50 protein-coding genes are annotated in these 57,671 nt (G+C 44.4%); 17 read left to right on the plus strand and 33 right to left on the minus strand.

The window, feature by feature from the left end:
* Positions 1–183: 183 nt before the first annotated feature.
* Both MHO32_RS13455 and MHO32_RS13460 read right to left on the minus strand, forming a co-directional pair.
* Positions 184–642 (minus strand): hypothetical protein, encoded by a 459-nt coding sequence (locus tag MHO32_RS13455; protein WP_009699017.1) that lies wholly within the window; start codon positions 640–642, stop codon positions 184–186.
* A gap of 110 nt (positions 643–752) precedes the next feature.
* Entirely contained in the window at positions 753–944 is a 192-nt protein-coding gene (locus MHO32_RS13460) for a hypothetical protein (RefSeq protein ID WP_005447081.1), read from the minus strand.
* A 486-nt stretch (positions 945–1,430) separates the two neighbouring features.
* On the opposite strand from MHO32_RS13460, the gene MHO32_RS13465 reads away from it, so the two are divergent.
* The gene (locus MHO32_RS13465) at positions 1,431–1,823 is read left to right on the plus strand and encodes a hypothetical protein (RefSeq protein ID WP_239212446.1); all 393 of its coding nucleotides are present in this window, start codon (positions 1,431–1,433) and stop codon (positions 1,821–1,823) included.
* Here the strand turns inward: MHO32_RS13465 and MHO32_RS13470 are convergent.
* Positions 1,820–2,824, minus strand: a complete 1,005-nt coding sequence (locus tag MHO32_RS13470; protein WP_239212455.1) for a metal-dependent hydrolase — start codon at positions 2,822–2,824, stop codon at positions 1,820–1,822. The genes MHO32_RS13465 and MHO32_RS13470 overlap by 4 nt on opposite strands.
* 249 nt (positions 2,825–3,073) lie before the next feature.
* Here MHO32_RS13470 and MHO32_RS13475 point away from each other — a divergent pair, with 249 nt between their 5' ends.
* Together MHO32_RS13475 and MHO32_RS13480 are read left to right on the plus strand one after the other, a co-directional pair.
* Positions 3,074–3,865, plus strand: coding sequence for a CLCA_X family protein (locus MHO32_RS13475; protein WP_009699013.1), 792 nt, complete (start codon positions 3,074–3,076; stop codon positions 3,863–3,865).
* A 114-nt stretch (positions 3,866–3,979) separates the two neighbouring features.
* Complete coding sequence (locus MHO32_RS13480) at positions 3,980–5,311, plus strand: MFS transporter (protein WP_005447086.1); 1,332 nt, start codon at positions 3,980–3,982, stop codon at positions 5,309–5,311.
* A gap of 91 nt (positions 5,312–5,402) precedes the next feature.
* Here MHO32_RS13480 and MHO32_RS13485 read toward each other — a convergent pair whose 3' ends face one another.
* On the minus strand, positions 5,403–6,707 hold the full coding sequence (locus MHO32_RS13485) for a ferredoxin reductase family protein (protein WP_239212456.1): 1,305 nt from the start codon (positions 6,705–6,707) through the stop codon (positions 5,403–5,405).
* A 266-nt stretch (positions 6,708–6,973) separates the two neighbouring features.
* Between MHO32_RS13485 and MHO32_RS13490 the strand changes: the two genes are divergently transcribed.
* Complete coding sequence (locus MHO32_RS13490; RefSeq protein ID WP_017818757.1) at positions 6,974–7,306, plus strand: PepSY domain-containing protein; 333 nt, start codon at positions 6,974–6,976, stop codon at positions 7,304–7,306.
* A 138-nt stretch (positions 7,307–7,444) separates the two neighbouring features.
* Here MHO32_RS13490 and MHO32_RS13495 read toward each other — a convergent pair whose 3' ends face one another.
* A complete protein-coding gene (locus MHO32_RS13495) occupies positions 7,445–7,921 on the minus strand; it encodes a YHS domain-containing (seleno)protein (RefSeq protein WP_009699010.1) in 477 nt (158 codons plus the stop codon).
* A gap of 108 nt (positions 7,922–8,029) precedes the next feature.
* Here MHO32_RS13495 and MHO32_RS13500 point away from each other — a divergent pair, with 108 nt between their 5' ends.
* Positions 8,030–8,860 (plus strand): AraC family transcriptional regulator, encoded by an 831-nt coding sequence (locus MHO32_RS13500; RefSeq protein ID WP_029789696.1) that lies wholly within the window; start codon positions 8,030–8,032, stop codon positions 8,858–8,860.
* A gap of 312 nt (positions 8,861–9,172) precedes the next feature.
* Here MHO32_RS13500 and MHO32_RS13505 read toward each other — a convergent pair whose 3' ends face one another.
* From MHO32_RS13505 to MHO32_RS13530, 6 genes are all read right to left on the minus strand, one after another.
* On the minus strand, positions 9,173–9,505 hold the full coding sequence (locus MHO32_RS13505) for a hypothetical protein (protein ID WP_009696276.1): 333 nt from the start codon (positions 9,503–9,505) through the stop codon (positions 9,173–9,175).
* 30 nt (positions 9,506–9,535) lie between these two features.
* On the minus strand, positions 9,536–9,808 hold the full coding sequence (locus tag MHO32_RS13510; protein WP_047515937.1) for a DUF3601 domain-containing protein: 273 nt from the start codon (positions 9,806–9,808) through the stop codon (positions 9,536–9,538).
* Positions 9,809–10,050: 242 nt separating this feature from the next.
* Positions 10,051–10,401 (minus strand): DUF3147 family protein, encoded by a 351-nt coding sequence (locus MHO32_RS13515; protein ID WP_005447099.1) that lies wholly within the window; start codon positions 10,399–10,401, stop codon positions 10,051–10,053.
* Between the two features lie 141 nt (positions 10,402–10,542).
* Entirely contained in the window at positions 10,543–11,868 is a 1,326-nt protein-coding gene (locus MHO32_RS13520) for a sensor domain-containing diguanylate cyclase (RefSeq protein WP_009696279.1), read from the minus strand.
* A 443-nt stretch (positions 11,869–12,311) separates the two neighbouring features.
* Positions 12,312–13,157, minus strand: a complete 846-nt coding sequence (locus MHO32_RS13525; RefSeq protein ID WP_005447102.1) for an enoyl-CoA hydratase/isomerase family protein — start codon at positions 13,155–13,157, stop codon at positions 12,312–12,314.
* Between the two features lie 290 nt (positions 13,158–13,447).
* The gene (locus MHO32_RS13530) at positions 13,448–14,593 is read right to left on the minus strand and encodes an AI-2E family transporter (RefSeq protein WP_239212457.1); all 1,146 of its coding nucleotides are present in this window, start codon (positions 14,591–14,593) and stop codon (positions 13,448–13,450) included.
* A 330-nt stretch (positions 14,594–14,923) separates the two neighbouring features.
* Between MHO32_RS13530 and MHO32_RS13535 the strand changes: the two genes are divergently transcribed.
* Together MHO32_RS13535 and MHO32_RS13540 are read left to right on the plus strand one after the other, a co-directional pair.
* Positions 14,924–15,469 (plus strand): sugar O-acetyltransferase, encoded by a 546-nt coding sequence (locus MHO32_RS13535; RefSeq protein ID WP_239212458.1) that lies wholly within the window; start codon positions 14,924–14,926, stop codon positions 15,467–15,469.
* A gap of 99 nt (positions 15,470–15,568) precedes the next feature.
* On the plus strand, positions 15,569–17,092 hold the full coding sequence (locus MHO32_RS13540) for an AGE family epimerase/isomerase (RefSeq protein ID WP_239212459.1): 1,524 nt from the start codon (positions 15,569–15,571) through the stop codon (positions 17,090–17,092).
* A gap of 70 nt (positions 17,093–17,162) precedes the next feature.
* On the opposite strand, the gene MHO32_RS13545 is transcribed toward MHO32_RS13540, so the two are convergent.
* Complete coding sequence (locus MHO32_RS13545) at positions 17,163–18,722, minus strand: methyl-accepting chemotaxis protein (protein ID WP_239212461.1); 1,560 nt, start codon at positions 18,720–18,722, stop codon at positions 17,163–17,165.
* Positions 18,723–19,151: 429 nt separating this feature from the next.
* Between MHO32_RS13545 and MHO32_RS13550 the strand changes: the two genes are divergently transcribed.
* Entirely contained in the window at positions 19,152–19,724 is a 573-nt protein-coding gene (locus tag MHO32_RS13550; protein WP_005447112.1) for a YceI family protein, read from the plus strand.
* A gap of 83 nt (positions 19,725–19,807) precedes the next feature.
* On the opposite strand, the gene MHO32_RS13555 is transcribed toward MHO32_RS13550, so the two are convergent.
* The 4 genes from MHO32_RS13555 to MHO32_RS13570 all read right to left on the minus strand — a co-directional run bounded on the left by MHO32_RS13555 (position 19,808) and on the right by MHO32_RS13570 (position 26,704).
* On the minus strand, positions 19,808–20,407 hold the full coding sequence (locus MHO32_RS13555) for a cytochrome b (protein WP_005447113.1): 600 nt from the start codon (positions 20,405–20,407) through the stop codon (positions 19,808–19,810).
* Positions 20,408–20,542: 135 nt separating this feature from the next.
* Entirely contained in the window at positions 20,543–23,431 is a 2,889-nt protein-coding gene (locus tag MHO32_RS13560) for an Ig-like domain-containing protein (protein ID WP_239212462.1), read from the minus strand.
* 764 nt (positions 23,432–24,195) lie between these two features.
* On the minus strand, positions 24,196–25,515 hold the full coding sequence (locus MHO32_RS13565) for a peptidoglycan DD-metalloendopeptidase family protein (protein ID WP_239212463.1): 1,320 nt from the start codon (positions 25,513–25,515) through the stop codon (positions 24,196–24,198).
* Positions 25,516–25,813: 298 nt separating this feature from the next.
* Positions 25,814–26,704, minus strand: coding sequence for a LysR family transcriptional regulator (locus tag MHO32_RS13570; RefSeq protein ID WP_239212464.1), 891 nt, complete (start codon positions 26,702–26,704; stop codon positions 25,814–25,816).
* A 116-nt stretch (positions 26,705–26,820) separates the two neighbouring features.
* Here MHO32_RS13570 and MHO32_RS13575 point away from each other — a divergent pair, with 116 nt between their 5' ends.
* Positions 26,821–27,246 (plus strand): ester cyclase, encoded by a 426-nt coding sequence (locus MHO32_RS13575; protein ID WP_239212465.1) that lies wholly within the window; start codon positions 26,821–26,823, stop codon positions 27,244–27,246.
* Positions 27,247–27,321: 75 nt separating this feature from the next.
* On the opposite strand, the gene MHO32_RS13580 is transcribed toward MHO32_RS13575, so the two are convergent.
* From MHO32_RS13580 to MHO32_RS13595, 4 genes are all read right to left on the minus strand, one after another.
* On the minus strand, positions 27,322–27,882 hold the full coding sequence (locus MHO32_RS13580; protein WP_239212466.1) for a phosphohydrolase: 561 nt from the start codon (positions 27,880–27,882) through the stop codon (positions 27,322–27,324).
* A 24-nt stretch (positions 27,883–27,906) separates the two neighbouring features.
* Positions 27,907–29,589 (minus strand): SpoIIE family protein phosphatase, encoded by a 1,683-nt coding sequence (locus MHO32_RS13585; RefSeq protein ID WP_239212467.1) that lies wholly within the window; start codon positions 29,587–29,589, stop codon positions 27,907–27,909.
* Between the two features lie 21 nt (positions 29,590–29,610).
* The gene (locus tag MHO32_RS13590; protein ID WP_239212468.1) at positions 29,611–29,871 is read right to left on the minus strand and encodes a hypothetical protein; all 261 of its coding nucleotides are present in this window, start codon (positions 29,869–29,871) and stop codon (positions 29,611–29,613) included.
* A 254-nt stretch (positions 29,872–30,125) separates the two neighbouring features.
* A complete protein-coding gene (locus MHO32_RS13595) occupies positions 30,126–30,740 on the minus strand; it encodes a glutathione S-transferase (protein ID WP_005450075.1) in 615 nt (204 codons plus the stop codon).
* 284 nt (positions 30,741–31,024) lie between these two features.
* Here MHO32_RS13595 and MHO32_RS13600 point away from each other — a divergent pair, with 284 nt between their 5' ends.
* Both MHO32_RS13600 and MHO32_RS13605 read left to right on the plus strand, forming a co-directional pair.
* Complete coding sequence (locus MHO32_RS13600) at positions 31,025–31,600, plus strand: TetR/AcrR family transcriptional regulator (RefSeq protein WP_009701863.1); 576 nt, start codon at positions 31,025–31,027, stop codon at positions 31,598–31,600.
* Between the two features lies 1 nt (position 31,601).
* A complete protein-coding gene (locus MHO32_RS13605) occupies positions 31,602–32,006 on the plus strand; it encodes a PPC domain-containing DNA-binding protein (RefSeq protein ID WP_239212470.1) in 405 nt (134 codons plus the stop codon).
* Between the two features lie 98 nt (positions 32,007–32,104).
* Here the strand turns inward: MHO32_RS13605 and nirD are convergent, their stop codons facing one another.
* From nirD to MHO32_RS13660, 11 genes are all read right to left on the minus strand, one after another.
* Positions 32,105–32,440, minus strand: a complete 336-nt coding sequence (gene nirD / locus MHO32_RS13610; RefSeq protein ID WP_005375895.1) for a nitrite reductase small subunit NirD — start codon at positions 32,438–32,440, stop codon at positions 32,105–32,107.
* A complete protein-coding gene (gene nirB / locus MHO32_RS13615; RefSeq protein WP_239212472.1) occupies positions 32,441–34,960 on the minus strand; it encodes a nitrite reductase large subunit NirB in 2,520 nt (839 codons plus the stop codon).
* Between the two features lie 10 nt (positions 34,961–34,970).
* On the minus strand, positions 34,971–35,807 hold the full coding sequence (locus tag MHO32_RS13620; protein ID WP_053053060.1) for an ABC transporter ATP-binding protein: 837 nt from the start codon (positions 35,805–35,807) through the stop codon (positions 34,971–34,973).
* A gap of 11 nt (positions 35,808–35,818) precedes the next feature.
* Positions 35,819–36,784 (minus strand): ABC transporter permease, encoded by a 966-nt coding sequence (locus tag MHO32_RS13625; RefSeq protein ID WP_239212474.1) that lies wholly within the window; start codon positions 36,782–36,784, stop codon positions 35,819–35,821.
* Between the two features lie 72 nt (positions 36,785–36,856).
* A complete protein-coding gene (locus MHO32_RS13630; protein WP_005375887.1) occupies positions 36,857–38,221 on the minus strand; it encodes a CmpA/NrtA family ABC transporter substrate-binding protein in 1,365 nt (454 codons plus the stop codon).
* A 265-nt stretch (positions 38,222–38,486) separates the two neighbouring features.
* On the minus strand, positions 38,487–39,068 hold the full coding sequence (locus MHO32_RS13635) for an ANTAR domain-containing response regulator (RefSeq protein WP_239212484.1): 582 nt from the start codon (positions 39,066–39,068) through the stop codon (positions 38,487–38,489).
* 73 nt (positions 39,069–39,141) lie between these two features.
* A complete protein-coding gene (locus MHO32_RS13640; protein WP_045487256.1) occupies positions 39,142–40,059 on the minus strand; it encodes a dienelactone hydrolase family protein in 918 nt (305 codons plus the stop codon).
* Positions 40,060–40,317: 258 nt separating this feature from the next.
* The gene (locus MHO32_RS13645) at positions 40,318–41,271 is read right to left on the minus strand and encodes a glycosyl transferase family protein (protein ID WP_188014681.1); all 954 of its coding nucleotides are present in this window, start codon (positions 41,269–41,271) and stop codon (positions 40,318–40,320) included.
* Positions 41,268–42,173, minus strand: coding sequence for a uroporphyrinogen-III C-methyltransferase (gene cobA, locus MHO32_RS13650; RefSeq protein ID WP_188014680.1), 906 nt, complete (start codon positions 42,171–42,173; stop codon positions 41,268–41,270). The genes MHO32_RS13645 and cobA overlap by 4 nt, the downstream gene beginning before the upstream one ends.
* Before the next feature lie 20 nt (positions 42,174–42,193).
* Positions 42,194–44,857: a nitrate reductase gene (locus tag MHO32_RS13655; protein ID WP_239212486.1), complete on the minus strand. Its 2,664-nt coding sequence runs from the start codon at positions 44,855–44,857 to the stop codon at positions 42,194–42,196.
* Positions 44,858–45,147: 290 nt separating this feature from the next.
* Positions 45,148–45,582 (minus strand): GNAT family N-acetyltransferase, encoded by a 435-nt coding sequence (locus tag MHO32_RS13660; RefSeq protein WP_069687635.1) that lies wholly within the window; start codon positions 45,580–45,582, stop codon positions 45,148–45,150.
* Between the two features lie 454 nt (positions 45,583–46,036).
* On the opposite strand from MHO32_RS13660, the gene MHO32_RS13665 reads away from it, so the two are divergent.
* The 6 genes from MHO32_RS13665 to MHO32_RS13690 all read left to right on the plus strand — a co-directional run bounded on the left by MHO32_RS13665 (position 46,037) and on the right by MHO32_RS13690 (position 55,110).
* Positions 46,037–48,253 carry an EAL domain-containing protein gene (locus MHO32_RS13665; RefSeq protein WP_239212488.1) on the plus strand — a complete coding sequence of 739 codons (2,217 nt, stop codon included), beginning with the start codon at positions 46,037–46,039 and terminating at the stop codon, positions 48,251–48,253.
* A 220-nt stretch (positions 48,254–48,473) separates the two neighbouring features.
* Positions 48,474–49,730 carry an aromatic amino acid transport family protein gene (locus MHO32_RS13670; protein ID WP_009696312.1) on the plus strand — a complete coding sequence of 419 codons (1,257 nt, stop codon included), beginning with the start codon at positions 48,474–48,476 and terminating at the stop codon, positions 49,728–49,730.
* A 628-nt stretch (positions 49,731–50,358) separates the two neighbouring features.
* On the plus strand, positions 50,359–52,272 hold the full coding sequence (locus tag MHO32_RS13675; protein ID WP_005450105.1) for a tetratricopeptide repeat-containing diguanylate cyclase: 1,914 nt from the start codon (positions 50,359–50,361) through the stop codon (positions 52,270–52,272).
* A gap of 9 nt (positions 52,273–52,281) precedes the next feature.
* The gene (locus tag MHO32_RS13680; protein ID WP_005450107.1) at positions 52,282–52,617 is read left to right on the plus strand and encodes a hypothetical protein; all 336 of its coding nucleotides are present in this window, start codon (positions 52,282–52,284) and stop codon (positions 52,615–52,617) included.
* Positions 52,618–52,872: 255 nt separating this feature from the next.
* Positions 52,873–54,651, plus strand: coding sequence for a S8 family peptidase (locus MHO32_RS13685; RefSeq protein WP_009703138.1), 1,779 nt, complete (start codon positions 52,873–52,875; stop codon positions 54,649–54,651).
* Positions 54,652–54,663: 12 nt separating this feature from the next.
* Positions 54,664–55,110: a hypothetical protein gene (locus tag MHO32_RS13690; protein ID WP_005450111.1), complete on the plus strand. Its 447-nt coding sequence runs from the start codon at positions 54,664–54,666 to the stop codon at positions 55,108–55,110.
* 142 nt (positions 55,111–55,252) lie between these two features.
* Here MHO32_RS13690 and MHO32_RS13695 read toward each other — a convergent pair whose 3' ends face one another.
* The gene (locus MHO32_RS13695) at positions 55,253–56,542 is read right to left on the minus strand and encodes an alkaline phosphatase (protein WP_239212490.1); all 1,290 of its coding nucleotides are present in this window, start codon (positions 56,540–56,542) and stop codon (positions 55,253–55,255) included.
* Positions 56,543–56,702: 160 nt separating this feature from the next.
* Positions 56,703–57,632 carry an SRPBCC family protein gene (locus MHO32_RS13700; protein ID WP_017818729.1) on the minus strand — a complete coding sequence of 310 codons (930 nt, stop codon included), beginning with the start codon at positions 57,630–57,632 and terminating at the stop codon, positions 56,703–56,705.
* Positions 57,633–57,671 lie beyond the last annotated feature (39 nt).

Raw genomic sequence — 57,671 nt, forward strand, 5'->3', positions numbered from 1 at the left:
ACAACTTGGAAAGAGCTGGCTATTACACTGCGTTGCTTTCCTTGCTCTCGAATCAATGACAACGCTCTGAATCCTGCATCTTGAAGTCACTTGGGTATAAAGGCAAACGAAATAGAAGAGCATATGAAAAGTCTCCAGCTATGCCGGAGACTTTTTGCGGTTTTATGCTTAATCCAAATTGATTTAGTCTTGTGGATTCTCTTTCGCGTTGATTTCTGCGTAGGTGTGAAGAAGCTCAGTTAGCGTTTTCACCCATGCAAAAACGTCGTTTGGTGTATTTTCTAATAGCTTTTCAACTTGCGCGCAGTGCGTTTCAAGTGTGATAGCTTCTTCTAAACGGAATGAAATCGCGTAGAAATGCCACAGCACAAGCCGAGTCATTCGCTCACTGTTCTGCTTCGCATTATCGGATTCATCAAATGCTTGCTGAATTTCGCTTAGCGCGATTGCAGTCATACGTAACATTGCATCTAGGCGCGCCGATAACATACGGTCTTCGCTGTCTACTTCTTCTTGATCAAAGGTAAACAGCTCGTTCATCACATCTTCTGGCACCATTTTACTGATCATGCGAGCACTGAACTCTTCCAGTTCATGGCGAGGCATAGTCACAAGACAATCGAACGTGTAATCACGAAGCATAAAATCACTCTATATCAGTTATAACTTTTAGAGTGCGCATTCTAAGGGCTGTGATTTCAATTGCCAGTGTTTCTTTTGTTGGATGTCCAACGAATCTTGTTCACGTCGCCTTAGTCGGTAGATTTACTCTTCTTAAAATACTGGAACACTTTCCAAACAGCGAACGCTGCCACACCAACGATCAATGCAGAGCGAAGGAGAATGGGCGCATCGTGTTCGAGTTGGGTTGCGTGAGGGACAATGCTTGCAAACAACCTGCTGGCAAAAAGCAGCCCCATCACCAACATAATAACCTTGTTCATACGCGCTACCTTTCAAAGTCGAGTCCCACGCACCAAACGCAGTTATCGAGTTGTTTGCTAAATAAGAGCCTTAGCCCTGAGTGAACTTAAAAGAATGCGCGCCATGATTGTCGTCGTCAACACCACCGAGGTCTGAAAGTCGGTAAGCTAATATTGCATATTTGAGGAAGCGCCAAGTGATGCCAATCAATTACTCTCTGGCTGCCAACCTTAACCCCCGAAGAACACATTCTGTCCCTTATTTGACCATAAATCGTAGTTTGTCATAACTTTGGAGAACTAGGAGCTTTGAATGTACCCGTGCAACCTCGCTTTTAACTTTGAGTAAGGGCTTTATAGAGATCACGAATTTTCATTTGAAATTCCATCACTTTCAAAAAGAGGAACTTGCCTCCATCAAAGTTCACCGCATTTAGTACGGCTTCCTGTGTTTACAATATTTATGAAATCAACAGCTTTCAAACGTAACACTCAGGAGGCTCACCTATGAACAACGAGGCAAAACAACTTTTTCACCATCTGTGTCATCAATACGACGAGCTGTCTCAAGACTTAGCTACTCGCCCTTTTCCTGAGCTATCAGAAACCATCCGTCACCCACTCGGTTATTGCTTTGTTCGTTGCTCTATCGCCAGTCAACGTTTTTCAATAGTGTCGATCAAGTTTGATCCTTCGGTACGAGGTCAAGGTGTGCTAACGGCTTTTATCAACTACATCAAAAGCAATCCACATCACTACCAAGGCATTGAAGTTGCAATCATCGAAAACCAAAATTTAGCGAAAAGGTTGCTATCTCTTGGGTGGGAATACAAATCCTTGTTTAGCAAACTTTTCTTCTCCAAAAAGCCCACGCTCGTTAAAGACTTTCAATGCGCCTAGTCGTCGCCTTTTAGCATATCGATAAATGCTCGTCTTGATTCAGCAGACATATCACGATGTGTCGTGTATGCCACATGAGCGCTTTCCTTAGCAGCTTTCGTAAGCTCAATGCTCCACAAGGCATTTATCTGGTTTGGCACTAGTGAGTAACGTACGTCAATGATACGCCGTTCATTGTTGGGATCTCGTACGACAAAGCCATCAGAAAACCATCGGAATCGCTCAATATCTGCGGCTTGCTGTGATGTACGGCTTAACCAAGGAAAATCTTTGCTGACATCTAATTTAGTCACAGATTCACCAGTATAGATTTTTATGTACGTCCCTACTCTTATGGCGTCCACATAGTAGTTACCATCAGCTTCGTAGATGACTTTCCAAACCAGAATGTTTGCGAACGTGGGTTTAGCTTCTAATCGCAACGGCACATGTTGTCTTGCTTTAGCCACCTTCCATCCAGCCTCTTCTGCTCTTTCTCTTTGAATCACTCCGAAGGAGAGATAAGCGAGAGCCCAAATTAAAGCGATTCGCCCGTACCAAGCGCTACGTTTCCAGAACGCAAACAGAACACCAATTAAAATTGGAAGCGTAAAGAGAAGATCGATAACAGAAACCGTATTCCACGAATAACGAGCATTGGTTAGCGGCCAGAACAGTTGAGTGCCGTAACTGGTGCACGCATCCAGTAAACCATGTGTCGCGTAACCAAGTGCGCAATACCACCAGCTTTGTTTGAACGATAACCCAAACCTTTTGCCGAGCATTGGGTATAAAGCCAATGCACAGAGCAAACTGCCAATAGGAATGAACACCAATGAATGGGTGAATTGTCGGTGGTATTCAAGAAACAACAGCGGGTCGCTCGAAGACTGAATCAGAATGTCTAAATCTGGCGCCATGCCCGCAAGCATTCCAAGCACACCTGCCGCCACTAAATGCTGTTTTTTACTTGCCGACTGAGACAAAGATGCCCCAACGAGTCCTTGAGTTAACGGGTCCATCGGCTATGTTCTTTATTTTGTCTAAAAACCAGAAAGGTTGGCTGCATAAAATATCCGTATTTAGTGAACTCGAGAAAGGAACGACATAGCGCATCAAAGTGATTGAATCTCTGAGTTATTTGCACAAGAGCACTACCTTTAGTGTAGAAGGAGTCAGTTACTTCCGCCTCTATTACGCTATAATCTGACACCTTACCTTTTGAGTATAAGTTTGAGGAAACTCAATCAACGCCAATTCCGAGGAATGCCTTGCAATTAACCAGCTTTAAATACAAAACGCGAAAAGGTCCTGACTATCGTCATGGGGAGCAAGTGTCGTTCATCGATATTAAAGAGACCTTTGGCATTGGTGGTATCCGGATTGGCAAATGGGTTAATACGGAGGAAAAAGATCTCGCTGCAAACTTGATCTTTGATTCTTTGGCTGACTTAGCTTATCTCTTAGCGTTGCCACCTTCCGCCATAGGGCTAAGAGGCAATTTGAACCTCGCCTTCGGTACAGGTGGAAGTAAAGGTGTTCAAGCGCATTATGCACCGAATCAACGCGAACTTGCTTTAGCTAAGAATGCAGGTGCTGGTGCACTTGCTCATGAGTTCTGGCATGCGTTCGACCATTACATCGCGGAAAAAGCGTTTGATATTGGTGATAGATCAGGTCCACAACGTAAGACGATATTTGCCAGTGATTGCTGGCTGCATAACGCAGAGCATTTCCCTCACCCATTAAACGAGCGACTGCTTAAGATTTTCGATACAACTTTGCTCAGTGCCGACGGACAAGATAAGCACGATTACGTGACTCGAAGCGTTAAAGCGGATAAAGCAATGGGCGCTAGTTACTTTTCTCAACCTACGGAGATGATGGCAAGAGCATTTGAAGCCGTCGTCGAATCTTGCTCGGGCATCGAAAACTCTTATTTGGTTTCCGGCACAACTAAGGCGGACGCCATTATCGTCTATCCAGACATTGCTCATCGCCAAGTCATTCACCAGGCACTGCAAGCTTATTTCAGACCGCTTGGTGAGGCATTGAGCCGATAGCAAAGAATAGCGACTATGCGCCACGAGATATCATGATTTCCCAGTACAGACCTTTACCACAGAACTAAAAAAGGTTTATACATAAACTTATATTATTCAAAGTGCTGATATTTCATGACGCTAAAACAAATTCTGCAAATCCGTAATGTCCGCTGCTTCTTAATGTTCCGAAGCAGCTACTTTGCGCGATTCTACTATCCAGTGTTCACTCTACTCTATTTAGATTACGGCTTAACACTGTCTCAATTTGCGATGCTCAACGTGGTTTGGGCTGCAACCATCGTGCTAGCTGAAGTCCCTTCCGGTGCATTTGCCGACACATTAGGACGCAAACGACTAGTGGTGCTATCTTCGATAGTGATGTTCATCGAAATTGCAATGATCGCCTTTGTCCCTACAGGAAATCCCACTTTTGTTTTCATTGTATTTTTGATTAACCGAGTGTTGAGTGGCTTAGCTATGGCATTGGCAAGCGGCGCAGATGAAGCGCTGGCTTACGACACGCTAAAAGAGCAAGGCAAAGAAGATTTGTGGCCACGAGTGCTGCAAATCCAACTTCGACTGTCTTCGAGTATCGGTATAGTCGTCACCCTTTTGGGTGCAGCCATGTACGACGTCAACTTTATGGCAAGCGTTTATCATTTCTTAGGATTCGCAGAGCCAGAGTCTACACAAGACATCATGAGAATCCCCGTCTATGCGACCTTGTTTGTAGCAATGATTGCTATCTACTCGGCATTCAGCATGAGAGAAGCGAAAAAAGTCATCCCGAGCAACAGCAGTAAGTTAGCGTCCACGATGGAGAGTATGAAGCTGACCCTCAACACGGCAAAATGGGTATTGTCGACGCCTTATGTATTGTTCATTCTTCTCTACTACAGCTTGTTTGAGCATACATCACGTATGTTTTTAACCATGAATAGCCAGTACTACCGTGCCATTGATATTCCGATTATTTACTTTGGTTTTATTGGTGCAGGCATCAGTGTGTTGCAGATTCTGTTGGCAGGACAAAGTCGTCGTTTAGCAGAAAGCATGGCTCCGAAAACGTTCATTGCAATAATGGGGTTTGCAAGTATGGCGACGTATTATTGGATTAGCCTTGGATGGTCTATTTATGGAGTCATTCCGGCGTTGATCCTTATCTTCATCATTATGACGATGAACATTTTCATTAGTTATCATCTCAACAAGAAAACGGAATCTCACAACCGAGCGACGGTACTTAGCTTTAAAGGTTTAATGTTTAACCTAGGCTACGGCTCAATTGGTATTCTTTATGCCTATTACTACAAGTTAATCTCGCAAAACTATACGCAAGAACAGATCGCACAGCACATCGATTTCATCGCTTCGCTATCTTCATTCTTTTATTACTTTACGTTCTTGTTTATCGCCATCAGCGTATTTTTCTACTTTAAAGATAAGAAGCAGACCATTTTCTAACCGCCGATATTGGCGATTCAACCCCATCTAAAGATACCAAATAAGGCGAACCAAACGGTTCGCCTTTGTGTAAACAGATAGCAATTTCTAACTACCTCAATTCAAACAACTCTCGATGAAATGACTTCGCCGGTAAACCTAACCTTACAAATGCTTTCTCAAGTGTCTTGCCTAATTCTGATGGTCCGCAGTACCACACACTGCAATGTCTAGTACCTTCTACACACTCTGTGACTTCTGCATTTCTGAATCGACCTTGTACACTTGTGTTCTTCGTATATAGCGTAACACCAGCCTTCTTTGCTCTTTGTTTTAGCTCGTCCCAAAGTGGCTTATCTTCTTCTCGATAGCTGTAAAACAAGTACACCGTTTTGCTTGCACCAACTGTCTCTATCGCAGTTAAAAATGGCGCAATACCAATGCCTGCGGCAAACCAAACTTGTCGTTCTGCATTATCTTGAAAATTGAACCGTCCATACGGTCCTTCAATACGCGCAGCTTGTCCAACCTTTAAAGAACCTTTCAACGCAGAGGTGTAATCGCCATTCGCTTTGATCATGAGCCTTACTTCACCATTTTGATGGCAAGCGGAAGCTAAACTAAAAGGGTGTGGGCGCTCGTTATCACCAAAATCGACAAAGGCAAATTGACCTGGTTGATAAACAAACTCCGCTGAATCAACTTTGAGCATGACTTCAATGCCATTACTCATCGGCTTGATACTTTGTACTTTGGCATCATGGCATTTCTTCTTACCATTCAAATTAAAGATGGTCATGAAGCACCCTACCGTTGCTAACCCACTCACACATAAGAGAATGGCTCCAGAAAGGGTTAGCCATAGACTCGCCTCAAAAAACATCACCATGTGTAAAACTAAAAACAAGTATAAATACGGAAGCACTTTGTGGGTGAGTTGGAAGACGTTGTGCTTAAACTTTTTAATCCATGCGATCAGAACAAACGCAGCGGAAAGGTAAAAGCCATACTCACCAATAAGCTGAGCAGGGTCGCCCATTGCATCTATTAGTTTCCAAAACGGGAAAGTCTCATCCTTTGGTTCGACAAAACCAAAATCCATAGCGAAATCATCACTTAAAAATGCGCCCCAATGAAACAACGCCGAAAACACGGCAGAAATACCAAGGTACTTATGCAATCGATATTGTTTATCTAACCCTCCTAACCAGCGCTCTAAAGGCCAATGTTTAACAGATAAAATCACGCACAACGACATAAGCAACATTGACACAATGCCACTGTAGTTAACCAAATAAGTGCGCACCTGCCAAAATAAGGACCATTCAAGAGTTGGAGTTCCAATTTGCAACACAGCATAAGGGACAAGTAACGTAATGAGTACAACACCAAAATTGAGCATCAAATTTCTATTCATACAACGAGTTCAATCCAATCATGACTTTAATCGTCACTAAGCTATCAATAGAAGTGTGAAAAACTTGTATAGCTCGAACCCTCCAGACCATCAGGGATGGGTTGAACGCTAAAGTTCGTTAACGCAGCGATAGACGCAGTACGACAATTCTATCGGGACGAGCTTGTTCAATGCCGTATTCACATTTCTTTTACACCGTCACCTACACTATGGAGACGACAATAAAAGACCTCTCTCAGATGAAATTAGCGCTTAAGGAGAACTCAATGAAAAAACTCATATTATGTATCGCCCTAACCGCTTTTGGTGTGTTAAGCCTGCCAAGTTATGCTGCCGCCGATGCAGAAATCATCAGTCAAGAAGATGCCATTAAAGCAGCGCTAGGGGCGTTAGATGTTGAGGTGCTAGGCATTCGTCACGATGAACCTGATACCCAGTGGGATGTGTTTATTAAACGTGGAGATAAAGCGTACGAAGTCGAGGTTGATGCTCTCACAGGTAAGATTGTTGCGGCGGAAGAGGAAAGTCTAGCCGAAGTTCAAGCAGAACTTTCTGGCGATCTTTCACATGAAGGCGTGATTGGCGATGTCGATAAATAACGAGTGAGTTAAGGGCAACATAAACCGCTCCTATTAATCTCACTTTGTGTATTCCACCCTTCTAATAGCCCATCGAAAAAAGGCGAACCAAATGATTCGCCTTAGGCGGACAGTAGGAAAGGAATTTATCGAAGACAGTTACAGCTTATCAGCGTCAACGACTTTTATGGTTGTCCAATTAGAGTTGGCATCTTGGATGAAGCCTTGTGTATCTTCCAACCAGCGCTTTTGCACCGATTTATCAAGATTCAGATATAGTTTGCCGTCTTCAATTTTCCACGCTTGAGGGTCAGTTTCGAACTTTTTACCCATCGCTACACCAAATGCACAGTAACCACCGTATTGTGGTGCGTAAGCTTGTGGATCCGTTTTGAATTGATCACGGTTTGCCGCATTAGCAAAGTGGTAGATAGCATTGTTGTAAGTGGCTGAATATTCAGGCTTGCCTTGCACTGCGCCATTATCTGTAAAGTACGCAACTGGGTCATATCCCTTGATCGCAAGATCATTAGCATCAACGCTCATGCCTACATCCGCAGCCATTAATGAAAAACTGGTTCCGAGTAAAGCGGTCATTAAAGTGAGTTTTCGACCAGTTGATTTAATGCGTGACATAGTAAGCTCCTTGTCTGTTTGTTTACCTTGTGTGAATAAATTAGCGGACTCTTCCGGTCTAAAGAGGGACTAATGACCAAAAAAATACGCAAATCGTTCGGAGGTAAAATGGACTTGTTATCACAGCTGATGGAACACTTCTCAATACGGACTGGTGTTTTCTATTCCGGGCATTTGTGTGGCATTTCTTCATTTCAATCAGACCACCACAACAGAGGTCACCTTCATGTACTCAATGCGGGTGATTTAATCTTGACGCCTGCAGGAGAAAATCCAAAACGGCTCACACAACCTTGCGTTATTTATTTGCCGAATAATACCCCTCATCGATTGGAAGGAGGTGAAGACAGTGAATTGGTGTGTGCAAACGTGGATTATAGAGGTGGTCAGATAAATCCTTTGTTGTCCGTATTACCAGACGTGATAGTCATCCCCTTTGAAGCTGCGCCAAACTTAACACCGGTATTAGATATGTTGTCTCAAGAAGCCAGCAAGAACTCCGTAGGACAGGAGTTTTTGATGGACAAGCTAAGCGACACTCTGATGGCTTTGATCTTCCGTCACTTAATTCAAGAGCAGAAAATCGAGCACGGTCTATTTGCCGCCCTTTCCCACCCTCGCCTTGCCAATGTCATTACTGAAGTGCATCAATTACCACCTCGTCACTTTCATATCAATGAAATGGCGTCCATCGCTGCGATGTCTCGGACTCAATTTATCGAGACCTTTAAACAAGTGGTTGGTGAAACTCCGGGGGATTATGTACAAAAGTGGCGAGTATCGGTCGCGCAATCGATGTTATTGCAAAATAAGCCGTTGAATTGGGTCTCTGATGAAGTCGGCTACAGTAGCTATTCTGGCTTCTCCCGCGCTTTTCAAAATGTCTCAGGAATGTCACCACGTCGCTGGTTACAAGAGCAAAAGGATGAAGTTGTTTGACGCAGCCATTTGTTTGACTAAAAAAGCGAGTCAATGACACGCTCCCAAAGGGCACTCTTTGCAAATATAAGGACCTTGGCTTGTATACTTTGTTGCCGATTCTTGATTTAGACCCACTAAACCTTTAAATCGCCGCCGCGTCTACAAACCAAGTCATTCTCGCTGAACCTAGCATCTTGAGGTTACTTGGGTATAACTACCAGAGCTGAAAAAACGGCTATCGTCTCCCTGCGTACAAGTCCCTACCACCGAGCCATGCACTGATAAAGCCGTAAAGAGCAAGATAAGGACAAACAACAGCATCTTATGCTTTCAATCCTCGTCAATCTGAGAAGTGACAAATTCATCGATAAACAACTTTCCTGCAATCGAATCGATCGCGGCGATGGCTCCTCCCGAACCGTGGTAGGTTTCAGCATATAGATTGAATACTTGACCACAGGTTCGACAGGCAAAGTAGTTACAGATTAAATCATTCCACCCTTTCCGATTTACCATCTGAGAAAAAGGCTCACCCCAACTGCCGTAACCCAAGTATTTAAGCGTTTTAGCCTCCGTTCTTTCATTGAGAAAGCACATTGCATTCGCCAAATCTTTAGGGTTGTTTATTTTTCTCGCAGCATCTGAACAATCTTCACAACTCATTTTGGTTTTCCAGTTCACCTTTAACTAAATTTATTGCTGGCGTTCAAAATACGCACCTAGCTCATGAACGATGTGTTGTTGTAAGCCCTCCCGATTGCAAAGCATGATCTGAAGTTCTCGGTTATGTGTTCGGAAAAAGAGTGATAAACCACTTTCATAAGGAACGAAGTTATGGTCAATAAACACCATTTCCTCATCAACTTGATACCGCTCACCGTTATAATCATAAAATTCTTTTTTGACTCGGTAGCGAACACCAGGATGTAAAACACCAAAGCTCTTATTTTGACAAGTGTTGTTCATTTTTCTCAACGACCCTATTTTGTTGCGTTCAACCTAATATAAGTAATCCTGCCACCTAACCACTAACAACGAAGCCAATAAATACCGTATGTTTCGGGTCATTGTTGAAGTCGATGATTGAAGTGCGATGCGCTTGTGTTGTTATCAGCAAGCGTTGCATTTATTTCACGCTTTACCACAGCAGATAGCGAATCTATTAAGGTAAACGCTAGTATGTCAGGTTGGGAGCCAGAAAAACCTTGTCACAGCAAATTGATTCCGAATTGCTTTGCTACTAAGTTTGTCAAAGCAAAACAAGCTACCGATACTACGCAGCTGATTAATAGTGTCAGCCAAAAGGAGTATTTGGTTAGCAAATACGGGAAGAGTAAAAACATTGGCAGCGTCGGCACGACAAACCAAAACGTGTAGAAAGCGTGGTTGGACAGTTTTTCTGTGCCTTGACCTTCAATATACATCCATACCAGCGCCAAAATAGTCACCGTTGGTAAGGCAGCTACCAAGGCACCAAGTTTGTCACTTCTTTTCGCCACTTCAGAAATTAATACGACGATTGCCGCCGTGGTTAAGTACTTGGTCACTATCCATAGCATTGTATTGCACCTTCAATTCACTTCGCTCCGCTCTTAAAGTTAAACAAAAACAAGGCTTTGTTTACAAGCTGATAACCTAATATCTGTGAGTCTTCTCAGACATCAAGTAAAGCTATAGGCATACTATTTGAGACTTCATTCTTAACGAGTCCAACACACTTGATTTCGCCCTGAGTTTTTCGCTTTGTATAACGCTCGGTCCGCTTCTCTTAATGCGTCTTTTAGAGAGTCTGTGCCGTCAAAATAGGCGACCCCAATACTTACCGTGATATCAATGTACATATCATTGATAAACACGGGCGTATTCGCCACTGTTTTTCTTACTCGCTCGCAGTATAGGTATGCTTGTCGAGCGTTAGTGTTTGGCATCAACAACATAAATTCCTCACCACCAGTGCGAGAAAGAGTGAAATCATGGCTCGTGTTTGCTTCGCATAGCTTAGAGAACTGAGCTAATACGATGTCCCCCACCTCATGACCATAAGTATCATTAATGCTCTTAAAAAAATCGATATCAAACACAGCAATTGAGCCTGCCGTATTCTCTTTTCTTAACACCTCAAACTTAGTCTCAAGACCACGACGGTTTAGGAGTCCAGTTAAGTAATCGGTATGCGCTTCATTTTGCAGGCTATCTCGCTGCATTTCTGAATGACGAAACTTGTTGAAGTACCTCACCGGTGTTGTCACCAATATTAGTAGCGTCAACAAAGTGGCAAAAATAACCACTCGTGGGATCAAGCCACTGTCCTCTGGCGATATTGAGATTTGCCAATTGGTGTTGAAAATCGTCACGACGCCAGTATGAATGTCACAATCAATCTCACCTTTAGAGCTGATCACTTTGTCATAATAGTTGCTGTTATCAGGATCATAGCCAACAACAGAGTAACGATTCACGTGGTTTTGGTTTAATACTTGCTCTAGTTTGCTAACGATTGATTCTAAATAGATAACGGAAGAAGAAAAACCAATGAAATTCGCATCGTCTGAGATACCTTTTCTGAGGATGAATGCTTGCTTACCATTTTGAACTAAGGTGACGGGACCTATAATCGTGTTTTTCTTACAGTTTACAGACTGGTTTGCCCCAAGTTTTCGTGTTTGGTCTTCAAGAACGTTGTGACCAATTGCCGCTTTATGCTCGTCGTAGGGATAAGCATATTGCACGACCCCTTTTGGAAGGTATAACAAGGCATCCACATTGGTATAAGTGGATAAAAGCTTACGACTAAGTTTATTAAACTCTGCTGATGACATGTCATGGTTCTTAGAAAGCACCACAACTTCTTTCAATACTTCAGCCGTAATCAATGCGTCATTAAAGATGACTTTCATCTCTTTATTGATAGCACTGATAACTTGTTCAGATTCTTTTTCGTTATTGATGGCGGTTAGTTTTGTGGCGAGTAATTCCGTTAGCAATAATACCGAAATTAAAAATACTACTTTGATGCCCCAACTCATTACAACTGTCCTAGATTAACCCACTCTCCCTATCCCTAATTCAACAACTAAAATCCGTTTAGCTTTCATTCACTGCAATTCTGATCAAGATTTGAACTTGATGCATTTAAGAAGCGGCGATTATACGCATAATTGTATACTGTTCGATGATCAAAAGGTGTCGTTACGGATAAATATTTTTATCAATCAACAGTAAATTTCTATCGATCGATTTGATTGATCGACACAATCGATTCTATTAATTAAAAATATTGACCGACACGGCAAAAACTTAATGCCTAAACTGATGAATTTTCAAACAAATCTAGCCATTTTCTAGAATTGTCACTGATAATCGTCTGGTTTACATGAGCGACAGCAAACAGAACCAAATTTACTCGTCAATTGAAGGCGAGCCAAAAAACTCGCCTTTAATCTTATATCGACAATCAAGATATGAATGATCAGTTAATGTCTTGCACCTTCATAACCAGTTCTTCCCAGTTTCTTTGGTTTTCGATATCGTGCTCTAAACCTTGGTCATCGGCAATTTGGAAACGCTTAACCGCTGGCGTTTTGCTGGTTGCTTGGTAAAGCCAGTAAGCTTCGGCTTTCAACGCTTCATCGATTGGCTTATCGATTGACTCGTACACCATTTGCTTACATGCATTAATAGATTCAGCTGGGAACTTAGAAATTCGCTGCGCTAACTCATCAACATAAGGACCAATCTCATCAGGCTCCAACGCTTTGTTTATGGTGCCGTACGCTTCTGCTTCGTCCGCATCGAAGTCGCGAGCACTCAAGATGATTTCTAGAGCACGTCCTAAACCAACCTGGCGTGCCATCCGAGATGCGCCACCACCGCACGGTAAGATGCCCATGCCAACTTCCATCTGCATAAATTTGTATTTACCGCGTGCGGCAAAGCGCATATCACATGCCAATGCAAATTCATGACCACCACCACGGGCAAATCCCTCCAACTTAGCTATCGTTGCTTGTGGTAGCTTGCTGATCCTTTCTAACACTGATTGAAGGTCAAGCAATTTCGCTTCTTCACGTGAAACCGCTTCTGTCGACATTTCTTTCAGCAATTCGGTGTCGTAATGACAAACCCAAATTTCTGGATTAGCAGATTGGAATACAACCACTTTCACGTTACGGTCACGTTCCAGACGTAGCGCTAAACCGTTCAAATCCGTCAACATTTCCTGCCCTTGTACGTTTACCGTTCCAAAATCAAACGTAACATAAAGAACGGCTTCTTCTTGTTTTGCAGTAAATGTTTTGTAGCCTTCGTAAGCCATATCCATTTCCTTTTTCCAATAAAAACATAACGTTGCAATTTACTTAAGCAACGCAATTAACGTTACGCCTCTGAAAAACATCAAACAATGACTTATAAATTGAAACAGTATTTACGAAAACTAAAAGGTTGTTTGTTCGCTTACGACTAGTCGTTAAGTTTCTAGCGCTGATTATTTGCCTTCACAAGCAACTAGAACAGCGACCTTCTAGTTGCTCGAATGATTATCAACAAGCGCACTTCACATGGGCTTGTGCGATCTCACGGTCTAACTGCCTATTCAGAACTAACTTAATCCTTGGACTCTTTAGCTTCTGTTTTCTCTTCCTGAAACTCTTCACTCTCTACGACATCAACAACGTCCTGAGTTTCCGTATCGACCCACTTCATAAACACCTGATAACCAGCAGCTAAGAATGCAGCGCCAATAAACATCCCCAAAATGCCGCCAGACATCATGCCGCCAATGGCACCTATCAACACGATCGGCATAGGCACGTCTAGTCCTCTCCCGAGGATCAATGGTTTTAAGAAGTTATCAATCAAACTTGCAGCAATAAGTAAAACAGTAAAGATGACGTTGTGAACCGTTCCGCTGTCCCCCGCCCACAACAAACCAACGGCGACTAAAGCAATAATAGTGACCGGAAGTTGAACGATAGCGAAGACTAGTGCGATAAGTGTAAACAAGGCTGCGACAGGTACGCCGGACAATGCAACGACAGCACCGAAAGCCATGGCGGTTAAAAACGCAATACCGATTATTCCTACGGCCACTTGTCTAATTGTGGCAGTCGTCAGTTCATGCAATTCCGTACCTCGCGCTTCGTCGGCAAAGCTTATGAAGATTTTTCTTATCGATTTGGCTGCTGGCTGCGCCCAAGCGAGCATAACCCCTGCGATGACGATCGCGCCAATCAACATAAATACACTTTTAGCTGCGCCGCTTGCTGTATCCACAAACCACCCAAAAAAGCCTTTGATTTGTGGTTGTCGCTTCTCTATGAACTCTGGAAGATCATCAGCCGCTTCGAACCATACTGCGTGAACTTTCTCACCAACTAAAGGCCAGGTTTTTACGCTGTCCGCGGGCTTGGTAATGACCAGAGTACCATCTCGATACGATTCAAATGCACCGAGTGTTTTCGAAGCAAAGGAGTTACCCACCATTGCTGTTGGCGTACCGAGAATCAGGACACCAATAATTGCTATAAGCGTTGCAGACCGAGCCGAACTCAACCCGAGCTTGCTTTCAATGACCAACTTGACTGGATAGAGCGCGATAGCCAACACTAACGCCCAGAGTAAAATAGGTAGGAATGGTAAAAACGCCCACCAACATACAATGACGATAAGCGTTGTGACGGAGAATCGTATCAAAGAAGTCGTGAATGCCTTCGCCAACACTTTTTCTAGGTTTTCGTTTGAATTACTCACTGTTTTTCCCTTTGGTTTCGCGCCATATTCTTATTCATCGGTAATCCGATAATCGATGACGCGTGAATAGACCCAACACAGTATTTATCCGTACTTAATCAAAGACCGACGGCTTAAATAGCCACGGTTTCATAAAACAAGCACTCATATAAAACCTAGTACACTTCCCCGTACATTCAACGGTTTAGTATTGAATTGTTTATTAAAACGATCTTATGAAGTGTTATTGAGTGACCATATTCTGATTTTACGGTTCTCAATTTCCACTTGTATAGCGCGCGCTTTATATTGCTCACTTTGTTGCACTATTTAAGCGGTAAGGGCAAAAAGATGTCAGCGCTCGAACTTATGCGTTTAGGAAAGGTTTATAACTGTCTGGACGAAGAACTTCAGCTCATGCGGGAGCGCACATGTGAGCTCATTTTCAACTTCAACCATGAACCCAATGCAGCAAAGCGTCATGCACTTCTCGTTGAAATAGGCGTCAATCTTGGTGATGGTGCTTGTATCCAAGCCCCGTTGCAATTGACGTATGGATGCAACCTTTCAGTGGGCTCGCATACTTACATTAATTGGGATGCCATCATCATAGACAACGGACAGGTAACCATTGGCGCGAACGTGATGATTGGTCCGCGAGTTCAAATCTACACCGCTGCGCATGCTTTAGAGACAGAGCAACGCCTTGCTGGTGATGAAACTGCAAAACCTGTAACCATAAAAGATAAAGTATGGATTGGTGGTGGTGCGATCATTATGCCGGGCGTGACGATTGGAGAAGAAGCTGTCATTGGTGCTGGATCTGTCGTAACGAAAGATGTGGCTCCGAGAGACCGCGTTGCTGGTAACCCCGCTCGCTCCATCAAAAAAGACTGACAAGCTTGTCAGCAGAGGGAATGGAAAACCGGAGAGATTCAACGGTTTGTAGAGGTCACCAACCGATATACTCTTTCTTTTCTTTCAAGGACTTGCTTTATGTCTTTTTCGACAAAGTCGTTAATAATAGCGCTCTCTCTCGCCACCAGTTCGGTGTCACTGGCGGCGACAATTGAAAACTCAGCTTCAAACGAAACAGTTTCCCAAGACGCGATTGCAAATAATGCGGCATCAACGACGTTTCCATCTACACAGACATGGCTAAACCACATCACAACAGGCTTAGCCCCTTACTGGATGGATGAGAAAGCTTACGGAGAACCTGTTGGAAACTTCCCCACTTTCCGCTGCAACGATGGTCGCAAACTGAATACAGCCAATGTTTGTCCTGAGTTAGATCGAGGTTGGATTACTCCTTATTTTGGTCGTGAATATACGCGGATGAAGTCGCGCCAAACCTACGCCTATGGGGTGCTTTTCCACCTAACTGGAGACACTCAAGCCCTTGAACTAGCGAAGCAAGGGGCTTATTACCTAATAAATGAATTGCAAGACAAAGAGCATGGCGGCTTTATTTCGTTCACGCAAAACAAACAAGCTGGTTTAAAGTGGACACAGAGAACTTCGCAAGACCAAGCTTACGCACTCGTTGGGCTTGCAATGTATTACTACCTAACGGGCGATCCTCTGGTAGAAAAAGTGCTTATTGATCAGCAAAAATTTATCTTTGATAACTACAGACTAAACGATGAAGTAGGACTTGCTTGGGTTTTACAAGATGGAGATGAGCAAAGTGCAAAACAGCATGAGTTGGTTGCACAATTAGACCAAATTAACGGCTATATGCTTTTGGTCGCTCCCCTATTGCCTGAGCCACATAGAACGGAGTGGCTCAGTGACCTGACCTGGTTAACAAATACATTAGTCCAACATTATCACTCAGATAAAGAGCAACGCTTCTACGGTGCCATTCATCATAAAGCCGTCATGCAGCCAAACGCCAAACATAACGATTTCGGTCACACCATTAAAGCGTATTGGATGACTTACCTTGTCGCAGAACAAATAAACAATGCCGATTGGAAACAATTTGCGAAACAAGGCATGCGAACGACATTAGAGCGAGCGCAATATCAACAACAGTTTGAACCAGTTAGCGCTTTTTTTTCTCCCGAACTGCAAAGCGAATGGGCGAATCAATCCATCCCTGCTTGGCAAAGCCGCCCTTATTCCAACGGCAGCTCTTCTTGGGAATGGGCAGAGCTTGACCAATCAGCAATGACACTTGCCATTTTAGATAACAAGGTGGGAAATGTACTGCCATACACCACACGTACTTTTATGGATGCATGGGTTGATCATCAATATGGAGGCGTCGGTCTCGATCCAAAGTCAACCAAAGCGTTTCATTGGGGCAATGGTTATCATCAATTCGAGCATGCATTGATTGGCACCTTAACGTCTGGCGCACTAAACCATCAGCCAGTAACTTTGTATTATGCAAATGCGAGCAAAGGGCAATCCGATTTCACGCCTTATTATTTCCAAGGCAAAGTGGATAACGTCGAACGAACGGCGCAAGGCGAAATTCAAGCAGTGACCTATAGTAACATCACCCCATAACCACACTTTGGATACATATCGGCAAACAAAAAGGCGACTCGATGGTCGCCTTTTGCATGCTTGTTGTGGGTTAGATTCTGAACGAGCCGACGTAATGATCAAGCGTTTGCGAGAGCTCAGCCAGTTGTTGACTCGATTGCTCTAATTGCTCACTTGCATTTAGACCGAGCTTCACTGAATTGCTCACCGTATCCATGTTCATGTTGATCTCGTTAGCTACCGTCGATTGTTGTTCTGTTGCCGTTGCAACCTGAGTATTAATATCCAGTATGGTCATTACCTGTTTAGAAATCGCTTCTAGTGCTTGTCGAGCTAGCTCCGTCTCCGTAGTTCCTTCTTCGATCAGAGCTTTACTGTTCCCCATCGAATTCACGGCATTTTGCGCTTCGTCTTGCAAGCGTTTGATCATCAGGTCAATCTCATCGGTTGACTGCGCGGTTTTCGTCGCAAGGTTACGTACTTCGTCAGCTACCACAGCAAAACCACGGCCTGCATCACCAGCACGAGCGGCCTCAATTGCAGCATTAAGTGCCAATAAGTTCGTCTGTTCTGAGATACCTCGAATCACCTCAAGGATTGAACCGATCGATTGAGTATTATCTGCCAAACTTACGATGATGCTGGACGTGCTGTTCATCTCGGTTCCAAGGTTTGTGATTGCCGTAGTGGTCTTTTGCAGCGTCTTGTAGCCTTCTTGCGTTTCATCCGTTGCAGTACTTGCCGCGCTCGCTGCACCTGCTGCGTTCGATGCAATTTCATTTACCGTTGCGATCATTTCATTCATTGACGTCACCACCAGCATGGTTTGCTCGTTTTGCTCCTGCCCACGAGTCAACGCCTGTTGAGATTGCTCACGTAAGGCAGTTGCAGAGCCATTCAATGCAACACCAGTGCTCACCACTTGCGAAATAATGCCATGAACCTTTTCGACAAAGACATTAAATGCTGATGAAATCTGAGCCACTTCATCATTACCTTTTGTTGGCAAACGAACAGTCAGATCGCCTTCCCCTTGGGAAATGTCATGCAGTGCATTTTTCAATACAGATAACGGCTGCATTAAGTGGCTTAGCAGAAGTGAAAGTAGTAGCACGCAGAGTACAAATATCACGGTCATTGAACCAAGTTGGTAGCTAATAATACCGTTCGTTGCTTGGCTCACTTCCGTAATTGGAATACCGATATCGAACGTGCCGTAGAGTTGACCATTCACGTAGATTGGAGCCATGATATCGAACACCCACACTTGCTGCACATCCGCGTACCACTTCGAGTATTGCTGCACACCTTTGGTTGCACCCGCCACTGTATAGTCATCTTCGTACTTCTTGTTTAGTTTTTGTTTATCACTGTGTGCAACAGCCGAAACATTGCTATCAATTACAATGGCATAACTTACATCTGAGCGTTGCTTTAACTGGTCAACTAACGCTTGGAGATCTTGGACCGGATGGTTTGAGTTCTTTAAAATGTAACTTGCATTCTCAGCTAAGAACTCAGCCTGAACCTGAGATTTGTGCAAGATGATGTCATCGATTTTCTGACTGGAGATAAAGTAGGTAGACGCCATACTCGCCATTACAGCAATGCCAAACATGGCACAAACGGCTAATAGGATGATTCTTTTCATTATGGTTGTCTCAACGCAAGCGATTAATTTCTATCAACGGGGTTAATTAAGCCGGTGACTTGGCATTACTCTCTTTGCCAACCCATTCTCCCGCGACACTGGTTTTAACTATTCAGTTACGTTATCCGCATCAAATGCAACAACTTTAATAAAATGAACCATTTTTATATCAGTATCACACTTTTATAGAATAACCATGTAAGCCGTGTAGATTTATCAACACCTAAATAAGTCATTGCTAATTAGCAAGTTTCTGACAAACAATACGCTCTCATAATCATTCAAATTGATATTCGAACATCATTAATGCACAGTTAATCACATCGAAAAAAATCACCAAAATTAATCGATTTAATTCCTTATTAACTTTTATAAATCCGGACTAGTATCAAGGGGAACAACCGTTCAACGTATATAAGGCTAATAATAATGAAAAAGACTTTATCCACCCTAAGCATTGCGCTGGCGCTGTTTTCTAGTGCTTCATTTGCTGCTGACAACTACACATTAGATTCAAACTTTTCTTCAGTAAGCTTTGCTACCATCAAGAACCAGTTTGTTGTCGAGCCAGCGACCATCAATACTCTTTCCGGCACGTTAGACAGCAATGGCAAATTTGATGTTGCTATCGATCTAAATAGCATTGAGACAGGTATCCCTATTCGTAACACCCGTCTTAATGAAATCTTCTTTGAATCTGCGAAACACGCACCAGTAAAAGTGACAGGAAAAGTTGATTGGGCTTCTCTGGGTGAAGGCTCACACAAGGTAAAAGTACCTGCTGAAGTAACGCTGTTTGGTAAGACAAAATCCGTTGAGTTTCCGGTTGTTATCCTAAACGCTGGCGATACGGTAATGGTGAGCTCAAGTGCACCTGTGATTATTGGCGCTGCTGACTTTGGTATTCCTAGTAAGAACTTAACTGACCTCGCGGCAACAGTTGGCGGGATTAAGATTTCTGATCGAGTTCCACTCACTTTGAATCTAACCTTTAAAAAATAGTTAGATTAAGTGGACACAAAGGCTTGGAGGCTCACCAAGCCTTTTTTCTTTCTACACGCCTTCAACCAACCGTACTGTGCGGCTTACGACGACTGACTTTGCTTAGTCACATTAAATGCCATACTCCGCAATACGTCGTTCTTATTCACAAAGTGATGTTTCAACGCTGCTAACGCATGTAACAACACCAAGCTCGCGAGTGTGGCACAGCCAAAACGGTGAACCATAAAAAAGAACGCATTCACTTCGGCATTAGAAATTGGGTTTGGAATGGTAAACAGCCAAAAGAATGGATACTCATGTTTAAGCATTAGAAAGCCACTAACAAACACTACAAACATCACCAAATAGATAGCGCCATGTGTGAGTTTAGCGATGCTTTTCTGGGTATGAGAAACCGATTTTGGTAACTCTGGGGCTTTACGAAAGAATGACCACCCCCAACGTACAATCAATAACACGGAGGCGATGGTTGCAAACGACATATTGAGCGTAGATAGAACATGGAACACCTGCGGCATATCCATAACGAATAACATGCCGTAGCCTGCAAGCGTTGCATAAATGATAATCACCGCCATAGCCCAATGTAGCCATTTACTGAACGCATCGTAGTGTTGAGTGGAGGTATTTTGGACGCACGGAATCGCTTTCTGGTGCTGACCAGAATCTAATCTCGACATATTGTCACCACTGAATTAGTTTGAGATTTACATGGGAATACGACGAGAGAAGGCTTTCCCATGGTGAAAATTGAAGAAATAACGGAAGGCATTGAGCCTTCCGTCGTTCAAGTAGATTACAAGATGAGGTAGGTACTACTTACTTACATTGATCATGTCGTTAAAGTAGTCAACTTGTTCTGCCATACTCAAACCTTGGTTGTTTGAACCCAACGTCCACATGAAGAAACCACCATAACCGTTATCTTTCTGCCATTTAGCACGGTCTAGGTTGTTCTGACGCGTTTCAACAAAGTTACCACCTGGTGCCCACTGACTGTTGATCGTATTACCTAAAACAATCTTCGACTTGTCTCCAATATATTCAGCATAGTTCGCCATCGCGACATCGTATAGGAAGTTTCGACCAGCGTCGTATGTCATGACGTTGAAGAAATCAAAGTCATTTTTAGTCGCTTTGAGTAGATCAATGACTTCACCATGATGCGATGAGCGACCAGATGGCTCAACATAAGAACAGTTTTCGAATACGTTTGCATTCATACACTCGACAGGGTCGGCACCTACATGATAAGTGGTCAGGGACAGCACTTTGGTGTTGCCGACTTTCTCACGGATCAGTTTGATCAATGCCGTTAAGTCTTGGTTCTCTTTGTCTGTGATTCGAGCGGCTTTTTCGAAGTCGAAATCCAACCCATCAATATGCACATAACCAGCTAACTGATACTTGCTGTAATCACAGCTGCCATCGGGTTTTGATGCAAGACACTCACCTTCCATCTCTTCAGGTTTCAGGTTCTTCTTGTACACCGGAAATGGCGTGTGGACCAAATCAACCAATCCAGTCGCGACCGCTTCACGACTTTGTGGGGTGCTGATCGCCGACCAAATACTTTCGTAAGTTTGCCCCCCGAACGCTACCATCATCGTGACGTTTTCATTGTCATGCTTAAGCGTTGACCAAGCGAGGTACTGCGTTGGCATCCAATCTGGATTGTAATCCGGCGGTGTGAGCATGCCGTCAGAGATCGTGATATTACCGCTTGAATCCCACTTACCAAATGACAATAGGTAACCGTCTCCTTCTGAGTTGAACAACTGCTCGTAGTCATTTAGCCCCCAAGATGTTAGGTAACTGATAGAGCGATCTGGGTTATCAACTAAACCGCCACCGCCCGTGCTTTCTTTAACTGTAATGGTAGATGTCGCTGAGGTTTGCTCTTGGCTTGCTGTGTTTACCGCTTTTGCCGTGATGGCATAAGCCCCCTTCTGCGCACCTAGCCATTCATACTCGTATGGCGCTTCGGTATCTTTGAACAGTTCATTACCATTGGCGATAAAGCTTACAGAAGTAATATCGCCTTCGTAGCTCTTTGCATCCGCTTTGATAGAAATCGCACGACCTTCGAAGTAGCTAGAACCATCGACAGGAGATGAAAGCGAAACCACCAAGTCCTTGTCAGTGATAGCCAAAGAAATTGGCGCAGCTTCTGCACTCGCACCTTGATCATCGTATGCAATAACCGTCAATGTGTATTGACCTTCAACTTGAGCAGGAACCGTGATGGTATAAGTATCGCCCTGTGAAGGTGTGCCTGAGGTTGCTACCACTTGTCCATTCAACTGAACGTCAACGCGAGCAACTTCGGTATCATCCGTTGCATCAACTACCACATCGAATGCTTGGTTTGGTGCGATTTTTTGTCCATCTTGAGGGGACTGAACCTTAACAACTGGCACAGGGTTCGGATCACATTGCCCTACTTCATTCCATGCGTCTTTCCACGCATCAGGATAATTAGGGTGCCCGGTGCCCGGTGTCCAAACCGGATTACCACACCAACCCGCGACGGTACATGAGTAAATATTGCCAATATTCGTGACTTCATCGCCTACTTTGTATGGCACACCATCTTCGTACTGAGGAATATCGCCACAACTTGTGCCCGTGTCTGTGACCGTAATGGTTAGGCTCTTGCGTGCAGTATGCTGCTCGTCATCCTGAGCTTCAGCGCGAAGCGTTGTTGACCCCGCAGTGTGTGCCGTCCAATCACATGAGAAATCTTGAGTCGCTTTGGCGTCTAACTGACATACTTCAGCATCGTTGGCGAAGAATTTGACGGTTGTTAAATCATCATCTGCATCAGAGACATTGGCCGAGATTGTAATGGTGTCACCTTTTTGGTGAGAAGAGCCAGCGTCTGGTGAGATAAACTCAATCACAGGTGGATTTGGTGCGGTAGATTCCGATTCAACCGTTACTTGAACCGTTTGTTCTGTCAGTTTCTTTCCACTCTCATCGAATGCCATGACCGCAATCGTTGCTGCGCCAATAGTGTCAGGGAGCCAAGCCTGTTGATACTCTGTCGTGCCTTCTACAACAGGTTGCTCTCCCAACTTGATGTTGTTTACCCAGAACTCTAGTTTGGTTGCACCTTCACCCGCAATATCCGTGATGATGTCTACATTTGTGCCAGTAGAAACCACTGAGTTTTGTGCAGGAGCCAAAATATCGAGCGAGAACTCAGGTGGAGGAACGACTTCACCATCCACTTTCACTACCACTGAATTTTCAAACGCATTCAGATCCGTCAACTCTCCACCGAAAGAAATCGTCAGTGCCGCAGATTCTCCAGAAGCAAGCTCGCTATCTACCCAAGATCCTTGCGGAAACTTCAGCGAGACAGAGTTCAGTACACCGTTAGATTGTGTCGTATGAGAGATTTCCCATGACGGATACGAAAGGTGATTTGACGCCCAACCGATGTCATTGATTGCAACAGGCAATACGAACTCAATGACAGCTTCACGCATGTCTGCCGTTTCAGAACCTGTGTTCTTGATATCCAGCTTATAAGTGCTCCAGTATTCACTTTCTGATTGAGCAACCGCATCAGTACTAAACTCCGCAGCCATGGCTTGTGAAATAGGATTCAGTAATAAACCGGAGCAAAGCATTGTAAGCCCTAGCGTGCGATAACCAATGGAGTTTGTCTGCGTAGCACTGCTCTTTCTTAGATACATAATAAAGTCCTTAATCTTATATTAATTATTTAGGTACTGCACAAAGACCTGCAATTAATGTTTCATTTGTGTTTTGCAAGCACACTTAATTTATAAATAAAAATAACCAAGGCAAAAATTCATTATTGTTTCTGGGATAAATATCAAAATTTATTTATCTATAACTATTTATTGTTCAATTTACAAACCAATAAGTTATAAATGAAACATCAAAATAAAAGAAAAAGAATAAACTTAATTAGATTATATTAATTTAATCAAAAGATAGCACTAATCACCGGTCACCACACACTAGAAAAGCAACCAAAAAGAGAATAAAAGCCTTTAATAACAGAAAGATAGAATCACCACCCCTTCTTAAAGTACTTTGCTCGCACCAAAAAACAATGAACTAAAAATCAGCGATTTAAAATCAACAATGAAGATACATTATCCACTCATTGATTGGAGTTATAAATTAAATCAAATAATATAATTTAAAATAAATACACTTGGTAAAATAGGAAATAATAGTAAGCAAAGACAATGGAACTTTATGGAATAAATATCACATATTTATATCGCGTAAAATGAGTTATACTCCTATAAAAATAGAGTATAAATTCTATTTTTACTGTCATTTAAATGCAATAATTAACCGACTCATCCCATAGGCTTATTCTTCTGATATGCTTTATTTTTCATCTATTTTAAGAACCTAATACCTAGTTCGCTAAAAACAAAAAAGGCAAGCGAAAATGCTTGCCTTGATGCTGCTATACCCACTAAGAGGATTGTTTGTTCTGCATTGTTTGCGCACTACTGGCACTTTGCTCACGAGCAACCAAATCATCAAATTCAGAGACTCTTGCTAAAAAAGCTGGCTTGTCTTTAGTAGAAATGGAACTCGCTAATGGTAAATCCGCTTTCATAGCATCCACTGCACGATTACGTACCAACACTTCGAAATGAAGGTGTGGTCCAGTTAATCGTCCTGTCGCTCCCGACAATGCAATCTTCTGCCCACGCTTAACATGGTCGCCCTTTTTGACGAGAAAACGGCTTAGATGCAAATAACGCGTTTTATAGACACTATTGTGCTCTATCACTAAGTATTTACCCGCATAAGGATGGTTACGAACCGCTATCACCTTGCCATCGCCAGTTGAGTAAACCGGGGAACCAACTGGTGTTGCGAAGTCCGTACCGTTATGCGGAGAGATTCGTCCCGTAACAGGGTGTTTTCGGTAAGGGTTGAATGGAGAGGTAATACGACGGAACTGTTTGTCGATCGGATAACGGTTAAATGCTTGTTCAAGGCTGTTACCTGCTCTGTCATAAAAACGACCATCCTCCGCTAAGAATGCTTCAACGTCTTTAGCTCGCATTTTGATCGCGATGCCCTGCACTTCTGCATTACCAGTAAAGTGATCATCAAGATATTGTCGATTCACCAATACATGAAAGCTATCACCAGCACGAAGCTCACGAGCAAAATTTACTTTGTCACGTAATACGCGAGTGATGTTAGCAATCTGCGTTGTGGTCAATCCTTGCTTATGCGCAGAAGAAGAAAAACTGCCATTGATCGTGCCTGAGTACATTTCTTCACGCCACTCTCCCGGCTCCTCAATAAAGTCATAAGTGAACGTGCCATCGTCGTTTTGTGTATAGACCGCGCGTTCGACAAGGCTTTCATGGAAAATCACTTGTTTTAGGGTCTTAGTATCTCTATCTACCACGAGCTCAAGGTGGTCGCCTGGTTTGATGGTATCGAGCTTCAGTGACGTTAAGTCAGCTTCAAGAAGCTTTTGAGTGGTGTCGTATGATACCCCCCATGAGGAAAAGATCGTGCTGAGCGTGTCACCAACTTTAACGAAGTAGTGAATACGCGCGATGTTGTCATGCTTTTTGACTTCACGTTCGGGATTTTGAGGTGTTTCATTTGTTTGAGTCTCGTTTTTTTGAGCGCTCTTTAGTTCTGAATAAGGCGTGACCTTAATGGTGATTTCTTCTGGTTTCGTTTCTGCTTGATAGGTGAGATAAGCTGCAAGAGAGAATGCGGTAGCAGCGACAGCAATTAAGAAATAACGAACAAACTTCATAGTACTAGGGTTAACTGAGAATAGTAATTGTTATGTTATAACATCATACAGAGGCAATTTAAACGTTACGTATTTGAGAACTTTGTTTCTAAGCTTTGCTATTCTCACTAAACGTCTATTTTGCTTAGATAAACCTTACAACAAAAAAGGGAAAATTATCTTACCCTTCCCTATGATTACCAAATCGTTTTGAAGTTCCATCCTCTTTGATGAATTGAAAAGTAAACAAACTAAACGCACATACCTGATTTCAGCACCGATAAACATAGAGCAACGGATACTCAGAAATGAGCTGACGTTAAGGTACAAAGTACGCTTTTAGCTCTTCGATAAAGACTTTGACCTTTCTCGGTGTGTTAGAGCGTGCTCGATAAAGCGCGTAGACCGTTCTTGTTGGTAATTGGTAGTCTTTCAGTACTTCTATCAATTCGCCCTTACACAACTCATCTTCCGCCAATGCTCTTGGAAGCATCGCAACTCCATAGTTGTGTTTTAGCGCCGTTTTCACTGCCTGTACGCTGTTAACGGAAAGAGATGGTGACACCTGCACATCCAGCTCTTTTCCCGCTTTGTTAAATCGCCACACCTTATAATTCTTTAAATTTGGGTCTTCGATAATTCGATGAGAATGCAGATCTCTCGGTTGCAAAAGTGAAGAAGAGGCTTCTAAGTATTGCGGCGAGGCACATATGATATTCCTGTTTTCAGTGATCTTTGTTGCGATCAAATCTGAATCTTGCCTAACCAAACGACCAGATCGAATTGCTACGTCATACCCTTGTGAGGAGATATCATCTAAACCATCATCAAGCAGCAAATTCACTCTTAGCTCCGGATATTTATCACTGAAACCGCAAATAAACGGCATGAGCAAGATTTCTGTCAAACCATTTGGCGCGAGAACATTCAAGGTGCCAGAGATTTCATTACTATCAAACCTCATCTCGTCATTCAGCGCTTCAAGTTGCAAAATCAGAACATGTGCTTCTTGATAATACTGATGACCAGCGTCCGTAAGAGACAGCGCCTTGGTTGAGCGATTCATTAATCGCGTTCCAAGATACGTTTCTAGATCTCTAACATTGCGACTCACGAGAGATTTAGACACTTCTAGTTTCTTAGATGCGCCCGTAAAACTGCCTTCCTCTACGGTGCAAATAAACGATTTAATTAGCGTAATTAAGTTCATCAAAATATTCATTGTTTACTATTTGTTGACAGACTATCGACCTTATCTGATCTATTCAAGATTCATTTTTTGATTAAAAATCCCAGCAATTCAACAAACAAAGAGAAGATAAATAAATGGAAAGTAAACAAGTCCAAACCATAAGAAATTACTTTAAGATTTGTGTTGACGGTAAGGCAACAGAACGTGTGGGGGAATTTTTCGCTGAAGACGCTCTTATTCACCGCCCTGATTGTGGAAAAACCTTAAAAGGGTTAGTCGAATTTGAAGCCAAGTTGAAATCTTGCGTAACTGAACGTTATGAGAGCCTTGAGACAAGCTTTCAACGCATTGTAGAAGCAGAAGATCAAGTGGTTGTCACCCTTACTCACAAAGCCAAAAATGCAAATACGTGGATGGAGTTCGATGTATCAGGTAAAGACGTTACATGGACAAGCCTCACCTACTTTCGCTTTAACCAAGAAGGTAAAGTGATTGAAGAAATCGTAGAGCGCAACGAGTTAAGCATGGCAACTCAACTTGGGTTAACGATCACACAATAACCAATGCTGTTACGTAAATGTGAGGGCTCACAAATGGAGTCCTCTTTTTACATTCGATCTATAAGATTATTCAGGCTACCACTTCACGATACCCAGCGTGACTTTAACACCGCCGACTAACGTCGAACCACCATGGTCTTTTGCTAGACGCAGCAAAGTGTCATGAAAACCTAAGTTTGGAAAGGCCGCCTCAACTTCTGCGATGGTTTCTTTACTCAACCCTTTACGAACACGGCCTTTGGTCGCATCAATCCAGTCAGCTTTGCGGCATGCTTCAATGACTTTTTGGTGCGGACCTTTGTACGGAGAAATCTTATGGTGCCAATGAATCGCTCCACGCAAAGCATCAGGATCTAAACCCCATTCAAAGTGTTCATTGTCAGCTAACGCTGCAGCCTCTGATAGCTCCAAATAAGCCAGCTCATGATCGGTCCACAGTCCGATATCGTGGTACACAAAAGCCGTTTCAACGAGCGGTTCATACCGTTCATCGTTACCTAGAAAATGCATCGCATAGGTGATTGTCCGATATACATGATTTCGATAACCGGGAAAATCGTCACCGATCTGCTCTTTGTATTTAGCAAACAACAATTCGACGCGTGGTCGATCTCGTTTGATTTCTATTTGCGACATGTTTGGTTTCCACGGATAAAGTCTTTAAAGGATTATAGACTTTGTCTTTTCGTCGGGAGTTATCACCACCGTAAAGCAATTGCGCTCCCCTTGATGTGATACAGAAAACGCGTTTGTCATTTGGGCTATGAGCATCAAACCTCGCCCTGAAGGCATCCAACTCTCTTCATCGAACAAATTGGGCGCTTCAACCTGCTTAGAGATGTGACCTTTGAACGTATCTTCATCAATACCGTTTCCGTAATCAGCCACCCGCAGTTCAACTTTTGTTTTTTCCCCTCGAAGCACTTCGCATTCTAACTCAACCGTTTTTCCGCTTTGTTCTTGATAGGCATGGATGAAAGCATTGTTCATCAACTCAACCACGCACAACTCTAGAGTTTGCGCGACGTGAGAAGAAACCGAATGTTGTTGAAGGAATTCAACCACTTCGAGACTCGCTTGGCGTGAAACTTCTAAAGACGCTTGATAGGATTTCTGGAATACCGAACTTGTCGACTTAACAGCTTGCGATTGTGCACAGCCCAACCATTGCACTTTCAACAAGCTCACATCATCGTCGATTTCTGGTTTTCCTTGCCAGCTTTGCACTTGCTCCAAAACGAAATTGGTTTGTGCCTTTTCTGGCATCGCTTTACTCCCTTCGATGTTAGCTAGCAGTCGATCAATGCCGTAAAGCTCCTCGCCTTGCTTGGCTTCCAATAAGCCATCGGAGAAGAACCAGAGCGCGTCATTAGGCTTAAGTTGGATACTTCCACCTTGGTACATCATCGGCTCCAATGCCCCGACAATGAAGTTGTTGTCACCAACAAGTTCCAAGCGGTTTTGTTCCGTCTGTTGCCAAACGAATTTAGGGTGCCCTGCTGTGCAATAATTCAGTTCACCGGTTTCGGTGTTCAACACGGCATATTCGATAGTGAAATAGAGCTTGCTGTTTTGCGTTTGCTGGTAGCGTCGATTAAGCCTTTCAATCACAGCAGCAGGCTCACTGATGCGGTATTCGTTGTCGCTCCAGTCTAACGTTATCGACTCCGATTTGTTACGTTGTGACAAAGTTTGTTGAATCGAGAACGCCATTAACGCCGAAGAAATACCGTGCCCGGAAACATCGAAGACATAAAACGCAACGTGGGACTCATCAAGCTCGACATAGCCCAACATATCCCCACCAATCTTGGTACAAGGGACATAAGTGAAGCTAAATTGTGCCGTGTGAATTTGTTCTTCCACGGGCAACAGTTGCCCCATTAACTCTCCGGCAGAGTCCAAATCCTGCTGAATGGTTTGATACGCTAAGTCGAGCTCTTGGTTTTTTGTCGTGAGCGTGTTGTGCAGCTCTAAGGTACGAAAGCCCGCTCGGATGCGCGCTTGTAGTTCCTCTACAGACGTTTTCTTGTCGACAAAGTCATCGGCGCCAGCATCCATGCCTTTGATGATGGATTCTTGATCGTTACGGGAAGAGAGAAGCACAAAGAAGATATAACGGGAAAACGCCGACGATTTAAGCTCACGGCAAAGCTCAATACCACTGATGCCCGGCATCATCAAATCACTGAGGACAAACTGAATGTCAGTTCGGTGAGTCAGCACTTCTAACGCAGACTCACCATCTTCAACGGCAATGACTTCGTACCCTTGCTTTTGCAATGCACTGGTCATGTAGAGCAGGACCGTTTTGCTGTCGTCAACCAACAATATGGACTTCATACCTCTCCTTGCCTGTTTGCTCTATTGCAGCGCGCTACTCATGGATTGTGCATCTCTGAAGCGGCTGTAATCTTCCGCTAAAAGTTGATGTTGATAACGAGTGTAAGACAACGCCTCATTCGAGATGACGATTTGGTTTTCTTTTTCCACCAATTGCCCACGCAGCAACTCGATTTGTTGATGCTGCTGACTGTGGTTTTGATACATGGCAACGAGTCCGCACACAGACGTTACGAGCAGCGTACACAACACGCCATTGATGGTTTTACTTCGAACACGCATAACCTCTCCTTGTCGCTTGGTGTCCTTCATTACTTGGTGAAGTCCAATAATGATTGGGACGTCTACAAACTAAGAACTCAAGGTTCCAAAACGCCGTGAGAGCCAATTGATGTTGTTTCATTAACAGAGTTAATTATAGGAGAAAGGCAGAAAAAGAAGAGAAAACCTGAACAAATTGAAGATCTTTGCGCTTAAAACGACAAAAAGCAGCAAGTCTACAAAAGCCTTGCTGCTTAGAAAAATCACGCTAGAAGTTAGCCTTGAAACGCTTCACGCACCGACACTTGTTCAAACCAACGAGCAATATTTGGGTAGGTTTCGAACACTTCAATACTCAAACCATTTACGGCAAAACCAACAAAAATGTAGCCGGTAATGTCTACGATGGTGAAGTTGTCCGTGGCGATGTGCTCACTTTCTGACAAGCGTTTGTCGAGAATTGGTAGGAATTCTAATACGCGAGATTTCGACTCGTCACCCCAGGCAGCCACACAGTTTTCACGGTCTTGGTAAATTGCTGTGATATTGCGAAACGCCTGAAAAGCCGTGTACAAGCCTTGGAATTCCACCACACGATGCCACATTTCTACCTGAGCACGTTCAAGCTGGTTAGCACCAAACAGCGCCAGATCATTTTCAAACGCTTCATCTAGGTAGCGACAAATCGCCACGCTTTCACAGATCGTCGTGCCGTCATCCAGTTCCAGTAAAGGCACTTTGCCGTTCACGCTTTTCGATTTAAACGGTTCAGATAGGTTATCGCCCTCACGAACGTTCAGCGCAATTCGCTCAACCTCGCCACCGATTTCCTTTAGAAAAATGCTAACTCGCTTACAACTTGGAGTCATTGCGGTTTCATAGAGCTTCATTTCACATCCTTTTATCTTTTTCTAACCGATTGGTTAGGATATACTGTAGCCAGTTTATAAACGATCAGTCAAGAACTTCACTATCAAAAATTTTCAAACAGTTGTGGGTCTGTTTGCTGAGCGAGATTTTTGATGCCGTTTGTGAGTTCACATGAATTTGGAGGCTGATACCCAAGAATAGATGGGTATTCATCATATTGGTTCAGTTCGAACGCTAGAGGTTCTCTGTACCATCCCTCCAAAGCAATTTAATTACCCGATAAGCAGACCCAGGCAGGTAATTTATGGCAAGAAAAGCCAACTTCGACCGAGATGAAAAGCTTCTCGTGGCTATGGATGTGTTTTGGCGCAAAGGCTTTGCGAACACGTCTATCTCGGATCTCACCGACGAGTTGAACATCAACCGCTTCAGTCTTTACAACACCTATGGTGACAAGCAACAGCTCTACTACGAAGCGCTCGATACCTACTTGAAAAAGGTCTCGCTACCGTCACTGAATGATTTGGAAAAAGACGACGCGTCTTTACCTGAGTTGGAATCGTTCCTTAAATCTTTTGCTGATCTGCAACGCAAACGCAGCTGTGGGTGTTTTATTCAAAATGCGTTGATTGAGCACGCTGGTGAAGACGATGATGTACTGCGCAAAGGGCATTTTTTGTTTGACCATCTTATCGACATCATTGCGGATGCGCTGACCAATGCACAAAAAGAGACCTTAGTGCCGAAAACGCTGAAACCAGAAGAGCTTGCTCGTTTTGTTCTCAACAACATGCAAGGCATGCGCGTGCTTGGCAAAGCCAAACGTTATGCCGACTTGGATACCGCGCTTTCCTGCTTGCTGGTTTTGATTAGGAAGTGACATGTCGATTGAAGTGATAGCGGTACGTCTTACCAAAGGCATGGACTTAAAGCTGAACCTAGCGAAATTGGTCGAGCAGTATGGTATCAAAGCAGGCTCGATTGCCTCATGCGTTGGCTGTGTCTCTGACCTCAACCTTCGTTTGGCAGGTGCAGAAAGCACGTTAACCAAACAAGAGCCATTTGAAATTGTCTCTGTGATGGGAACCCTAACGGCTGGACATCAACACGTTCATATCTCGGTGTCTGATCGTGAAGGACGAGTTTGGGGTGGGCATTTGCTGGAAGGCACAGTGATTGATACTACCGCAGAATTGATCATCCATTCTTACTCAGAACTTGAGTTCACTAGAGCGATGGACGACTCGACTGGCTATACCGAACTACAAGTGAACCCTTCCGAATAATTAAAAGCTCCAGAGCCATACTGTGCTGTCTCTGGAGCTTTATTCGCTTGTCTCTTACGCTAAGAATTTACTCATTTCGAGCAAGCTAGTTTCGAGGGTCATTCTTCGACTAAGTAACAAACCTGATTATCGTCGACTGTTACTTGCCACGTTTTTAGACAGTACGCTTCGTCTTCCAAACACTGCCCACTCTTTAAACTGAAGTGTTGTTTGTATAGCGGTGATGCAACACACATCTCACCATCGATATCACCGACAATCCCTCGACTCATTACATAAGCCTTACCTATTGGGTCCCAATCCTGAACAGCGTAAACACCGCTATCAGGAATGTAGAATAGCGCCACATGCTCGCCTTCAATCAACACCGTGGCACCGATGAACGGCATTAAGTCATCAAGCTGACACAATTTCACTTTGGTTAAAGCTGCCATTTACACCTCCTGTTTCACTGGAATACGCTGACCGCGCACACGTTGGTACGGCAAGACTTTGCTGCCCGACGTGCTGTTCAAGAAAGGACGGAAGCGTTGCAATTTCTGAGGATTATCCAGCGTACTCTTCCACTCACATTGATAGGTATCTATGACTCGCGCCATTTGCTCATCCAATGAATCACATAGGTTGAGAGAGTCATCCAAAATCACTTGTTTAAGGTAATCTAAGCCCCCTTCCATGTTCTCCATCCACACCGACGTGCGCTGCAGACGATCTGCGGTGCTGACGTAGAACATCAATACTCGGTCAATCATGGTGATCAACTCTGATTTGGATAAGTCGGATGCAAACAAATCAGCGTGTCTTGGTCTCATGCCGCCATTACCACAAACGTATAGATTCCAGCCGTTTTCAGTAGCGATCACCCCAATGTCTTTACTTTGCGCTTCTGCACACTCGCGAGTACAGCCCGATACCGCAAACTTAAGCTTATGGGGCGCTCGCAATCCTTTGTAGCGGTTCTCTAGCTCAATGGCTAATCCAACTGAATCATCAACACCATAACGACACCAAGTAGAACCCACACAAGATTTCACGGTGCGGACCGACTTGCCGTAGGCGTGCCCTGTCTCAAAACCAGCATCAATTAAGGTTTGCCAGATTTTAGGAAGCTGTTCTAACTGCGCACCAAATAAATCCACGCGCTGACCGCCTGTGATCTTGGTGTACAGATCGTATTGCTGAGCAACTTCGCCTAGCACGATGAGTTTGTCTGGTGTAATTTCGCCGCCCGGAACACGAGGTACAATCGAGTAAGAACCATCTTTTTGCAGGTTTGCCATGAAAGCATCGTTAGAATCTTGCAGAGATTGATGCTGAGGCTCCATGATGTGTTCATTCCACAAAGAAGCGAACACAGATGCCGCTGTCGGCTTACAAATATCACACCCATGCCCTTTGCCATGCAGTGCAATTAAGGTATCGAAGTCTTTGATCTGTTCCACTTGGCAAATATGGAACATCTCTTGGCGACTGAGCTCAAAGTGCTCACAAAGGTGGTTGTTAACCTCTACCCCCATGGCTGCCAATTGAGTATCCAATACTGACTTCACCATATTGCTACAGCCACCACAGCCAGTACCGGCTTTGGTGTTGGCTTTAAGGTCTGTCAGGTTGGTAGTGCCGGCTTGAATCTCGGCAACTAAGTCGCCTTTTGTGACGTTGTGACAAGAACAGATGATGGCGCTGTCTGGCATCTCTCCGTCCAGCATTCCGGTATCAAACAGCAGGTTCGCCGCGTGGTCTGGCAAGACAGTTTTGTTCAAATAACACTGTAAGAGCGCATCGTAGTCACTGTTGTCACCAACGAGAATCGCACCAAGCAATTGAGTGCCACTCGCATCAACCACCAGCTTTTTGTAGATGCCTGCGACCGCATCTTGCAAGACCATTTCTTGAGCGCCTTCGGTTTGCATTTGTGCATCGCCGATAGACGCCACATCCACTCCAAGCAGCTTGAGTTTGGTGCTCATATCTGCACCTTTAAAACCTTCGCTTGGCATTCCAGTCAGGACATCGGCAGTGGTTCTCGCCATGGTGTAACCGGGTGCGACTAAACCAAATATCTTCTGCTCCCAAAGGGCACATTCGCCAATCGCGTATATGTTCTCATCGCTGGTTTGGCATTGGTTGTTAATCACAATGCCGCCTCGCTCGCCTACTTCTAGCTCAGCCAGCCTTGCCAACTCATCTTGAGGGCGAATACCTGCGGAAAAGACTATCACATCCACTTCGAGAGGATCTTTGTCTTTAAACACCATACGATGCTTAGCCGTTTCACCATCGCAGATTCGCTCCGTCCCCGTCGAGGTATGAACGGTTAAGCCTAACGCTTCAATCTTATCTTTTAGCACTAAGCCGGCACCATCGTCTAACTGTACGGGCATCAGACGAGACGCAAATTCAATGACGTGAGTTTCTAACCCTAATAATTTAAGTGCGTTTGCCGCTTCTAAACCCAATAAGCCTCCGCCAATCACTGCGCCTGTTCTTGCGCCTTCACATGCCTTTTTGATTTGTGAAAGGTCATCAAGTGTGCGGTAGACAAACACGTTGGCGCGGTCTTTACCTTCAATTGGCGGCACAAATGGGTATGAACCGGTTGCGAGCACGAGTTGGTCGTAACCCAGCACATCTTCACCATCAAGCAGAATACGCTTTTGCTCTCTGTCGATGCCTGTTACTTGGCTGCCAAGTACGAGTTGGATGCCATGCATGTCGTACCATTCTTGGTTACTCAGCATCAAATCATCATGAGACTTACCCGCAAATAAAGAAGAAAGTTGTACACGGTCATACGCGATAAAGCGCTCTGCACCAATCACGGTAATTCGGTGCTCCAAATGCGCGTTTTTCTGCACTAATTGCTCGACGAGGTGTTGCCCGACCATACCGTTGCCTACCACAACGATGTGGCTCAATGCGTTCTTTACTGGAATCGTTAAAGGACTGTTCATCGCTGCCTCCTTATGCCGTTTGCGCTGCGGTTTTGGGTTTGTCTTCTTTCGAAACAGGAATCTCGACTTTGGATTGCTTCTCGTAAAGGAACTTCAGCACCGCTTGACGACACTTCTGATACTGCGCATCATCTGCCAGTGCGACACGCTCGCGAGGACGCGGTAGATTCACTTCCAACACTTCACCAATGGTCGCTGCCGGTCCGTTGGTCATCATCACGATTTTGTCAGATAGCAGCACCGCTTCATCCACGTCGTGGGTAATCATGATGACGGTGTTGTTTAGCTCGGCTTGAATCTTCATCAGTGCATCCTGCAAATGAGCACGAGTTAACGCATCCAACGCGCCAAATGGTTCATCCATCAATAAAACCTTTGGTTGAAGTGCCAGTGCTCTCGCGATGCCGACTCGCTGCTTCATACCGCCCGAGATTTCATCCGGCTTTTTGTGCGCGGCATGCTGCATTTGAATCAACTCCAAGTAGTGATTCACTTGTTCCTGAATCCACGCTTTGCCCTTTTTGCCGGCAATTTGTTTTACAGCTAGCTCAACGTTTTGATATACGGTGAGCCAAGGCAACAATGAATGGTTTTGGAACACCACTGCACGGTCGGGTCCTGGTCCAGCTACTTCTCGTCCATCGACGATCACGCCGCCGTCTGTTGGCATGTGCAGCCCTGCGACTAAGTTCAATACCGTTGATTTACCACAGCCAGAGTGACCAATTAGGGATACAAACTCGCCTTTATTGATTTGTAAATCGACGTTCTTAAGCGCGATGAACTCGCCATCTGGCGTTGGGAATCGCATCCCTAAACGCGTTAGATCTAATAATGCTTTTTCCATGATCGTTTCCCTTATCTCAACGCTTGTTGTTTATTCCAAGACAACCACTTTTGAAGTTGCAGCATGCCTCTATCGAGCATCAAACCGATAAAACCAATAGTGATGACTGCCACCATGATGCGCCCCAATGATGCTGAACTGCCGTTCTGGAACTCATCCCAAACGAACTTGCCTAACCCTGGGTTCTGAGCGAGCATTTCTGCCGCAATCAACACCATCCAAGCGATACCCAAAGAGAGACGTAGACCAGTGAAAATCATTGGAATGGCAGAAGGTAAAACGATGGTGCGAATGTGCTGCCACCACGAAAGTTGGAGCACTTTACTCACGTTGATTAAGTCTTTATCAACGCTCGTTACACCCACAGCGGTATTAATCAGCGTCGGCCATAAGCTACACAGCGCCACGGTGATCAAAGAGTTAATGAACGACTTAGCAAACATCGGGTCATCACTCACATAAGTGGCACTTACAACCATGGTAACGATGGGTAGCCAAGCTAAAGGTGATACTGGCTTGAGCAGTTGAATGATTGGGTTGAACGCTTGATACAGCCCTTGATTAAGACCAAGCACGATGCCAAGCGGAATCGCGATAACCGTCGCCAACAAAAAGCCCGCAGTTACAGTCACTAAGCTTGTTATGATTTGGTCGAAGAACGTCGGTTTACCAGTGTAAGGACGAATCTTTACTTCGGCGTCTGGATTCTTGGCTAACTTCGCAGCATTGCGCTTTTCCTGACGCTCGATAAACGCTTGTTCCTTTTCTCGCTCTTGCCAATGGTCATCGACAAGGTTGCTGAACTGCTGAAAAGTTTGCACTGGCCCTGGTAGCGTACCTAATGAGGTTTGCACTTCTCTCGCCGCTAAGTGCCACATTGCCAAAAAGATCAGCAAACCAATGGCGGGCAAAAGCACCAACCGACTTCGGTTCACTACCTGCTTAGCAGGAAAAAGGGAAATGACGTTACTAGACATACTCACTCCTAAGAAATTTACATCCTTGTTGCCACAAGCGAATCCCCTCGCCTGTGGCGTTTATCGTTATGGTTAAACCTTGTCTTTTCCTTTAAGCCCGATAGAGAACTTCTCTAGATATTTATTTGGCTCACGACCGTCATAAACAATGTTGTCGATAAAGTGTGTTTGTGGCGCGCGAAAACCATCTTCAGCGCTGAAATCTGGGAAGTCTTTTTTGCTCAACACACCATCTTCAATTAGCGCTTGAGCTGCTTGTTGGTAGATATCTGGACGGTAAACCTCTTTTGCCACATCCATGTACCAATCATCGGATTTCTCGCTTGAGATTTGCCCCCAGCGGCGCATTTGGGTCAGATACCAAATCGCATCGCTGTAATACGGATACGTGGCGTTATGACGGAAGAACACGTTGAAGTCTGGCACGTCTCGTTTGTCGCCTTTCTCGTATTCAAATGTGCCCGTCATTGAGTTGGCGATAACTTCGGCATCCGCTCCAACGTATTCGCTTTTTGATAGCATCTTCACTGCTTCTTGGCGGTTGGCATTGTCGTTTTCATCCAACCAATGTGCAGCTCGAATCAAGGCTTTCACTACGCGAATGTGCGTGTTTGGATACTTCTCAGCCCAAGCTTTAGAAACACCAAACACTTTCTCTGGGTTGTTCTTCCAGATTTCGTAGTCGGTCACGACTGGCGTACCAATGCCCTTGAATACGGCTTGCTGGTTCCATGGTTCGCCTACGCAGTACCCTTTGATCGTGCCCGCTTCCATTGTGGCTGGCATTTGTGGTGGCGGTGTAACACTCAAAAGAACGTCAGCATCCAACTGGCCACTGTTATCGCCTGAGTCTGGTGCGTAAAAGCCTGGATGAATCCCACCTGCCGCTAACCAGTATCGCAACTCATAGTTGTGCGTCGATACAGGGAACACCATGCCCATGTTGAACGGTTTGCCTTTATCCAGATAGCTGTCGACCACAGGCTTCAGCGCATCCGCTTTGATTGGGTGAACTGGTTTGCCATCTGGTTGCTTTGGAATGTACTGCTTCATCTGTTCCCAAGTATCATTGGAAACCGTGATTGCGTTGCCGTTCAAATCCATACTGAACGCGGTAATCACTTCTGCTTTTGTGCCGACACCAATCGTTGCGCCCAATGGCTGACCAGCAAGCATGTGCGCGCCAGCAAGCTCACCATCGATGACTCGGTCTAAAAGCACCTTCCAGTTTGCTTGCGCTTCTAAAGTGACGTACAAGCCTTCGTCTTCAAAAAAGCCTTTCTCATAAGCAACCGCAAGCGGTGCCATATCGGTTAACTTAATAAAACCAAACTTCAGGTCTTCAATTTCTGGCTCACCCAACTCTGCCTTTACGCTGACCGTGGTGAATACCGATAACGAAATTGCTGACACTTTCAGCATCGAACTCCATTTCATTGGTTTGCTCCCATAAAAAAAGCGCCACTACTCCGAAGAGCAGTAGCGCCGTTGCTAAGTCTACAATTACCGCCGTTGATAATTGAGATAAGCGATTCAACAATAAACCCAATTCTACTAATCCAATTACTGTGCCAACTTATTTTTCACTGTAAATACAATGAATTAGTTTATTCTACCGTTTCTAATTCCCTGTTATTGCTTGCTGATAGTGCAACACGCACCACGTTAGAAAACGCACCCTAACCCCAAAGTGGTAGAGCAACTAATCCAACACTTCCAAAGTTGTTATCAAATTCTTGGCAACTTGTGCGAGCGTTTGGCTCGATTGCATGGCCGAATTTCTAAGCGCTTTATAAGCCTGTTCTTCATCAACGCTGTGCATCTTCATCAGCAGACCTTTCGCTTTTTCCACCAGCTTGCGCTCTTCAATCTTATTGGTCAGTAATTCAATTTCCGATTGCATACTTTCGAATTTCGCTCTCACTAATGTCGCATGTTCAATCCAAGGTTGAAGTGCAAACTCACTATCGTGCGGCATAAGAACATAGTCCATTTTTTCTGATAACCGATTGATATCATTAGATGATAACTGCTTTAAGACGATAAGAAGTGGTGCCGATTTTCTGCGGCAGAAATCGACGATCACACGCAGTTCCGCGGTTGGCTGCTGCCATCCAACCACAACGCTTGCCGACGATTCTCGTTGCATTAACGTTTCTAGTTGTGCCAATTGGCAGCCGATGATGTTGTCGTAATCTTTGCTCAATAAGCCGGACAATCGAGCCTGCTCTTGGAGGCTATCGCAGCATATTATGATGGGTGTTTTTGACGTTGATTGAGTCATGCACATTCCTTGTTTATCTCTCACTCACTAAGAGAGACATAACAAGGAATGTGCCAACTAAAGTAGACGCGCTTTAACTAGAGGCGAGATGTTCTTTGAAGAAGCCGAGTGTGCGCTCCCAAGCGAGTGCTGCTTCTTCAGGTGCGTAGCGTGCTGTTGAGTCGTTATGGAAGCCGTGGTTGACGTTCTCATACATTAGCGCTTGATACTGTGCGTCGGTTGCGATCAATTGCTGCTCATAAGCAGGCCATGTGTCGTTAACACGCTTATCGAGCCCTGCAAAGTGAATCATCAACGGCCCTTTAACTTGCTTTTGGATCTCTTGCGCAGCTGGTGTTCCATAAAAAGGCACACCTGCATCGAGCTCTTCAGGCATTACCGCGGCAAGCATATTGACAATGTATCCACCGAAGCAGAACCCGACCGCGCCCAATTTACCGTTGCCACCCTCGTATTGTTTGAGGAAGTTAGCGGCTGCAATAAAGTCTTGTTCAATCTTGGCTCTGTCCATCTCTTTCTGCATAGCGCGACCCTCATCATCGTTCCCCGGGTAGCCACCAAGTGGGTATAGCGCATCTGGAGCAAAAGCAATAAAACCGTCTTTGGCGAGTCGCCTAGCCACGTCTTTGATATAAGGGTTCAATCCGCGATTTTCATGAATCACCAACACGGTCGGCGATTTCAAGGTCTTCTTCTGTGGCATAACCAAATAACCGCGCCCTTCCCCATGCCCGTTTGGAGATGGAAAGGTTTCGTAAGTTGCTTTGATGTCAGGATCGTTAAACGAAACTTGTTCTGCGAGTGCGTAATTCGGGGTTAGCGCATCGACCAGTGCCGTCATGCTAAAACCCAGCACTGCGAGCCCACCGAGTCGATTGAGGAACTCGCGGCGTGAGATCTTTCCGTGTGCGTATTCATCGTACCAATCGAAGGCTTCTTGCGGGATAGGATGAGAAGCCTTTTTAGTGGGAGTGGTATGCTTTAGAACCATTATCCATGTCCTCTGTGTCTTACCATATGGGAATTTCTAATTCTCAAAAGCGAAGCAAAGAATGAGCGCAATTGAGGTCAAAACTGCAGTTTCACCTCTCTGATACGGAGCAAGGTGGTGAAACACATCACTGGTGAGCTAGGATCTTTAACCTTCTTCAAACAATAGATAATGGATTCAGATTCAACAACTTTGCGTTGTTTGTTTTGAGTGGATTTGTCTAAAACCAATACTTTGGTTTAGCCAGTCAACTCAAAATTACTCGTAATGACAGTACGTCTGCCAATAACTAAAGGCACGTTCAAAGGCTTTTTCTCGATCATGCATTTGTGCAAACAAGACCACTGTCATGGTAGCGAGAACCGTATTCGCCATTTGGTTCATGTCATCTTCTGACGTCCCAAACGGGCAGTTCGCAGGCATTGGCACCTCAGACAGCATTTGCTCCGTCCAGTAATGCGATGTCACGCCGCTTGTTTGGCTTAACCATACGGTTTGACTTACTTTCGGGTTGTATTCTGACTCACCCGATTGTCCTTTGAATGACACAACGGCATGAGCGGTTTGACCAATCTCGTATTCGACTTCAGCATGAAGTTGTTGGAATCCAGGATGGAAGCTACCACGAATACCAACCGTCGCCTGCCCCGGATTCAATGCTCGAACCACGGTATTAATCGGCGTTCTAAGCCCATAACGATTCTTCCAACCGATCATGGTTTCTGCTTGAGCCGCAAACGCACTTAGCGGCAGATACACAATGTTTTGTGTTTCTAATACGCGCTTTGCGTCTTCTGCTGATTCCGCTTTCTTGATAGCAAATTTGTCGAGGTAGTCTTCAGCGTGTAAACGACCAGATTGACGGTCATGATAGCCGTGCATCAGCACTTTATGGCCATTATCGGCAAGGATCTTCGCTGCCAACAGATGCCAAGGCTGACCTGCCGCTTCACGTTTGCCCGCATAACATGGCCAATCAATATCTGCACCAATAGTCGGCATGCGGGATTGGAATGCTTTCACAAAGCCAGCGATTTCTTGTTGAGTCTCGTTCTGTACGCGGATCAGCATCAATAACATCGCCATCTGATCATCATCGCACTCACCGTTTAGGTATTCATCCATAACTCGAAACGCTTGGTCAAAGTTCAGTGGTTTTCTACCACGTTCGCCACGACCGACTGTTCTAATACATTCCAAAATGCTGCTCATATTCCCTCGTATTCCGTCACTGACTGTACGGTTTCTATTAGTTGTTCGCGCAGTTTGACAACTTCTCCCATCACAATCAATGCTGGGCTCACGCCTTTAAGTGTAATCGATAAATCATTGAGCTGATTGAGTTGTGTAACGTGCACTTGTTGTTGAGGGCTGCAACCATGAGTGATTATCGCGACTGGGAAATCTGCTCTCAAACCAGAGCCTATTAAACCCGTTTGTATTTGCGATGACTTTTCTAACCCCATATAGAAGACTAACGTTTGTCCGCTTTGCATCAGTTGGCTCCACGCCTCAAATGCGCCTGTTACCACTTGCCCTGTCACAAAGGTAACGCTGCGAGCAACGCCACGATGAGTCAGCGGAATCAAGCTGTTTGCTGAACATCCAATCGCAGCAGTAATACCGGGGATGACTTCGTAAGCGATTGAGTGTTTGACGAGTGCTAACGCCTCTTCGCCTCCACGACCAAATACGAAAGGATCTCCCCCTTTTAAGCGTACAACTCGCTTTCCTTGCTGAGCGAGCGATACCATCAAATCACAGATTTCTTCCTGACCAATACTTGGTTGTCCGCATCGTTTGCCCACGTAAATCCAATCGGCTTGTGGCGAAGCCAACTCCAAAATATCTTTGTTAACCAAACGGTCGTACAGCAGCACCTCTGCCGACATAATCGCTTTCACAGCCTTCACGGTTAACAAGTCAGGATCGTGCGGCCCTGCTCCAACAATCGACACAAAACCTTTTTGGTTCGCATCTAGAGTTGCGTTGTTATTTTCTAAAAGTTGGTTCAGTTTGCTTGCTTGGTCATGCTTAGAAAAGCGAGACGAACGTTCTTGTTTCTGACTCGCTTGTCCTTTCTTAAACCAAGACTTTTGATAAGGCGCTTCCATGTGCTTATCCTCTTTGTGACTTACTTTATTTGAATAGCCAGACTTTGCTGGTTCGCTTGCTGCTTGCCCTTTTGATGCTGATGGCTGTCGACCATTTGTTTGATTTGAGAGACGCACGAGCCACAGTTAGTACCGCATTTGAGTTTGTTTTGAAGTTGGGTCACTGACGTGCAGTCTTGTTTCTCCATCGCGTCATGTATTTGTTTATCGGTGACGCGGAAACAACTACAGACCAGTTTGGCACTGCTTTGCGATTGAGTGATGGTAAGCAGTTGCGATAGCTCCATCGGTTTGCCAATCAAGCCGGTAAAGTTGGTGTAATCGGTTTGAATTGGTTCACTAGACACCACTAAAACAGAGCGAATGATACGAACGTCCCCAACAAGGTCGTAATCCACCGCTAGCCAACCCTGGGCAATATCTATCGTAATCCTGCGGTTCTTTTCCGTTCGACAAAAACTCTGCTTCTTTGGTCTTTTATCGTGTGCAAAGCGCCAGATGCCCAAATTACTTTCTGCTTGAAATGCGCTGTAGAGAAACTTGCCAGAATCAAACTGTGTACCGATGAACATACCGTAGGTTTTTACCGCCGCGTCTTGCACTTCAACATAAGATGACTTAAACGCAGGTTGCCCAGAAATAGGGTCTTTTGCGCTGTTTACTATTGCGTTAACACCGCTTTCACCGCCATATCGACCCGCCCAGTGCATTGACATAAACAGCTCTTGAAAACCTAAACCTTCATCAATGGCAACTTTGGCATAAATACTGGTGTTTGAAGTGGGCTGGAACAGCGTGGTGAGTTGTCCTGCTTTTAAGCGATTTTGAGTAGCAGAGAGTGTGTTCATGTACACGGTTGGTTCTAGCTCAGAGGCAGCAAGGTGTGCGATATGCCCTGTGCGCGTCATGGTATGCCATTGATCGCGTTGCCTACCCGTGTTGAGCCACCAGCCTTTTGTTCTCTCTAAGCGTTGAGGCAATTCGCTGGTCACGACAAAACGCGCTTTTCCATCTGGGTGTGAATAGACGCCATCAGAAAAAGGGCGTACTCCTCCCCATTGAGTAGGCTTCCAAGCTTCGTATTCTTGCTCGGTTAAGTTTGCGTATTGAGATAGGTCGAGCTTCAATGGCGAATCTGCATTCATGCCTGTCATCGCCGCATACTCCCTGAATACCGCGTGTTCTGAGGTAAATGCAAAACCATTCTTGGTCTTCTCTAGTTCACACAAAGCTTGCCCAACTTGGTTTATCGCCCACCAATCCGATTTTGCTTCACCGGGAGGTGTTTGAAACTGGCGCTGCCTTGAAAGTCGACGCTCAGAGTTGGTCACCATGCCTTGCTTTTCCCCCCACCCAGCGGCGGGCAGCAGCAGGTTCGCGTAATGCGCTACATCCGAATCCGCTGTGATATCTGAAACAATCACAAATGGACAAATCTCTAGCGCACGTTTTACCAATTGGTTATCTGGTAAAGAGACAACGGGATTGGTTGCCATGATCCACAGAACTTTAATCTCACCACGTTCTACCGCCTCAAACAGCTCGACGGCTTTTAATCCGGGCTTAGTGGCAATTTCTGGTGAATCCCAAAACGCTTGTACCTCCTTGATAGACTCTGCGTCAAAAGCGCGATGAACCGCTAACTGGTTTGCCAATCCACCGACTTCTCGCCCACCCATCGCATTTGGCTGACCAGTTATAGAAAAAGGACCGCAACCAGCTTTCCCAATCTTACCTGTCGCCAAGTGTGCATTAATAATGGCATTGCCTTTATCGACACCATTTTCAGCTTGGTTCACGCCTTGGCAAAACAGCGTGATTGCGGTTGGGCTTTGTGCGAACCATTGGAAGAATGTCGTGAGCTTTTCTTCCGAAATACCAATGGAAGGTGATAGATTAGTGACATTGTAACGCAAATCAGAAACTTCTTCTGCAAGCGCCTCAAACCCGTCGGTATAGGAGTTTATGTATTGAGAATCAATGTATTGCTGCTCAATAAGAAACTTAAACAACCCATTGAAGAGTGACACATCACCATCGTTTTTAATCGGTAGATGCAAATCCGCTTGCTGCGCGGTGACCGTTTCACGAGGGTCAATCACCACCAATTTTAAATTTTGATTCTTCTCTCTCGCTTGTTGGATTCGGCGGAATAACACAGGATGTGTCCATGCGGTATTGGCACCGCATATGATCAATAGTTCGGTATTATCAATGTCATCGTAATTGACGGGAACGACATCTTCACCAAATGCTCGTACATGAGCCGCAACCGCCGAAGACATACACAAACGCGAGTTAGTATCAATATTCGCGCTGCCGACGTAACCTTTCATGAGTTTGTTGGCGACGTAATAGTCTTCCGTCAACAACTGACCAGAAACATACATAGCGACGGAATCCGGTCCAAACTCCGCTTTCGCTTGATGAATCTTTTCTGCAATCAGATCCGTGGCTTGTTGCCATTGCACTTCTTGCCCTTGAGGTCGCTGCTTGGTGACAAGCTTTGGATACAGCAAGCGCGAAGGCATATTCAAACTCTCTGCCAGCGCGACGCCCTTTACGCACAGTGATCCCGCATTTGCAGGATGACACGCATCCCCAACGATTCCTTTCGCATTGACCTCGACACCACATCCAACACCACAATAGGGACAAGTGGTTTTTTTGCATCCTTGCGACATTCCGCCCCCTGATTCTTTTCTTAGAATGACGAGCTATAAGCGAAAAAAAACCTCTCCCGAAACGAGAGAGGCTGCATTGCCTATAAAAGCTCAAAAAAGTAATACCCTATCCGCTTAACCGCCTGCTAAGGGAAAGCGGCGCATCGAGTTAACGATGAACGTAATCTAAATTGCAATCCCAATGCCAACTATTAATACCATTCATTTTCAATAACTTATAAAGATCCGTTTTCTCTTTATATTTGGTTGTGCACTGATTAGGTGCGGATTTGTTTCACAGAAGTGCAGCACTAGCGAGCGAGTTGCATCACCAAGCGCGGTTCTTGATCGCCAAAATAGTTATCCTCTTCCGCGACCACAACAAAGCCAAGCGATGAGTACAGTTTGAAGGCAGGTATATTGTCAGGATCAACGGTCAGCTTCACTACTGAGCCTGTTTCAACTTTACTTAGCACCTTATCCACTAGCAAACGCGCAACCCCCTTGCCTCTGTGTGTCGCATCTACCGCTAATGACAGAATCCATTGCGTGTATTGTTCATCACTTGTCGCCATCAGCACATAACCAGCTATTTGCCCTTCTTCTTTGGCCACCAACAAACCTTGAGACCAACAATCAAATGCTTGTCGAAAGAAAAATTGAGGGTAAGCGTGATGACCAAATAACTTGTGCTCCAGTGTATATAGAGCTGCTAAATCATTTTTATCTGCTGAGGTGATCTGCATTGGCAATGTTTCCTTATAAAATTCTCCGAGTGAATATAGTTGCAAAGTGCGATAAAACCTAACGATTTCATGCAGTTCACATTGATATACCCAAGCGACTTCAAGATGCAGGGTTCAGAGCGTTGTCATCAAGTTGGGTGACGCAGAAATCAACTCAATGACATGCTCCCGAAGGGCGAGTCTCCTTGGGTATACTTCTTTTTGCTTTGGTCAGACCAATTCTTGATGATGAGAGCCAGTTTTAACTAATGGAACGTCATACCAGTTTTTATTTGATTGTTGGTCGTTTTTTGTTGAATAATCGCCGCTCTTATATACAAAAATAATAATAACGAGACGAAAGCAGTCGTCCTTATTGAGCAATCAGGCTCATTAGCAAGCGATTCATTACGAAAATGTACCGCTAGCGTTTACGTCAGCGCTTCAATTAAGTTGTCATAATTAGAGTTGAATAATGTCGATGTCTGGATTCGAGCAAATCAACCCTTTGCTCGATTATAAAAATAAAAAGTGGTGGCAGTTTTTAGGCATTCAAACCCTAATTTTTTGCGCGATACAAGTCAGTTATAGCCTGTCTAATTTCTATGTTATCTCGCAAGATCGTGTCCATGTACTCTCTTTCACAGCCGCTTTTGTCGTTGCTGTGACCTTAAGATACAGTTGGCGAGTATTGCCGACCATTGTCGCGAGCCTGCTATTTTACTATACCGTCTTCTCCCAGCGTCCTTGGGAGATGGCGCTATTATTTGCCTTCTTTTTGCCCACCCTGCCATTACTATTTTGCCAACTTTATCGCGCTGCATTGAAGCGTGTACTGGCTTACAACTTCACACTAAAGTTAGGTTACTTCGCCATTTTAATCGGCATTCTTTACCCAATAGCGAACACCGCACTTTTGCTTCTGATCAGTGCACTTCTTGGAGGAGCGCCAGATTTTTCTTTTGAGTTTATCGCCTATTCAGTTTTGAGCGCGATTTTAACGCAAATGGTACTGACCCCTTTATTAAGCCTAGGACTGAGCTACGTGCTCGATGGTGATAATGCGCCCTATTTAAAGCTCGACCGCGCCATGATGGACGCTCATTCCAGTCCTTTGCATTTCAGATTATGGCTGATGATTTGTGCGCTTTTCCTTGTGGCGGCTATATCAACGACTAACCCACTAACACTCAACACCTTGAGTTTGATTTTGCTTTGTCTGGTAGGCATGGCGTTAGGCAAGTTTGGCTTGGTACGACCAATGTTGGTAGGCGCCGCCACTTTATTGATTTGTATCGAAAGCATCATAAAACGATTCAACGCGGATATTCTCTCTAGAGAGCAAGTTTACGCCATGCTTTTGGTGTTGTTTGTTCTCACCATGCTTACGTTTATGCTTGGCGCTCACACGATTAAAAACTACGTCACCACACGCAATGCCATTCGTAAAGAGCGTATCGACAGCTTCACGGGGTTGTACAATCTCGCGCAACTTAAAGACGATGTCGCAAAGCACACGAATGCTACTTTGATTTACATAGACCTTGAGCCTACGTTGTCGAAGCTAAGTGGTCTAGGTCATCATGGTAGAGCGCAATTAATGAAACAGCTCAGTCAATATCTCGCATCAAATACTGAGCACTTGCAGCGCGCCTACCTGCCTCCTTTTGCGAGTGGTTTACTCTGCATCGCGCCCCGCTTACCAAACATGGAAAAAGAGCTCGATACTCTGATTAGCCTACTAGATAGCTTCTATTTTTACTTCGACGACAAAGCTATTAGTCTCGTAAAACGAACAATTCAGTGCGCTTCAACCTTTGGCAATAGTAACCTTGACCCACTTATCTCTAAACTGTGTGAGCAACAAGCTCATCAGCAAAGCTGTGTGAGTTGGGTAACTCACAACCACCAGCAATCCAACACACTCAATCAACTCAGCTTTATCCAACAGTGCTTTCGTGAGAATCAGTTTGAGCTCTATTGTCAGCCGTATCGCGCCCTGACGCTAACACCTCAAGCCGCGCATTTCGAAATCCTTCTGAGGTTAAAGCCAAACCAAGGTGAGCTCATGTCACCTGCTGAGTTCTTCCCGTTGATCAATGAGTTTGGACTCGAATTAGAATTAGATCAGTGGGTTATTGAACACACGTTCAGCGCACTAAAGGCGCAAGTGGAAGATTGGAATCTTGTTGGACGCTGTGCCATCAACTTGACCGCTAAGGCACTCAATTATGAAGGGATGGCGGAAGACATACAGGCAGAAGCTAGGTTGCATCATATACCAATGGATAAACTGTGCTTTGAGATAACCGAGTCGGATGCGCTGCGCAATGAACCCATCGCTATTCACAATCTCGATCTTCTTCGCGCATCAGGGTCGACCATCGCATTGGACGACTTTGGTACCGGATACGCCAGTTTTGACTATTTACGTCGCCTCCCACTGGATGTGCTCAAAGTTGATGGCTCTTTTGTAAAAAATATCGTTGATAGTGAAAACGACCGAATTATCGTTCAAGCCATCAGCCAAGTTGCCACCAGCATGAAATTAGTAACCGTTGCCGAATTTGTGGAGTCACAAGCACATATTGACACCCTAGAGTCGCTAAATATTCAGTTTGCTCAAGGGTTTGGTGTTGCTAAGCCACTTCCCTTACATGACTACCTTACAAAGTTATCGAACAAAGCTTAACCACAACATCTAAAACCAAAAAATCGTTAAATTTCACGATATAGTTTCAGTTTTAATATATAAAATTGAAACTATATATCGCTTTTTGCAAATTTTCATGGTTCGATAATTTACACCACTGCCTTTTCACCAGCATGATTCACCACTCCACCAATGTGATAACAATCACTAAAACATATAACATCCGCGCGATTATTATTTTTATAAAGGCGAGTTTTAAGTGAAAGAATCTCGAGAAACGTTAAATTTTAGTGAATTAAACACAACAAATAATTGGACAAAACATGATACTCACTGGGTATTAAGCTTGTTTGGTACTGCCGTGGGTGCAGGCATTCTATTTCTTCCTATTAATCTAGGCATCGGTGGTTTCTGGCCCTTGGTTGTTATGGCGATCCTCGCTTATCCAATGACTTACTTAGCGCACCGAGGTCTTGCTCGCTTTGTGCTGTCATCCAAAATCAAAAATGCAGACTTTACAGATGTTGTAGAAGAGCACTTCGGAGCGAAAGCTGGTCGTTCGATTTCGCTGCTGTATTTTCTTTCTATCTTCCCGATTCTACTTATCTATGGCGTAGGTATTACCAACACCGTTGACAGCTTTATGGTCAACCAAGCGGGTATGGAGCCACTGCCACGTGCCCTACTATCTGGCGTATTAGTATTCAGTTTGATTGCTATCATGATGGCGGGTGAAAAAGTGATGCTACGTGCGTTCGCTATCATGGTTTACCCGTTGGTTGCGATTCTGGCGTTTCTTTCATTTTATCTAATGCCAAACTGGAGCATGCCAGTGATGGATGCACCAGAAATGTCATCTTTCGCAAGCACAATGTGGCTGGCGATTCCAGTCGTCATCTTCTCATTTAGCCACGCTGCGGCGATCTCAAGTTTTGCGAATGTACAACGCCGACACTATGAAGAAGGTGCCGATGTAAAATCAGAGCTGATCTTGCGCCGCACAAGCATTATGCTGATCGCATTTGTGCTGCTTTTTGTCTTCTCATGCGTGCTTGCTCTTTCCCCGGAGCAATTGGCAGAAGCAAAAGCACAAAACGTATCGGTATTGTCTTACTTAGCTAACGCAACAGAAAACCCATTCATTGCAACTTTGGGGCCACTTGTCGCCTTCGTTGCCATTACTTCTTCATTCCTTGGTCACTTCCTTGGCGCGCGCGAAAGCCTGAATGGTTTGATCACTAAGCATTCTGATATGCCAAAACGACGTGTTGATCACATCAGTGTAGTCGTACTGTTTGTGTCTATTTGGATTGCAGCAATCATGAACCCAAGCATACTAGGCATGATGGAAGCTCTATCAGGTCCAGTCATTGCCATGATCTTATTTATTATGCCGATGTTAGCGGTATATAAAGTGAAAGGGCTGCAGAAGTATCGTGGGAAAGCATCTACATACTTTGTACTAATGACAGGTATTGTTGCAGTAAGTGCGTTGGTTTTTAGCTTGTTGAGTTAAGAAAAGAGATTTAGGCGAGATTTTCAGGGGAATACCTTATTTTTTATTAAGGTAATTCCCTGAATTTTGCTATGGTTTTCTTATCAGTGATGATTCGTTACTGTCTCATTGAATGAGAGTGAAAACACCTGCGATCATCAGTACTGAAGCAATACAAGTACGACCGATAATACCGAAGCGAGAAGGTTGAATCATTTCGTTGTGCATAGGCAATCTCCTTTTTGATGGGAACAGCCAGTTTTTCATGGCTTAATAACACTATGTCTAAAAACGCCTTTTTCCACAAGACATAGCAATATTAAATATTTATGACAACGAGATGAAATTTTAGAGATCAAACGTTTTTTTAAGGCAGATCCCTCTCTTTGTTTGCTAGTTCACTCTCCTCTTTTAAACTTCTAACAACTTCAGTTCGTTTGTATCTGGTTAGGACTCATCAGCCGACGCTCTCCTTTCTCCAAAGTCCTTCGTTTTTAAATTCCCGTAATGTCAACCCTCTACAAACATTGATCTGATAAAGGTTTTACAAGCATAGATAGACTGCCTAAATCTATGGGTAATCACTCAGAATAAGTGATAGACTTCACATGTGTTTCAATTATAAGAGTCAGCTCTTATCACCAAACTAATGCTTTTCCCGCTTAAAACGTTACGAACTATTTTTCCGATTGTCCTAAGTACACTTTGTCTGTCTTCTAGCTTTGCCTCTGAACAACCAAACAAAGAGAGTTACCTAAGGCACCATATCGCTAAAGACGACTATCCGATGCTTGAGTTCTACTTTGACTCCATCGGCAAACCGCGATCAATTAAATCCAGTGAACTTTCACTACCTAAAGACGCCTCACCAGAATCCCAAGCTCTGTATTATTTTGCTCGTATTTATCTTGAGCGTTATGAAGGTGTTCCTCTACCTAAAATCCCAAACCTAGTCGAATTCGGTACCATTCATAATTTGCAGTGGGTTATTGCCGAGGCAAAACTGAATCAAGCAGTAGAATTGGTGGAGGCCGATGAAGTCTGGCAAGGTGAACTTCTTCTTCATGACGTTATTAATATCTCTCGAAAAATTGGCTATAACTCCCTTCAAGGACGCGCCTACCGTTGGTTGGGAAATGCCGAAGTTCAACGCTCTCAGGTACAAACAAGTCTAAAACACTATCTAACTGCTTATGACTTGTTGGAAAATTCAGAGTTCGAAATTCAAATCGCGATGACGCTCAACAACATTGCCTCTCTGTATATGGAATTATCAGATTGGGATCGTGCAAAGACTTATCTAGACCAAGCATTAAAAGGCTATTTAAACAGCCAAGAGAAGTACGACAATAGCCTTTTCTTAGCCATTATGTACGCAAACTTGAGTGTCATTAACTTTGGGATGGAAAAGTACGAGGAATCTGAGCGTTACTTCGAAGAAGCAGCCAAACTATCAATGGCGACAGGGTCAGTTAGAATTAAGCATAACTCGGTATCTAACCTATCCCAGCTACTCAGCACGCTTGGGAAAATGGAAGAATCCTATCAGTTGGCGCAAGCTTGTTTAGATTTACCCAATCCACAAAACCTAAAAGGCATGAAAGCAGCATGCTATGAAGCATTTTCAGAAGCTTATCTTCAAGATGGTAAGTTCGAGCAAGCGATAAAGAGTGCAAATCTCGCCCTAGAAGGGTTAAGTGAAACAGCAAGTGCAGAGACCAAACAAAAAATGGATCTGTATTTAGTTCTTATCCGAGCAAACCAACAGCTTAAGCATTTCGAAGAAGCATTCAACGCATTAGAGCTTCTCCGCAATCTAGAAAAGAGCTTTGAAAATCATATTCATGGCGACGAGATGATTAATATCAAACTCGATTTGGAAGCGAAACTGGCACAAAAAGAACTGACTCTTTTAGAGGCTAAGAATGCTTTGCAAGCTTCTGAACTGGAGTCGCAGCGTTATCGCGAAATCTTCTACTTCTTTGTTGTCGCCGTCATTGGTTTTTGGTTGTTCCGTTATATCAGGCAGATGAACCGAATCAATGAAGTACTTGCACAAGAGAACACAACGGACCCATTAACTAAGGTACACAATCGCCGCTTCTTACCGAACTGGCTCGATAATATGGCGCGCAGAAGCCCAAGTCGTCGATTTGCTCTCGCGATCATCGATATTGATTACTTTAAAGTGTTCAACGACCAATATGGTCATGATTTGGGCGACAAAATGTTGATGCATGTGGCACGAATACTCGATGAAGCGACACGTTCTGGCGACTTGCTGGTTCGCTGGGGCGGTGAAGAGTTTGTGCTTCTCTTCGAAATTAGCCATGCCGACGACTGTGCAAAAACATTGGACCGTTTGAGACTTGCGGTTGAAAACAACAACCTAGAGGTTGACTCTGACTCCATGGGCGCGACAATCTCTCTTGGCGCGGTTAATGAATTAAGCGCGCAAACTATCAAACAAGAGTGGGATAAGTGGTTTTTCGCTGCTGACCAAGCTCTGTATGATGCAAAGCAAGCTGGTCGTAACCAGTACAAGATTCACTCGACGTCATAGAGCAGAACAATGAAGAAAACATGGATTTTTGCTGCGATTGCGCCTTTGTTTTTAGCAGCATGCAGCAACCAACAAGCTGCACAACTTGGGATGAGAAGCAGCAGCGTCAACGTATACGCTCAACAGATGAGTAACATGCAGTTGTGTGAGACCTTGTATTACAATCGCGCTTCAAACCAAACACGTGTTGCGATTGGTGCTGAGTTCAACCGTCGAGGTTTGAACAAGCGTTGGTGTGACCAACAATATAAGCAACTCTACATTGAGAAAGTGGTTGACGGTCTGTTGTCTCGCAAAGAGAAAGCCCCTACAGAACCTGAGGCAACCATACAACCTGCCATATAAATCACCTCATTCCATAAAAAGCAGGAAATTACACTAATATTCCTGCTTTTCAAACACGCTATATTTTCACCAAATATCTAGAATCTTACGTACCTTCAAGTGGTTAACACTAAGATACTGTCGTGCGTCGAAAAACAAAAGTAAATAAGATGTAAACAGTTTTCGTCTCCATTTTTAACCGCTAGCTTTGTTTAGACCTGTTTAAAGGAGTACCGAACAGGAAGAAAAATTCCAAACAAAGACATGAGGTCACAAATGGAAACACGCATTAATCGCCTATTCGCTGCGATGCTAGCAGTAGGCATTTCACCTGCCGTCTCGGCATACGATCCGCTCTATTCTGAGCAATGGCACCTAAACAACACCGGACAAACTGCGTTTGCAGCGAACCCTGCGGTTGCCGGTAACGACCTAAACACAACACTCACTCAAGCAATGGGCATTGCTGGTGTTGGCGTTAAGGTTGCGGTCATTGATTCAGGCGTACAGATCGATCACCCAGATCTTGCAGGTAACGTAGTCACAGGTAGCCGAAACTTCATCGAAGACTCTCCTTTCCCATCTGATTATCCGGTAGACGCAAATGGTCACGGTACCGCGGTTGCCGGTCTGATCAGTGCCGTTGGTAACAATGGCGAAGGGGTTCGCGGTGTCGCTTCTCGCTCTTCTCTTATGGGCTTTAACTGGCTCGCAAACCAAACTCTTGAAGGTTGGTTGATTTCTCACGGTGCAGATGCGTCAACAAGCGATGTTCGTGTATTCAACCAAAGCTACGGCTTTAGTCCTCTTTCCCCAATTGCTTTCGATGAAAACGATCCACAGTTCAAATTGGAAGTGGATGTGATGAAAGACGTCAGCGAGAATAACGCTTGGGGTCGCGGAGCCGTGTTCGTAAAATCAGCAGGTAACGGCTATCGTTACTTCAATACGGGTCGATTCTTTGTATTACCAGGTGACTTCTTTACTGGCGGTGGCAACAAAGGGCTACCTATGCACAACGCAGTGCAGTCTTATGACAACTCAAATTACTACAACTTAGTAACCAGCGCTTTGCGTGCTGATGGTACCCGCGCAAGTTACTCTTCAGTGGGTTCAAACGTTTGGGTTGCAGCGCCTGCTGGTGAATACGGTCAAGATTTCCCAGCAATGGTCACCACCGACTTGATGGGTTGTGAACAAGGTCAAAACACCAGTGCTGATCTTGGTATTAACGGTCTCCATGGTGGTACAGAGCAAGATCCAAACTGTAACTACACCAGCACAATGAATGGCACCTCATCTGCAGCGCCAAACACTTCAGGTGCCATTGCTGCCATCATGTCAACTAACCACGCACTGACTGCTCGTGACGTTCGTGCGTTACTTGCAGAAACAGCAAGTGTAACAGACGAAGATCACCCAGGAGTGCCACTTGAGTTCGTTAATAATCAAGGCGAAGTTGTTAGCTATGAAGCGATTTCTCCATGGCAGACGAACGCAGCTGGCGTTAATTTCCATACGTTCTATGGCTTTGGTGCTGTAAACCTAGACGAAGCAATGAAACGTGCACGCATGACAAACAATGTTCTGCCAGCACAAATCATTACGCCTTGGGCAAGCAACTCCACAGAAGTCAGTGTTCCAGACGCAAGTCTAGCGGGCGGAGCATCAGCCATTGCTGTTACTGATGACATTACGGTTGAATCGGTTCAAGTAAAGCTAACACTGGAGCACTCACGTCTACCAGATTTGGCAATCGAGCTGATCTCTCCATCAGGCACTCGCTCTGTTCTACAAACGCCTCGCAACGGTCTGGTTGGACAATCACTGGATCCAAGCATTGCGGGTTACGAGAACCAACTGATGCTTTCGAACCACTTCTATGGTGAAAACGCGAAAGGTGAATGGACGCTACGCGCTATCGATACTAATGGTGATGAAGTGTTCTCATTCATTGCATATTTCAATTCTTCAGCTATCTATGATGTACCGATGGCAAACAATGCTAAGCCAGGCGTTATCAAGAACTGGTCTATGCGTATCTTTGGTCACTAAGGAGTCATTCACATGAAATTTATGACATTTTCGATTTTGGCTCTATCAACGTTGGCAACTGCCGTACAAGCAGAGCAACAATTAGCGGAGCAACCAACACCAGACTTGTTCATCGCGTCTGATGCAGTAGAAATTAACGGTCAAGATTACCGTAAACTGTCTGTCGACAACCTTTCAGAAGCCGCTGAATTGCATGCAGGTGACGAGGTGTTTAAGAATGCATTTAGCAATGTATCAAAAGCAACCGGCCTTATCTTTGTCACGGTAAAAAATCCAGCAGACGCTAAAGCAGTAGCAAAAGAACTCAAACTTGAAGTTGTTTTCGCTCAGGGCGAATCAGCGGTATTCAAAGCCTCTGAAGGACAAGACCTTTTGGGCATCAGTGACTATCTGAATGCTGACAGTCGCGTAAAAGCGTCTAAAATTGAATTAAACAGCGGTAAATACCGTGCACAATAATTCTCTAGCAAGAGAAGTTGGCTTTTAATCAAAAATACCTCAGCAATCGCTGAGGTATTTTTTTAAGAAATGAAGAAGCACGTAAAACTAACGACTTTACAACAAGTTCGCTCCCGAGAAACTATCAATCGACACCCATTCATTATTGAATAAAGTTGATTAGTTTCTTAGCGATATCCGTATTGTTTTGCGAACCAATAAACTGCTCAGAGCCTTTACCATAAGCGAAGACCTGAACATCGACTGCGGTATGTCCTTTCGTCGTCCAGCCGGTATAACTCTTCTTATTGATAATATCCTTCACTTCTTTGTAAAGCGCTTTAGCTGGCTCTTCACTCAACTTCGCGTATGCCAGTTGTCGGCTTTGATCTTTAGTTAATGCCCAATCTACGGACTCATTCCACGTCGCGATCATATCGTGAGATTTGGCCAAAGACATCGCCAACGGCCACGCTGTAGTATGAACGCCCTTAATCGCTTCTGTATCCCATAAATACTGACCATTAGCACCGAGGGTTAAACCACCCGTGGAGTGGTCCGCCGTAACGACTAAAAGCGTATCTGGGTGAGCATCAACATAAGCTTTTGCCAGTTCAATTGATTTTGCAAAGTCATCCATTTCTGCCATCGCACATGCAATGTCGTTCGCATGAGCACACCAGTCTATTTGACTGCCTTCAATCATGACGAAAAAGCCGTTATCTTGGCGTTGAAGTAAGGACAACGCCTTGTTGGTCATCACTTGCAATCGAGTTGGGTTTTCATCCAATGCGAACGGAAATGCTTTATCTGCAAACAAGCCAAGAGCAGGCAAGGTTTGCAACGCCGGAAGTTGTTTGAAGTCCGTAATATACTGATACCCTTGTTCTTTAAACTCTTCAACTAAGTTACGGTCATCTCGTTCGAAATAACGGACACCACCTCCGAGTAACAAGTCGACTGGCAGTTGATCATCCACTTTATTGTCGACGTAATCATTGGCGATTTCATCATAGTTTCGGCGTGATTCGTTATGTGCGGCAAAACTCGCTGGGGTAGCGTGATTGATCTGCGAGGTTGCGACAAGCCCCGTCGTCATACCCTGCTCTTTTGCCATCTCTAACATTGTCTTAATTGGCTTCTTCTCAGTATCAACCGCAATCGCACCATTGTAGCTTTTGACCCCTGTACTCAATGCCGTTGCACTCGCAGCGCTGTCAGTGACATAAGTAGCATCGTCTGGATAGGTTTTCGCCATACCGACTAAAATTGAGTCAAATACTGTTGGTTCTATTTCTTCTGTACTTGGATCATCGTGGTAGTAACGATATGCAGTCGTAAAAGCAGGTCCCATGCCATCACCAATCATGTAGATGATGTTTTTAGGGGCTTCATCCGCATAAGAAGTAGACGCAAATAAGCAGGCAGTAATTAGGGAATATTTAAGTTTCATATCTCATCCATGACATAATGCGATGGTGCTATTTATCCAAGTAACTGAGAGGTACTTGAGCATCGCACTCATCAACTTGGTTATCGTTCTAATTGATTAATCAATATTATCATGCAGTTGGATTGAAACATGGTGTTTCTTCATACTTTTACAACGCATATCATTTCTTGAAGACAATTACCTCGGTCAACAAATCTGCTTTCTCTGTCTCATTGGGGTTGTTCATATAGCGTTCGATCCCTAACGGCTTGGTTTTCACTTTAATGCCATTTTGTCGCGTTAGGTTCATCACCAATGACCACGCGTTACCTAAGAACCAGTATTCGCCCTTATGTTCAACGACATAAGTATCACTGGCGGGGATAGTTCCAGCAACAAACTCGCCACTCGCCACGACTCCTGCTTGTACTGGTAAGCACGTGATAAACTCAAAATAACCACGCTTCATGTCCATCGAAAGGTAGTAGCAAAACAACTCACCAGTAACGGGGAGGTTTTCTTTTTCTGCCATTTCAAACAAGCGTTCGACATGCTGCTGCATAACAGGACCAATCTCTGAAATAGTTCCTGCCCCAGCCAAGCCAATGTAGCTGACTTCGTTTTGTTTCCGGGAACCGAGGTCTTTGAGTTGAGATAAGACTTGCCCGGTTTCCAACTGGCTTTTTAGCATACGTAAACCGCGATCATAATCCATTTCAATCATGGATTTAAACATCCCCTTAAGGAAGAATAAAAACCAAGGTACACGGGATTGCATCATCCATTCTACTGCACACCCCTTCTGTGACGGCGTCACAATCAATGTCACTTTCGCCTGACTTTTAAATGGTCGAAAGAAGTGTAACTCCATATCAAGGCGATGCTCTTGTGTACTTTCCAGTACCACCGCCCCTGTACCTATACGTTTACCATTCCATTGATATCCTGAGCCAACTTTTCCTTGTTCTTCGCTGTACGTAAGTTCGCAATCCGGTTCCAAAATTATCCATGGTGACCATTCGGACCAATGGGTAAAATCTTTCAGATAATCGATGATTTCACTTTGCGTCTTTTCGATTTCGATACTTCGGCTGACCTGATAAGAGAGCATAACCATTCCTTGGGTTTCATTTTTACTCTTATGAGTCTA

Origin of the sequence: Vibrio sp. MMH1-50, from assembly GCF_022347645.1 — a bacterium.
Classification (GTDB): Bacteria; Pseudomonadota; Gammaproteobacteria; order Enterobacterales; family Vibrionaceae; genus Vibrio; species Vibrio harveyi.

Coding starts and splice junctions, on each gene's coding strand:
- MHO32_RS13455 (WP_009699017.1), bottom strand. CDS start 642: ATGCTTCGTGATTACACGTTCGATTGTCTTGTGACTATGCCTCGCCAT.
- MHO32_RS13460 (WP_005447081.1), bottom strand. CDS start 944: ATGAACAAGGTTATTATGTTGGTGATGGGGCTGCTTTTTGCCAGCAGG.
- MHO32_RS13465 (WP_239212446.1), top strand. CDS start 1,431: ATGAACAACGAGGCAAAACAACTTTTTCACCATCTGTGTCATCAATAC.
- MHO32_RS13470 (WP_239212455.1), bottom strand. CDS start 2,824: ATGGACCCGTTAACTCAAGGACTCGTTGGGGCATCTTTGTCTCAGTCG.
- MHO32_RS13480 (WP_005447086.1), top strand. CDS start 3,980: ATGACGCTAAAACAAATTCTGCAAATCCGTAATGTCCGCTGCTTCTTA.
- MHO32_RS13485 (WP_239212456.1), bottom strand. CDS start 6,707: ATGAATAGAAATTTGATGCTCAATTTTGGTGTTGTACTCATTACGTTA.
- MHO32_RS13490 (WP_017818757.1), top strand. CDS start 6,974: ATGAAAAAACTCATATTATGTATCGCCCTAACCGCTTTTGGTGTGTTA.
- MHO32_RS13495 (WP_009699010.1), bottom strand. CDS start 7,921: ATGTCACGCATTAAATCAACTGGTCGAAAACTCACTTTAATGACCGCT.
- MHO32_RS13500 (WP_029789696.1), top strand. CDS start 8,030: ATGGACTTGTTATCACAGCTGATGGAACACTTCTCAATACGGACTGGT.
- MHO32_RS13505 (WP_009696276.1), bottom strand. CDS start 9,505: ATGAGTTGTGAAGATTGTTCAGATGCTGCGAGAAAAATAAACAACCCT.
- MHO32_RS13510 (WP_047515937.1), bottom strand. CDS start 9,808: ATGAACAACACTTGTCAAAATAAGAGCTTTGGTGTTTTACATCCTGGT.
- MHO32_RS13515 (WP_005447099.1), bottom strand. CDS start 10,401: ATGCTATGGATAGTGACCAAGTACTTAACCACGGCGGCAATCGTCGTA.
- MHO32_RS13520 (WP_009696279.1), bottom strand. CDS start 11,868: ATGAGTTGGGGCATCAAAGTAGTATTTTTAATTTCGGTATTATTGCTA.
- MHO32_RS13525 (WP_005447102.1), bottom strand. CDS start 13,157: ATGGCTTACGAAGGCTACAAAACATTTACTGCAAAACAAGAAGAAGCC.
- MHO32_RS13535 (WP_239212458.1), top strand. CDS start 14,924: ATGTCAGCGCTCGAACTTATGCGTTTAGGAAAGGTTTATAACTGTCTG.
- MHO32_RS13540 (WP_239212459.1), top strand. CDS start 15,569: ATGTCTTTTTCGACAAAGTCGTTAATAATAGCGCTCTCTCTCGCCACC.
- MHO32_RS13545 (WP_239212461.1), bottom strand. CDS start 18,722: ATGAAAAGAATCATCCTATTAGCCGTTTGTGCCATGTTTGGCATTGCT.
- MHO32_RS13550 (WP_005447112.1), top strand. CDS start 19,152: ATGAAAAAGACTTTATCCACCCTAAGCATTGCGCTGGCGCTGTTTTCT.
- MHO32_RS13555 (WP_005447113.1), bottom strand. CDS start 20,407: ATGTCGAGATTAGATTCTGGTCAGCACCAGAAAGCGATTCCGTGCGTC.
- MHO32_RS13560 (WP_239212462.1), bottom strand. CDS start 23,431: ATGTATCTAAGAAAGAGCAGTGCTACGCAGACAAACTCCATTGGTTAT.
- MHO32_RS13565 (WP_239212463.1), bottom strand. CDS start 25,515: ATGAAGTTTGTTCGTTATTTCTTAATTGCTGTCGCTGCTACCGCATTC.
- MHO32_RS13570 (WP_239212464.1), bottom strand. CDS start 26,704: ATGAACTTAATTACGCTAATTAAATCGTTTATTTGCACCGTAGAGGAA.
- MHO32_RS13575 (WP_239212465.1), top strand. CDS start 26,821: ATGGAAAGTAAACAAGTCCAAACCATAAGAAATTACTTTAAGATTTGT.
- MHO32_RS13580 (WP_239212466.1), bottom strand. CDS start 27,882: ATGTCGCAAATAGAAATCAAACGAGATCGACCACGCGTCGAATTGTTG.
- MHO32_RS13585 (WP_239212467.1), bottom strand. CDS start 29,589: ATGAAGTCCATATTGTTGGTTGACGACAGCAAAACGGTCCTGCTCTAC.
- MHO32_RS13590 (WP_239212468.1), bottom strand. CDS start 29,871: ATGCGTGTTCGAAGTAAAACCATCAATGGCGTGTTGTGTACGCTGCTC.
- MHO32_RS13595 (WP_005450075.1), bottom strand. CDS start 30,740: ATGAAGCTCTATGAAACCGCAATGACTCCAAGTTGTAAGCGAGTTAGC.
- MHO32_RS13600 (WP_009701863.1), top strand. CDS start 31,025: ATGGCAAGAAAAGCCAACTTCGACCGAGATGAAAAGCTTCTCGTGGCT.
- MHO32_RS13605 (WP_239212470.1), top strand. CDS start 31,602: ATGTCGATTGAAGTGATAGCGGTACGTCTTACCAAAGGCATGGACTTA.
- nirD (WP_005375895.1), bottom strand. CDS start 32,440: ATGGCAGCTTTAACCAAAGTGAAATTGTGTCAGCTTGATGACTTAATG.
- nirB (WP_239212472.1), bottom strand. CDS start 34,960: ATGAACAGTCCTTTAACGATTCCAGTAAAGAACGCATTGAGCCACATC.
- MHO32_RS13620 (WP_053053060.1), bottom strand. CDS start 35,807: ATGGAAAAAGCATTATTAGATCTAACGCGTTTAGGGATGCGATTCCCA.
- MHO32_RS13625 (WP_239212474.1), bottom strand. CDS start 36,784: ATGTCTAGTAACGTCATTTCCCTTTTTCCTGCTAAGCAGGTAGTGAAC.
- MHO32_RS13630 (WP_005375887.1), bottom strand. CDS start 38,221: ATGAAATGGAGTTCGATGCTGAAAGTGTCAGCAATTTCGTTATCGGTA.
- MHO32_RS13635 (WP_239212484.1), bottom strand. CDS start 39,068: ATGACTCAATCAACGTCAAAAACACCCATCATAATATGCTGCGATAGC.
- MHO32_RS13640 (WP_045487256.1), bottom strand. CDS start 40,059: ATGGTTCTAAAGCATACCACTCCCACTAAAAAGGCTTCTCATCCTATC.
- MHO32_RS13645 (WP_188014681.1), bottom strand. CDS start 41,271: ATGAGCAGCATTTTGGAATGTATTAGAACAGTCGGTCGTGGCGAACGT.
- cobA (WP_188014680.1), bottom strand. CDS start 42,173: ATGGAAGCGCCTTATCAAAAGTCTTGGTTTAAGAAAGGACAAGCGAGT.
- MHO32_RS13655 (WP_239212486.1), bottom strand. CDS start 44,857: ATGTCGCAAGGATGCAAAAAAACCACTTGTCCCTATTGTGGTGTTGGA.
- MHO32_RS13660 (WP_069687635.1), bottom strand. CDS start 45,582: ATGCAGATCACCTCAGCAGATAAAAATGATTTAGCAGCTCTATATACA.
- MHO32_RS13665 (WP_239212488.1), top strand. CDS start 46,037: ATGTCGATGTCTGGATTCGAGCAAATCAACCCTTTGCTCGATTATAAA.
- MHO32_RS13675 (WP_005450105.1), top strand. CDS start 50,359: ATGCTTTTCCCGCTTAAAACGTTACGAACTATTTTTCCGATTGTCCTA.
- MHO32_RS13680 (WP_005450107.1), top strand. CDS start 52,282: ATGAAGAAAACATGGATTTTTGCTGCGATTGCGCCTTTGTTTTTAGCA.
- MHO32_RS13685 (WP_009703138.1), top strand. CDS start 52,873: ATGGAAACACGCATTAATCGCCTATTCGCTGCGATGCTAGCAGTAGGC.
- MHO32_RS13690 (WP_005450111.1), top strand. CDS start 54,664: ATGAAATTTATGACATTTTCGATTTTGGCTCTATCAACGTTGGCAACT.
- MHO32_RS13695 (WP_239212490.1), bottom strand. CDS start 56,542: ATGAAACTTAAATATTCCCTAATTACTGCCTGCTTATTTGCGTCTACT.
- MHO32_RS13700 (WP_017818729.1), bottom strand. CDS start 57,632: ATGCTCTCTTATCAGGTCAGCCGAAGTATCGAAATCGAAAAGACGCAA.